Raw genomic sequence first — 57,671 nt, 5'->3', positions numbered from 1 at the left:
AAATCACCACTTTCTTGCAATAAACCCAATACTCGAATTGATGCGTTAACGATCGCTGGCGCTACGGAGTTTGAAAACAAATAAGGTCGAGAACGTTGACGCAACCATTCAATCACTTCTTTCTTACCCGAAGTGTAACCACCAGACGCACCGCCCATCGCTTTACCCAGCGTACCTGTAATAATATCAATTCGATCAACAACGTTATGGTATTCGTGCGTACCAGCACCAGTTTCGCCCATAAAGCCGACCGCATGAGAATCATCGACCATAACCAATGCATCGTATTTATCAGCTAAATCACAAATAGCGGGAAGATTGGCAACAACGCCATCCATAGAGAACACACCATCAGTGACAATCAGTTTATTGCGAGCACCGGCTTGATCGGCGGCGATCAGTTGCTGCTCTAATTCTGCCATGTCATTGTTGGCATAGCGGTAGCGCATCGCTTTACACAGGCGGACACCATCAATGATCGACGCATGATTTAGAGCATCCGAAATAATGGCATCTTCTTTGTCTAAAATAGTCTCGAATAACCCAGTATTCGCATCAAAACATGATGTGTAGAGGATCGTGTCTTCTTTGCCCAAGAAGCGAGATAACTTTTCTTCTAACTGCTTATGAATATCCTGCGTACCACAAATAAAACGCACAGAAGCCATGCCAAAACCATGCTCTTCCATACCGGCTTTTCCAGCTTCAATAAGCTCTGGGTGATTAGCAAGGCCCAAGTAGTTATTGGCGCAAAAGTTCAAAACCTGTTCACCCGTAGAGATAGAAACCGCAGCTTGTTGCTGAGAGGTGATAATACGTTCAGATTTGTACAACCCTTCCGTTTTGACATCTTCGATTTGTTGGCGAATTTGCTGATAAAATGCAGAGGACATTGCGAATTCCTTTTGATGTGCGAGAAAACCAAATAAAGCAAAATATGCCGAACTCGGTCTAGGACTTTACAAATAAGTGTAATCCAGCACTGACAAAAGAATTATCCCTGATTGCGGAAAATCATTTGTGAATCTCAGGCACAAATGATTTATAATTCGGTCCGTTCATTGATTATGATATAGAGGCTTTATTGTGTTTGACCCGAAACTCACCGCCCTGCTCCCTGACTTAGCCTCTTATATTTTAGTCGTCACAGAAGGCAGCTTTACTGGCGCAGCAAAAAAGTTGAATGTGACGCCTTCGGCACTGAGTAAACTGATCACACGCTTAGAGCAGGCTTTAAACTGTAAATTGGTCGAGCGAACCACTCGCAAACTGATCATTACCCAAGCCGGGCAAAAAGTGTATGACCAAGCAATGGTGATGATGAATGCCGCTCAGCAAGCGGTCGAAGTCTCGCAATCAGAACATTTAGAGCCACGTGGTTCACTCACAGTAGCTGCACCAGAAGCTTTTTTAAACTCTGTGCTCCAACCCCATGTGACCACTTTTCTTCATCTCTATCCTGAAATTCAACTAAAACTACGGGTCGCCGACGGAGAAATTGATCTGTTTCGGGACGGCATTGATATCGCATTTAAATTGACTGACAAACCGGATGAAAATCTGGTGCTCAAGGAGATAGGGACGACAAATTTGGTGCTTTGTGCCAGCCCTAAATATCTCGCTGAACGTGGAACCCCCATTCATCCCACCGAACTCTCCATGCACGACTGTCTCTATCTGGCAGAAACGGCTCGCGACAACATATGGGAATTTGCACGAGATGACGCCTTTTTTACGATAAGTGTCTCTGGACGTTATGCCGTCAACCATTCTCAGATGCGTTTGTCCGGTGTAAAAAATCATTTTGGAATTGGCATATTTCACGACTTCGTGGTCCAGCAAGCATTAGACAATGGTGAAGTTGTAAAAGTATTACCCGAATGGACGATAAAAAGTAATTACCACGGTGTGATTGCGATGCAATATTTACAGACTCAATACATGCCCACTCGATTACGTGTTTTTATCGACTTTATTAACGCCAAGTTAATGGCTAGATAGTTATCTAAAATTTTGGTAAAAATATGGTCAATCCTTGCTATTTATAGCGCCAAAGCTAATTTTCTGGTTTTTTAAAGATTATTTTCATGCCAAATGAAACACTTCAATAAAATTAACCCATAAATCAGTCAATAAGAGACATGAAATAAAAGTCATTTTAAAACAAAAAGTTAACCATTGGTTTGCAATCACAAGTTGACTTGCTCATTTAAAGTCAACTTAGTGGTTTCTTATTTTAGATATTTTTTTGTTTTCCTTATTAAAATATTCATCAATGTTTAAACAAATATAATGTAAGAAAATACAACATTCCTGACATAGCTTTTACTTAAATAACACTTAAGCCTACAGCGTACGTTATTAAATAGCCGCTCAACAATTTTGGCTGGTTTTAGTTATGACATTAGGAATCAATAATAAACTGTCAAATATAGCGCTTTGCTTGGGGGTTATATTTACAGGAGTAGGAAATACTTTTGCCGCGAATACGACGCATGTTCCCGTCGCCAAATCGATTACCAAGCAATTTCACAGGGGTAAAGCAACCAGTGTCAACGTAAGTGACATCGCTCAGGACCAAGACGGTGATACTCTGTACATCGATCAAGTTGCTATCGACAGCAAAGTCGGTAAAGCCACTCATCAAACCGACGACTCAGTGACCTTAACCTTCTATGAACCTGGACGGCAGACCGTCGATTTTGTCATCTCAGACAGTCAAGGCGATGTACTTGATACCACGACAACCTTCAGCGTTGACGTACTGAGTGACAAGCAACTTCATCGTTTTTTAAATCAAGCCACATTTGGGCCTACTCATCAATTGATGGAACAGGCAGCAACGTTTGATCCTAAACAATGGTTGCATGAGCAATTTGATGCCCCAGTGAGCAGCCACGAAGCTAAATTCTTTGAGTTCGGGGGCAATGACCACGCCGCTCACGATGATGCGTGGATGGACATCGCTGTGTATGGCGAAGATCAATTACGCCAAAGAGTAGCTTTTGCGTTGAGCGAAGTGTTTGTCGTGTCGCGTTACGGTACACTTTATGAACGTCCTCGTTCCCTGGTCAACTATTATGACACCCTAACGTACGATGCATTCGGCAATTTCAGAAAGCTGATTGAAGATGTTTCATTACATCCCGCCATGGGATCGTATCTCACCATGACCAGCAGCAAGGAAGAAGACCCAGACACAGGCTCTCAACCGGATGAGAACTATGCTCGCGAGATCATGCAACTGTTTACCATCGGTCTAAACAAACTCAATATCGATGGAAGCATACGAACCGATGAATCAGGTAAAGCCCTCGAAACCTATACACAAGATGACATCACGAATGTCGCGAAAGCGTTTACCGGTTGGCGCCATCAAGAAGGGGACACCAATCACGTACTTCCTATGGTTGCGGATAATAGCGTTCACGACCAAAGTGAAAAAGTCATCATGGGTCATACCTTGCCTGCGGGCCAAACGGCAGAACAGGATATGCAAGACGTGTTGGATATTTTATATAACCACCCTAACACGCCGCCGTTTTTCGCCAAGCATATGATCAAACGCTTGGTCACTTCGAACCCTTCGCCTGAGTATATTGAGCGTGTGGCTAACGTCTTTATTGATAATGGAGAAGGCATTCGCGGCGACCTTCAAGCAGTGATTGAAGCGATTTTGCTAGACAAAGAAGCCCTCGGCGAAGATCCAGAGCATATGCCGGTTAAGATAAAAGAGCCAATTATCGCTGTGGTTAACCTCTATCGTGCACTGGATTTAAAACTCAATTCAGACCACTTCGTCAATAGTGATATTCCATTTTGGCGTATTGGGCAAGGGCCGCTTCGCGCCGATTCAGTGTTTAATTTCTATTCGCAAGATTACTCTCCCGCGGGAACGGATCTGTTTGCGCCAGAGCTTGAAATCATGACTTGGCCGACGTTTATTACCACCTTCAACTATATGCGAACGTTCACCGCAAAATGGCGCGACCCTCTGTTACCGAATTACAAATACTTCCAAGGAGCTGGTGATGATATGGATGAACTCATGAGACGCATTGGGTTGGTATTTTTCGGTCGCAGCGTCGATCCAAATTTGGAACTGGCTTTGCGTGAACACACCGCCTTTTTGCGAGGTAAACCGAAGAATGCCTGGGTGATTGAAGAACTCATGGAATTCGTTATCGCTTATGAAGACTTTTACGTACAGGATTAATTTCAGATGGCTATTTCAAGAAGATCATTTTTATACGGCTTAGGCGCATCAGCACTACTTCCGAGCTTCGGTTGGTCGATGGGCAACAGTAATGGTAGCAATCCCCAAGGATACAAAGCTTTGATCTGTGTTTACCTGATTGGCGGTAACGATGGGTTCAATATGCTGATTCCAAACGATGACACCCACTACAAAGAATATAAAAAAGCACGGAAAAGTATCGCGATCCCTCAAAACAAGCTTCTTCCTGCAGGCTTAACCGGCGTCGATAGCCTCGGTAACGACGTAGAATTTGGCTTACACCCCTCAATGAAAGCGATGCAAACTCTATGTAATAAAGGCTATGTGAATGCGGTACTGAACTGTGGCGTATTGAAAAAGCCCATGACAAAAGGTCAAACCGAGTACGCACCCGGAATGCTCTTTTCACACAACTCCCAAAAGGATGAGTGGTTAAAAGGCAACGCCAACGCCACTGACAGCACCGGCTGGGGCGGCCGACTGATGGAACAACTCGTCGGTACCGAAAACAGTACCGTGCTGCCTCCACTGTTTAGTATGTCAGGCGCGACACGCTATTTTAACAGTGGCGTCAAAAGCAACGCTTACAAAGGAAGCCATGTTGAATCATTGGAATTTCGCTCACCCGAAATTACCGACATCTATAAAACGATGATCGAACAAGATGATGTAAATAAGGGCGAATTCCACCGTTTATTTGCCGATGTTACCCGCGATAGCGTCAACTACAGTGAGATTTCCAGCAAGGTATTCGCGACCGACGATGAACCAATACTGAAAAACTCCGACTACAACCTCGCTCAGCAATTTAACTCGGTGATGAAATTCATTAAAGCGCGAGAAACGCTAGGGCAGAACCGACAAATTTTCTTTGTCACCCTAGATGGCTTCGACACACATCGCAATCAAGGTGGTACTCACTATCGGCTCCTCGAAACGCTGAGTGATAGTATCAATCGCTTATACTCATCTCTTGAATCGCAAGGTCTAGAGGCAAATGTCACGACAGTGACTATGTCTGATTTTGGACGTCGAATTCAACCCAACGCTTCAGGTACCGACCACGGTTGGGGAAGTAATCAGCTGGTTATCAATGGCGGCTCGTTGATTCCAGGAACGACTGGAACTTGGCCTTCACTGGCTGAAGGAAGTGATGACGATTACTCGACGGGGCGAATCTTACCGTCAACCTCCGTGGATCAAATTGGCGCTACTTTGGCCAATTGGATGGGAGTGTCCAATTCGGATATGAGCAAAGTCTTTCCAAGCTTGTCCAACTTCTACCCGAAAATTCTCGATTTTATTTAATGCCTCGACAGCCCTAACCATTTGGTTGGGGCTTTTTTATCTCGGTCTCATTTTTGTTTTTCAGCGATGTTACAATGGGTTAACACCAAACTGTTCTATGATTTTATGTTTAACCGAATCCATCACGTCGCCATCATCTGCTCCGATTATGCAAAATCTAAGTGGTTTTATACGGAAGTTATGGGGCTCACCATCATCGAAGAAACCTATCGCGCCGCTCGAGGCTCCTATAAGTTAGATCTCGCCTTAGCCAATGGAGACCAAATCGAACTATTTAGTTTTCCAGATTCTCCGCCGCGACCCAACTTCCCTGAAGCGCAAGGATTAAGGCATTTAGCGTTCGAAGTTGACAGCGTTCATGATGTCAAAAGCTACTTGCAAAGCCAACATATCGAGGTCGAACCCGTACGCATTGATGAGCTAACAGGTAAAGCCTTCACGTTTTTTACCGACCCTGATGGGCTGCCTTTAGAGATTTATCAGAAATAATAAGGCCTGACTCATGATAAGTCAGGCCTGAATACCGTCATACAGCGATGGACTTGGCTAACTCATCGCTTGCTTCAACGCCGGAATTCGCTTGAACGCCAACCAGTCTAACCCCAATACAACAGCAATGGTAAGCCCACCAAGTGGAAACAATACACAAAGTAAAATTAGCGTGATCAGTCCAGTCTTCCATACACCATCACTAGCAAACTTCGGCGGTGCGCCGAGTCGTCCCTTATTTTGAGGACGACGCAGCCACCACATCATCACAGCAGCAACCGACAGAGCGATAAAAGCAAGGCATATCGCCAAATTCGCGAATTTATTCAACGGGCTAAGATCCCCTTGATGCAAAGAGACACTCGCTGCCATCCATTTTGCGTATAGGTTGTAGTCATCCCAAGTTACCTCTTCCAATAATTGGCCAGTGTATTGGTCAAAATGGTTGGTTCTATCGTTTCTTGGATCGCTAACGTCCCCTGCCATTGAGTTTGCTGCCAAGGTATAAACACCAGTATTTGATTGCGGGAAATAGATTCGATAGTGAGAAAAACCCAGTACCTCCGCTTTTTCAACAATGTCGTCAACACTGATGGTTTGCTCAGAAACAAACCCTTGAGCCATCTTCATGGCTGAGTGGTCATGAGAGGTTGGCACTGGCGCTTGTTCTAATGTCCACGGCATCTCTTTCTCAGCGCCATGGTTGAGATCTGCGTGAGTCATCAAGCGCGAAGTCGGCTTTTCACCCCAAGTATAATAGGTCGGAAATGTGTTCCAAGCTTGAACCAGTTGCTTGCCCCAGATACCTGTCCAAGACAAGCCTGAGATTAAAAAAAACAGCAAGGCCAACGATAAAACACCACCAATATTGGCATGCAAATCCCTCAACCAAATTCGTTTTCCACCGCGAAGACGAATTTTTAAAAAACTGGCTCGGCTTGCGTTGTCTTTCGGCCACCACAGATATAACCCTGAGACCAGAAGCAAAATGCCTAAACTCGCTGCCACCTCAAGCATGTAGTCTCCACTGTCCCCGATCAGCAGGGTAGCGTGGATTTTGTTGGCCCACTGATAAACGCTATGACTCCGGTCAATTGTGCCTAAAACCTCTGCGGTATAAGGGTTAACCGTCACAAATTCGGATGCCCCTTGAGGCGACGTCACTGAGAAGCGATTGGCCATCTCGGGCTCTGACGCAGGAATAAATTGCGTCACTGTAAACTCAGGAAAGGCGTCGCGTACTGCACTCAGTTGTGAAGAGACTGGCTGCAGCTGCTCTCCGGGTTCGACTTGGAGAATATCTGAATATCGCGCCGTTTCAATTTCTTGGTCAAATAACATCACGATGCCGCTGCAGCAAAGAATCAATAAAAAGGGAATGACATATAGACCGGCATAAAAATGCCAACGCCAAGTGAGAAAATAAATCGCTTTTGAGCGCGAAACAGAATGTGCTTTTGGCTGAGTAGAACTCAACATATTAGTTTTCCTTTTGCAGTAACTCACGTTGCCTCCCGAGACTGTCGCTGAAGCAAACGCTACTTATTATTTTTTAAACGTACGAGTGGTTATGCAAAAAGCGGAGGGGCTCTGTATAGCGGTCGACGATGGCGCTCAATGGCGAAAAAGGAGATATATTGAATTCGTCGAGGCAGATATTGACGAAGTTCAATATAAGCAGGTGTATGAACAGCCTGGTGTAAATTGGAAAAGTGGGCAAATAAACAAGGGTGATTCAGCTTTTGCGCTTGAACATCTTGATCAAGATTAACCCATTTAAAGCCACTCAGTGTACAAAGCGTTGTCCAATGCCCACTGGTCACATGCGCATTCACCACTGGCATAGCCGCAAGCAGTGCCCAACTGAGGGCACTAGCTAGCAACATTAAGTTTAGAAAACCGCGGCGGCGGATTAGCCTCGTCAAAAACATCGAGTGCGGACAATAAGCCTACTCAACCAAAAAGCTTGCTCCAAATGCTCGGATTTCGCTTATCGTGATACTCTTCGCGCAAGTCATCAACACTACGCAATGATTGCTGTGCTTGTTGTAAATCTCCGGCGTCGAGGTGCTGTTCTACTTCCTCAATCGCGACTGAGAGCTTATTGAAGCCTTCCATATAAATCGCTTCTTTCTCGACAGGATAAACACCTCGTTTCGCCTGCTCGACCAATTTATCGAGCTCAATAATTGGCTCTTTCATCTCCTCGACGGAGGTGGCTGATGCCGCATGTTTAAATTCCAATCGCATCTGTTTCATCACTGATTTCAAATCACTGGCCAACGCTTGAGAAGCACTCAGCAACAGAATTGAAGCTAATAACATTTTTTTCATCAGACACACTCATAGATAACAAAAGTGTCGCAAGTGTAACGACACTCTTGATAAAAGGAAACAAACAAACTGTTTCAAGTTCTTTGGTGCACGCAAGCGAGAAAACTATAATCCGTCAAACTCTGGAATCGTTGCCCTTCCTCTAAGTTCAATAAAATCAAGAAACTGGCGAGGCGAGTGGGTGATGACTTTCGCTTCATCAACGCCGACTTTCGCCAGCAGTTCACTTGCCAGGGCTAAGTTGCCAATATCATCTCGGTAATGCGCATCGCTGCCTGTCGTAAAAAAGACACCGAGTTGATGACCTAACTGAACGATCGCCTCACAGCGCTCAACACTGCCAACACGGCTATTTCCCCGTAGAGAAGTGTTGTTCACTTCGATCGCCACATTATGCTCTGCCGCGCACGTCAGTACGGCTTCAAAATCAAAATCAAAATTCGGGTTTCCGAGGTGACCTAGCGCATCGACACGTCCGCTTTTAATCACGTTAAGTAAGGCTTGAGTGTGTGTTTTACTATCGCTCGGAGTAAACACCGGTTCGTGAAAACTGGCTATCATCCAATCAAGGCGGCGATCAACTGATTCAGGAAGGTCAATATCACCGGCGGTATTCACAATATTCGCCTCAACACCACGAAGTACCGCTACATCATGAATAAAGAGCGGTAGGATTTTTTGATTGGAAAAAAACCAATAATGTGGCGCACCCGGCATGGATTCAGAGTGGTCAGTGGTGCAAAACATCGCCAGTCCGCACTCTTTAGCGGCTTGGGCGTTTTCGATTAAGGTACTGTAGGCGTGACCACTGGCATAGGTGTGAGTGTGAGTATCGACCGATAATTTCATGACAACCTGAGTTCTAATGTGAAGGGGCGCACATTATAACAACTTAAGTCGTCAACGTCTTTTCACTCTTGGCTGGATGACTCTGATAGCGATTTGATCATCGGTAGCGCACTTTGCCAACCTTGATTGAACATGGAGACAAACGCAGGGTCCGTGTGGACTTGGATATGCAAAATAACACCGTTTTCCACCGGTTCAAGACGGAAAATTTCTCTGGAGCCAATCCACTTTCTCGCCATGTCAGTGTCGATATCAAGTTGATGTTCAGTGCCAAATACCCCTGTATGGTGGTATTCAATTAACTTGTGGTACTCAATACGATCCACGAGAGCTCGTGTGCCACCAAACTCTGGGTCAAAAAACGCAATCACTTCGCCTTCAAACCAATCACCCTCGAACTGGGAGTTGGGAGAAAACGCTTTTGCCCATTGAGTGTATCGCTCTACTTCGGTCAATACCGCCCAAATTTTATCCGGTGTTGCATCAATCACAACTTGATATTTCAAGGTCAACATAATTTTGCTTCTCCCTCAGCAAACTCGCTCAACTGTGACTTTATCAGAGTACCTCGCTGCGGTAGAAAAGCACGAATAATCGACCAAAATGAGATCAAAACGACGAATTGTTTTTCGTCACCACCGCCACGATTTAGCGCACAATTTTTACATATTTCCAAGTGTGGCTAATACTTAAGTAACATCTTTTTGGTGGTACAAAAATGAAGAAACAACGTTACTCTTTAAGCATACATATCACCAACTTATTCTTGGTGGTCACATTCGCTATCGGTGCCGTACTGATTGGCATCAGCTATTACTATGCCCAAAAAATCTTAACCGGAACCGCGAAAGAACTGGCTTATGAAAATTCCAGTAAGTTGCAATCCACCTTTCGCCAAGAAACCAGTCCAATTCTGACCAGTTTGGATCTCATTGCGCTTCATCCATCGATTCGCGACCGTCGCCCTCCGCTTGATCAGCCGCATCTATTAGCGTCCATCAAACTCATTTTTGAGCGCAGCCCCTACCTCGCGTCGATGTTTTATTCCAATGAACATGGTGACATGATTTTATTTCGCTTAATAAGAAACGAACAAGATAGCGAAAAGTTTTCCGCGCCAACTGATACGGCGTTATTAGTGCATCACACTCAAGCTACCGGGCTGAGTGAATATTTTTACCTCAACAACGAACTTACATTAATTCAATCGAAGCGAGAGCTGGATAATCAATTTGACCCGCGGCAACGCCACTGGTTTAAAGAGGCCAAAAATGACGGCAAAATTCGCCTATCTCAGCCGTATTTATTCTATTTTCTCAAAGCGAATGGGGTCACCTTTTCTCGCCGCAGCGACAATGGCCAAGCGGTAATTGGCGCAGATTTCACTCTGCAATCACTTTCTGACCAAATCAGTGAAATTGGCCATTCCGATCACTCTAGGTTGGCGCTGTTTGACAACCAATTCCGTCTGCTCGCCCACCACCAAGCAGGCATTGATCGCGACAGTGATTCACAAGACCTCTATCAGGCATTGCAAAAAACGGTGTTCAAACCCGTTCTCAATCGCATCAGTAGCGAAACCTTGTACGAAAATTTGCAAGTCGACGGCGAGGAGTGGTCTGTCACCCTAACCCCCGTAAAATTGACCGATGGCGTTCAGTTGCTTCTCGCTGAAGCCACGCCTCAAAATACCCTGTTGGGTGATCTCAGAGAGATGAGAAATACACAAATAAGTTTTGCTATTGGCCTGTTGCTGCTGAGCTTTTTTGTCGTGTGGTGGGTCGCGCGCCGACTTGCCAAACCACTGATCAAAATGGTTGAACTGACAGGGAATATTGCGCGTTTCGACTTTAAGCGAACCCGCTATCCAAAAAGTGTCATTAAAGAGGTCGCGGACTTAACAGATTCAATTAAATTAATGGAACATACCCTCCATGGTCTACTCGGGCTACTGCGCGAAACGGCGGGCAATGATGACTTTAAGCAATTAGCCAAAACCATAGCCCATCAAAGTTATCTGGTGACCAAAGCAGAAACCATCATTTTATATACGTTGTCGACTAAGAAAAATGCGTTCTCGATTGCCGCCAATCACGCCATTATTCCCTTCAAAATTGATTTAGATGAACTGCTCAAGTCGACGGCTTGGCTGCTTACGGGATTGAAAAAAGGCGATATCATTCACCTTAATCGACACGATAATGCCCTGAAGAAATATCAAGATTGCCTCTACAACTCAGACATTTATCTCTTTCCGCTATTGAATAGAGAAAAACAACTCGTCGGCGTCCTTTTGATTGGTTATGAACGTAAGTTAACCAAACAACAAGCGGATAAGCATGCGTTTCTAAGTGAACTACTCAGCTTTGCCGAAATTGCCAAAGAAAATATTGACCGCATGCAGCAGCAAAAAGACGTATTAAACGCCTTTATCGAACTTATCGCCTCAGCCATCGATACCAAATCGCCATATACTGGAAGCCATTGCCAACGCATTCCGGTTTTAACCAATAAAATTACTCAAGCCGCGGATAACGATCAGCAATACTATCCCCATTTTTCAATGTCGCCTTCACAGTGGGAGGAGCTGCGCCTAGCGGCTTGGCTCCATGATTGCGGAAAGATCACGACCCCCGAATATGTGATTGATAAAGCAACCAAGCTTGAAACTATCTATGACCGAATTCATGAAGTCCGTATGCGTTTCGAACTGCTCAAAATGCAAGCTGAAAAAGATTATTGGCAACAGTTGGCGAAGGGCGGTGATACGCAACAATTGGACGCGATTCGAGTAAAAACTCAGCAAGCCCTTGATGAAGAATTTGCTTTTATTGCTCAATGTAACAAAGGAAGCGAAAAGCTCGATGACGAATCATTACTGCGACTACAGCAGATTGGTCAACGTCAATGGACAAGAACGCTCGATGACCAGCTAGGCATTTCTTGGGTTGAAAAGCAGCGGGCTGGAGAAAAGGCCCCTCTCCCAGTACAAGAAACACTGTTAAGCGACAAGGATGTGCATTTGATACCGTGGGATTATGATCGTTCAGAGATCGCCAAAGCCGACGAGTTTGTACTTAAGCCTGGCGACTACAAATACAACCGAGGCGAACTGTACAACCTATCGATTGCTGCAGGCACGCTCAACACCGAAGAGCGATTCATCATTAATGATCATATCATTCAGACGATTACTATGCTCAAGCGATTACCGTTTCCTGAGCACCTTAAACACATTCCTGAAATCGCAGGCAACCACCATGAGCGCATGGATGGAAAAGGCTATCCAAGAGGACTGAATGAGGAGCAACTGTCGATTCCCGCACGAGCGATGGCAATCGCCGATGTCTTTGAAGCACTGACCTCCAATGACAGGCCATACAAAAAAGCCAAAACCCTGGCCGAATCCATCGAAATCATGACCCATATGGCCACTTCTGGACATATCGACCCCAAGCTGTATTTACTGTTTTTGCAAACGAAAATTGACCAGAGCTACGGTCAGATTTACCTCACTGCGGAGCAATATACCTCTATCGACCGAGACGCCCATATTCAGCGCGTTAAAGCCTATATCCGTGCCCAATTTTAAACCAATAATGAGCCTCTAAAAGTAAAAAGGCTGCCATCGGCAGCCTTTTCGTTCTTGCGTTGTGCTTAGAACTGATATTTAACATTCAGCTCGACGCTGCGCTCTGCGCCATACCAACAGTTAGCGTTGTCATAACATGTATAAGATTCTTCATCGAACAAGTTATTGGCAATCAGATTAGCACTTGCGCCTGTCATTGAGTCACTGATTTCACCTAAGTCGTAACCGACGGATAGATCAACAATCGTGTATGAGGGAACTTTACCTTGCGTATTGGTTGCATCCATCTCCATTTCACCCACATAGCGAGCTCCGCCTCCGAGACGAGCACCGCGCAGCGGACCACTGGATAAATAGTAATTTGTCCATAAGTTGGCAGAATGGTGAGGAACATAAATCGGCGTTGTGCCTTGTAAACCATTTTCACTGTCTTTGGTGATTTCCATATCCGCATAGGTATAGCTGCCGTTGATATCCCAATCTTGGTTAACTAACCAACTGGCTTGAAACTCAACGCCCTGTGAACGCGCTTCTCCGACTTGAATATCATCTTGATAATTTGCCGATGATGGGTCAGTCACAACCATGTCACTTTTAATGATGCGGTACAGCGAGGCACTGGCTTGCAATGTATTGTCCTGAGATTGGTATTTCAAGCCCACCTCTACCTGCTCACCTTTTTCCGGCTCATAGTTGTTGCCAAACTGAGTTGTTCCCGGCTGAGGTTCAAAACTGGTCGCGTAACTAATGAACGGAGAGAAACCAGACTCAAGGTTATACAAGGCACCAACGCGGTAAGAAAATTCACTGTCGTTAGCATTCGTTGAGCTGGTTGCCCCCACATTAGCACTTTCTGATTCAAAACGATCCCATCGCCCACCAGCCATCAAGACTAAATCGCCAATGCGGATTTGGTCTTGGAAGTAGCCTCCAAGTTGCCATACTTTGATGTTGGTGGTTGAATCGTAAACTGAGGTTAATGAGCTTGCATCCAACATATCATTGTTAGGTGCAAACAGATTAAACTGATAAAACGCGCTGTTTGACGTGGCGTATTCTTGATAGTTCGAGCTGCCTTTTAACCTTTGGTAACTTAACCCAAATAACAAATTGTGCTGCCAGTTTCCCCACTCAACAACACCAGACAATTGGTTATCAATGGTGAAACCTTCAGACTCTTCTTCTGTAGAGTAAATATTTCGCGAAAGCGTGCCCGTTGACTGATCAAAATTGGCAGCCGTATGGTAGGTGTTGTGCTGGGTAAGCTCTGCATCCAAGTAGCGAGTGTTGGTTAGCCAAGTCCAATTGTCATTAAATTCATGGTTCACCTTAAAGCCTGCAAGCCAAAACTCCCGTTTAAATTGACTCCAATTAATATCCCCCGCATAAGTTGACGGCGACGTAGAACCATTTGGGTTGCTGTAAACCGTGCCTGACGCTGGGATTGCAGAGTTGATACCCATCGACGGGTCTTTTTGATAGTACAGGTTAAAATTCAGTAAGGTTTTGTCCGTCGCCTGCCAGTCCAAAGATGGCGCAAAAACATAACGCTCTTGTTCCATGCCATCGACTTGAGAGTCTTGCTTTCGCGCTAGAGCAATGACACGGTAGGCAAAGTCGCTATCCGCGATTTGCCCTGTGGTATCGATAGATGCTTCAGTGAGATTACGAGACCCCGTAGCGAAATTTACCTCTGTCGCCGCTTGCTGCTGCGGCGTTTTGGCAATCATGTTAATCATACCGCCCGGTGGCATCGCGCCATAAAGCACCGAGGTTGGCCCTTTAAACACTTCCACTTGCTGCAGTGCAATCGGGTCAATCTGTGGCTGTAGATTCCATCCCGATAAATACTGCAGGACTAATCCGTCGTAGTAACTTTGGTTAACCGAAAAGCCGCGAACGGTGAAGTTATCGTACATGGTCACCGAGCTGCCTTTGTTTTCACTCACTACGCCTGGCGCATAACGCAACGCTTGGTCAAGAGACTTCACTCCACGCTGCTGCAACAGGTCACCATCTAAAATCGTCACTCCCTGCGGCGTTTCTTCTGGTTCCAGAGCACTTTTCGTCGCGGTGTTACGATAAGTTTGCCCTAAGACAGTAATGGTTTCGCCCTCAGACTCGGTGGTTTCTGCAACAGAAGACGTCGACAATGCAGATAACAACGCTGCGGCTAGGGTGGAAAAGACAAATGGGTGGGAAATTTTCATAATCCTTTAAGCACCAAAAAGTTAAATAATAATAAATATCATTTGCATTGTACTTATTGAACTTAAAGAAAGTTAACATTTTGGTGCAAAATGGCAGAAATAGCGGCTATGAGCCTACTTTTTTTATGGGTAACCAATACTCCATGATTGCCATTGGCTGTTCTCCCTCATAATCCGGCGGATATTGTTCAATTTCAAAACCGTCGATACCTCGAAACTCAGAATTGGGTAGCCAGTGCAACATAAACCACAACAGTGTTTCTGGTAGCGCACTAATCTTGCCGCGGTGTTTAATCACGGCATAAGTTTGCGCAGGAACTGTAACCAACTGAAACGTTTCATGGGCGGTGGCTGGCAATGCATTGGGGCGTATCGACGCCCAATAGGTTAAACGCCCTGATTTGTCGGGATCCGTAGTGACATCAATCACGCCAAATTTTTCGGTCTCGCTCAGGTCAAACTGAGCCAGGATCTGATGCCATAGCTTAGGAACACGATGAGAAAAATTCGGCTTATCAGAAAATAACCCGCTGATGGGGGTAGACACACCATAAAAGTCACGTTGTTCTCGGCTCTCAACACGCACTTCAACAAACGGAGTATTTAAACCACAAGATGGCGACGATTCGACAACAATCATTGGCTTACGTAACCCCGTGCGCTGGCCAGCTTGCCGGTATGCTCGAGGGCTGACGCCAAACATCTGGCGAAATGCCCGGCTAAACGCTATCTCAGAACCAAACCCAAGTTCAAACGCAATATCGATACTGCGCTGTTTGCTATCTAATAGCCGTTCGGCCGCCGCACTTAATTTGAGTTCTCGAACATACTGTCCAACACTGATACCCAGTTCACTGTGAAAGACGCGCTGCAGCTGCCAGCGAGACCAACAGCTTTGCGCCGCTATGTCCTCTACAGACAGAGGCCTATCCATATGACGATGGATGAAATGCAAAACATGTCGAATACGGTCGGTTGCCGTCGTCATTGCGGTGGAACATTCAAAAGGCAAATTCAATGGTTAAGTCCAAGGTCAATCTAGTACGACCAGTTTCTCATACTCGCGTAGCGATGAAAATATGAACCCAGTTCATGAAAAGCTTTTCAGCAACCGCGCAAGTGCGTTGAATTCAAACGCCTGATGCGATATATCTTGTGGTCTTAGCAATGTCCTACATCAATTTATCGTTAGTTTGTATTGGACATTATTATAATTTTTTCGAATTTATAGATAACGGCTCGATAAGGTAAGTTGATTCACGACATTATTTGAACGATCACTCTCTCAATAGTTGATGTGAATCAAATTGTGATAGACAATGTGACCCTGTATTGAGACTCGACTCTATTGCCGAATCAGGGATGTTGGCCTTGTCTATTAGACAAATAGGTGAGACCTATTATCCATTTATATGTGACGCTGCTACCGTTTGGGTCTATCTCACAGTAGTGTACCGAAAGGTCAAACTGTAGCAGTCGATAAGTACCTCGTTCTTAAAGGAAAGATGATGGTAATACCAGAAAACAGCAGCATCGTTATTTTTGGTGCTTCCGGTGACTTAACCTACCGAAAGTTGATCCCAGCTTTGTACCACCTCTATGCAAGTAACCAGCTCCCTAAGTCATTTGCTATTCTGGGCGTAAGCCGCACCGAGTACAGTGACGAGTCATACCGAGAAAAACTTAAAACCTCGTTGCAAGAGATGGAAAAAACCGAGCCAGAAACGCTCGATGCCTTCATTAATCATTTGCATTATCAAGCCCTCAACACGTCAGACACTAAAGAGTACTCAAAACTCTCTGATCGTTTAGAACAGCTCGGCAAAGAATATCACTTTACTGACCGCAACATGCTGTTCTACCTTGCAACGCCACCGAGTCTGTACAGCATTATTCCTGCTAGTCTTGCAGCCGAAGGCTTGAACACCGAAGATGACGGTTGGAAACGCCTGATCATCGAAAAACCGTTCGGTTACGATTTGGCCTCAGCCAAACAACTCGATAAAGACATTCACGAACACTTCCTTGAACATCAAATTTATCGTATTGACCATTACCTAGGTAAAGAAACGGTTCAAAACCTCTTGGTCCTTCGCTTCTCTAACGCGATGTTTGAGCCGCTATGGAACCGCAACTACATCTCTTATGTTGAGATCACTGGTGCGGAATTCTTGGGTGTTGAAGGGCGCGGAGGTTACTACGATAACTCCGGTGCCGTGCGTGATATGTTCCAAAACCACTTGCTACAAGTGCTTGCTATGGTTGCGATGGAGCCGCCGGCACAGATCAATGCTGACTCGATGCGTGATGAAGTCATCAAAGTATTGCAGTGCTTGAAACCGCTTGAAGAAAACGACCTTCGTAACAACTTGGTGATGGGTCAATACACCGAATCTGATGTCCGCGGCGAATTCCTACCAAGCTATCGTGATGAGCAGGGTGTCGCGGAAGACTCTCGTACTGAAACGTATGTCGGCCTTAAAGCCTTTATCAACAACTGGCGTTGGAACGGTGTGCCGTTCTACGTTCGTACGGGTAAACGTCTACCAACGCGTGTCACCGAAGTGGTTATTCACTTTAAAGAAACACCGCATCCAGTATTTGGTCAAAATGCGCCAGAAAACAAATTGATCATCCGTATTCAGCCTGATGAAGGCATTCAAGTCAGTTTTGGCCTCAAAGAGCCTGGTGCAGGCTTTAATGCGAAAGAAGTCAAAATGGACTTCCACTACAACTCGCTGAAAGAAACACAGATGTTGACCGCCTATGAGCGTCTACTTCTGGATTCGCTTAATGGCGACGCAACACTATTTGCTCGCAGTGACGCCGTAGAAGCTTGCTGGCAATACGTTCAACCGATTCTCGATTTTAAACAAGATCCTCAATCTTTGTTTGGGTATGCTTGTGGTACTTGGGGACCAAAAGAGTCAGACCAACTTTTAGAACGTGATGGCCGCGAATGGCGCTTCCCGTGTAAAAACTTAACAGATACGGATTACTGTGAACTATGATCAACCATAAGATTTACCAAACACCAGAGCAAGTTGTCGAAAGCCTAGCAAACGACATGAAAGCCTACAGCGAACAAGGAAAAACGATCCATATTTCTTTGTCTGGCGGCAGTACGCCTAAGATGCTATTTCAACGTTTAGCCAGTGAAGACTTTGCTACTGCAATCAGCTGGGGAAACCTACACTTCTGGTGGGGTGACGAGCGTTGTGTCGCACCTGATGATGCAGAAAGCAACTACGGTGAAGCAAACACTCTGCTGTTTAGTAAAGTCGACATTCCGGCTGGCAATATTCACCGTATTTTAGGTGAAAACGACCCGCAACAAGAAGCGGAGCGCTTTGCGAAAGAGATGACCGACGTTATCCCTTGTGAAAATGGCACGCCCGTATTTGATTGGATTTTACTCGGCGTTGGCGCCGATGGTCATACAGCCTCTTTATTCCCAGGCAAAACCGACTATCAAGATCCAAATTTATCGCTTGTCGCGTCTCATCCGGAGTCTGGTCAATTGCGTGTATCAAAAACCGCTAAAGTACTTGAAGCGGCAAAACGCATTAGTTATCTCGTTCTTGGTGCTGGAAAAGCCGAGATCGTTTACGAAATTAATACCACCCCAGCGGAAGCGCTGCCCTACCCAGCGGCAAAAGTTCAGTCGACAACGGGTTTAACAGAGTGGTACTTGGATTCACACGCAGCAAGTAAGATTGCCTAAGAGAATTAATGGAGAACAACATAATGAAAGGTGATATCGGTGTTATTGGCCTCGCAGTAATGGGCCAAAACCTTATCCTAAACATGAACGACCACGGTTTTAAAGTGGTTGCTCACAACCGTACCGCTGCGAAAGTAGATGAGTTTCTTGAAGGTCCAGCAAAAGACACCAACATTGTCGGTGCTTACTCGCTAGAAGAATTAGTTGAGAAACTAGAAAAGCCACGTAAAGTGATGCTCATGGTACGTGCTGGTGCGGTTGTTGATACCTTCATTGACAATCTAACCCCGCTTCTAGAAGAAGGCGATATCATCATTGATGGTGGTAACACCAACTACCCTGATACTAACCGCCGTGTGGCTGCTTTGCGTGAGAAAGGCATTCACTTTATCGGTACGGGTGTCTCTGGTGGTGAAGAAGGTGCTCGTTTTGGACCTTCTATCATGCCTGGCGGCGCACCTGAAGCGTGGGAAGCCGTGAAGCCAATCTTCCAAGGCATCTCTGCAAAAACAGATGCTGGCGAGCCTTGCTGTGACTGGGTAGGTAAAGATGGCGCTGGCCACTTCGTGAAAATGGTGCATAACGGCATCGAATACGGTGACATGCAGCTTATCACTGAAGCATATCAATTCATGAAAGATGGTTTAGGTATGTCTGCAGAAGAGATGCAAGCCGTGTTCAAAGATTGGAATGAAACTGAACTTAACAGTTACCTAATCGAAATCACAGCGGACATCCTTGGCTACAAAGATGAAGACGGTGAACCTCTGGTTGAGAAAATCCTTGATACCGCAGGTCAAAAAGGCACCGGTAAATGGACAGGCATCAACGCTCTTGACCTTGGTATTCCACTGACACTGATTTCTGAGTCGGTTTTCTCTCGCTGCCTATCTGCGCTTAAAGACCAACGTGTTGAAGCGGAAAAACTGTTTGGCAAAACCATCGCACCTGTTGAAGGTGACAAACAGCAATGGGTTGATGCCCTTCGCCAAGCGCTTCTTGCTTCAAAAATCATCTCTTACGCACAAGGCTTTATGCTAATGCGCGAAGCCTCAGAAGAGAACGGCTGGGATCTTAACTACGGTAACGTTGCACTTATGTGGCGTGGCGGCTGTATCATCCGTTCTGCATTCCTTGGCAATATCCGCGATGCTTATGAGAAGAATGGTGACTTAGCGTTCCTCGGTAGCGATGACTACTTCAAAGGTATCCTATCAAACAGCCTAGCGGCATGGCGTAAAGTGGCGGCTAAATCACTTGAAGCCGGTATTCCAATGCCTTGTACTACGTCAGCGTTGACCTTCCTAGATGGCTACACAACGGCTCGTCTTCCAGCTAACTTACTGCAAGCGCAACGTGACTACTTCGGTGCTCACACTTATGAGCGTCTTGACCGTGAGCGTGGTGAGTTCTTCCACACAAACTGGACAGGAACCGGTGGTAACACTGCATCAACAACTTACGACGTATAATTGTTGAACATGACTAAATTTAAGGGCGCTCATTGAGCGCCCTTTTTGTTTGCCCATATCTCACTCTTGAACCTGTCTTCACCACCAAATAGCCGCTAGCCTAATTCATTATTTCCCTCTTGGTTTCACTAGGTGCTCAATCCGCATCAAAGGATGTCATCATGAATAACGACTCTTCAAAAAATCCACTTTTCACTCCAATTCAGCTCGGAGATTTACATTTAAAAAACCGTATTGTCATGCCGCCAATGACCCGTTCACGCGCTACTCAGCCAGGCGATATTGCCAACGATATGATGGCCAAGTATTACGCTCAGCGAGCATCCGCTGGGCTTATTGTTAGTGAAGGCACACAAATTTCGCCACTTGGAAAAGGTTATGCGTGGACACCAGGCATCTACAGCCCCGAACAGCTCATTGGATGGAAAAAAGTCACCGATGCCGTCCATGCACAGCATGGCGTCATTTTTGCCCAACTGTGGCATGTCGGCCGCGTCACTCATTACGATAACATTGGCGGCGAGCAACCCATCTCCTCCTCGGCTCTTAAAGCCCAAGGAGTGAAAGTGTTTGTCGATAATGGCAGTGATGAACCGGGATTTGTTGATGTTGTCGAGCCAAAAGCGATGACACAACACGATATCAATGTGGTTATTGAGCAGTATCATCAAGCGGCACTTAACGCCCTTGAAGCCGGGTTTGATGGGGTTGAACTTCATGCCGCCAATGGGTATTTAGTCAACCAGTTTATTGACTCACAATCGAATCAGCGCGAAGACCAATATGGCGGTAGCCTAGAAAACCGCCTACGATTTTTAGATCAAGTGGTGGCAACCTTGGTTAAGGCCGTTGGTAAAGCGCGCGTGGGTGTTAGATTAGCCCCATTAACCACACTGAACGGCACTGTCGATGATAAACCGCAGGAAACCTATACCGCTGCTGCGAAGTTGCTCAACCAACATGATATCGCCTACCTACATATTGCAGAAGTGGATTGGGATGATGCGCCAGAAACACCGCTCGAATTTAAACGGGCGCTTCGAGACGCATTTCATAACGTGCTGATCTACGCAGGCCGTTATACAGCGCAAACCGCTTGCCAAGCCATTGATGATGGTCTCGCGGATATGATTGGTTTTGGGCGCCCTTTTGTGGCCAATCCTGACTTACCAGAACGCCTTTTACATGGCTATCCACTGGCAATACATCAGCCTGAAACCTTGTTTGGTGGCGATGAGCACGGGTTGACGGATTACCCCACATATCAGCCTGAATAATAGGATAATGACCATTGGCACGATTCGCCGTGACGTCATCTCATTAAAAAGGGAGCTTTCGCTCCCTTTAGATTATTCATTACCGCGTTTATTGAACTTTAAAACGCGAGACCACCGAAGATAGCCCCTCAGAGGTGTCTTTCAACTCGCTACTCACACTAATGGTTTGTGATGCGTTGGCGTTCAACTGACGGATGATTTCCTGAATAGCAGACATATTACGGCTGACTTCTTCCGTCACCGTGCGCTGCTCATGGGCAGAGGTCGCCATCAGAGAGTTTAAGTCGTTGATTTCCGATACGGATTCAGTCACCACATTCAGCGAATCCATCACTTTGTTGGTATGCTCTGCGGTGCTTTCACAACGTTCACGTGTTGAGGTCATATCCGATACGACGTTTTCAGCGGTTAAGCGCAGCTTATCAATAATATCGTTAATCTGTGAGGTGCTTTGCTGAGTGCGCGCGGCTAAGGCGCGAACTTCATCGGCCACCACAGCAAAACCTCGGCCTTGCTCGCCTGCTCGCGCTGCTTCAATCGCTGCATTGAGCGCCAACAAGTTGGTTTGCTCGGCAATTTCGCCAATCACTTGGAGTACAGAGCCAATTTCCTGAGTATCACGGTTCATTTCACCAATCGTACCAGACATCGCAACCACTTGGTCCACCAAGGCATTCACACTATTTACCGCATCGGTTACCGTTTGCTTAGACTCTTCAGCATTACGATTCGTGGTTTCAGTTAAGGTTGCGGCGTCACCAGCACTCTGCTCAACCGAGTTTGCTGAGGCACTCAACTCTTCAATGGCCGTAATCGCTTGCTCAGTTTCTAGCGTATGCTGCTCAAGCGTTTTAGAGTTTGACTGAGATTGGCTGTTAAGATCCTGTATCGCATTGTCGATCTCTTTTGATGACTCAGAAACTTCAATGAACATCGCTTGCAGTTTTTCAATAAACAAGTTGATGGAATTAGAAATCTGGCCAATTTCATCTCGGCTATCCACCGCTAAACGTTGCGTGAGGTCTCCTTGCCCTTGAGAAAGCTCGCCCACCAGCGAGTTCAGTCGAGCCAGCGGCTTAAAGGCGATGTGCAATAGCGCCACACTAATACCAATGACCAATACGGCACAGACGAGTAATGCAAGCGTGATCTTCCAGTTAATGGTATCCGTATTGCTTTGAATACTGTCTCGGTCAATGTAACCAGTCAGTGACCAATTCTGCCCGGCAAACTCCATTTCCCGCTCAATAGGGATAAGGTGATCACCGTGCTTATTGGAGAAAATGACCTTATCTCCCGCCACGAGTTCAGCATAACTTCCCTCAAGCGCATAATCATTAATGATGGTAATCAAGTCGGCTAAATCAAGGACGAAAAAGTCCACTGACTCATCAATACGCTTCACAGAAATGGTCACCAACTCTTTACCGTCCACTTCTTTCACGGGGCTAACGACCATCTCATCGCCGTGATTTTCCGCCTGCTGAACATAGGGTTCAGCCAGAGCATCATCCATGGCACCGGTTTCATCGAAAGCATAACCATTGAAGATTTTAACGACTTTGTAGAAACCTGAATTCGCTTGAGTATCCGCCACGTCCATCATGCTGAAATTTAAACTGCTCGCCAGTGACAATTTACCATCCAGCTCGGTTTGCAATTTATTGTGTAGCAGGTTGATGTTATGGGTAATACTTTTGGAATCTGATTGATAAATGTAGTTGCTAATGAAGTGATTAACACTGAAATACGAGACGAGAATAGTAATGAAAATAATCGCGACAATAAGTGACAACAGCTTGTTTTTGAAGGACAAATTGGCCATACACTTTACATCCTTAAAAGTGACTAAAAATAACACCGCCAAATGGCTGTGTTAGAAAATGAAAGACAACATTGTTATTTTTACAGTGCTCAATAGTAAGGCGGTACTAGTTCGGTTTCAATTAAAACCAAACCAAAGTTTTATTATATTTATAAAATATTGAGCAACACGTCGATTTTTACGTGTCACATAGACTGGCGCATAAGCAACCATCATCACTCACCTTGGCGATATCGACAACGGCCTGATTTGTGGTTAGAGTTTTACTCTAGGTTTAACCAACGAGAATGCTTTACTATGAATTCAGTTATTGACACTATCTTAGCTCATCGCTCTATTCGCAAATTTACTGACCAACCGATTGAAACAACGCAATTAAATGCCATTTTACAATCAGGGATTGCCGCGTCTTCATCGTCCTTACTTCAGGTCGTGAGTGTTATTCGTGTCACCGATACTGAAAAACGTCAGGCACTTGCTCAATATGCAGGGAATCAGAAATATGTCGAAACGGCTGCGGAGTTTCTGGTTTTTTGTATCGATTATCAACGTCACTATCAGATGAACCCACAGGTGAAACCTGATTATGCCGAACTGACACTCATTGGTGCTGCGGATGCAGGCATTATGGCGCAAAATTGTCTTCTGGCCGCAGAATCACTTGGCTTGGGAGGTGTCTACATCGGTGGGTTACGTAACTGCGCCAAAGAAGTTGATGAATTATTAGGTCTTCCGGAGTACAGCGCCGTGCTGTTTGGTATGTGCTTAGGTCACCCAGACCAAACGCCTGAACTGAAACCGCGACTCCCGGCCGAGGTGATTGTGCATGAAAACCAGTACCAGCCATTACAAACAGAACGCATCGCTGAGTACGATGCTAAGATGCATGACTATTATGCCAACCGTTCAAGCAACCAAAAGCAGAGCTCTTGGTCAGAGGAAGTGACCACTAAATTAGCGGGTGAATCTCGCCCACATATTCTTGGCTACTTGAACAGCAAAGGATTAAACAAACGATAAACCGCACCAAAAAGGGAGCCCTCTTGGCTCCCTTGTTTAATCTCCCTCAGTGGCCAGCACTTCCTGCGCGATCTGTTTCCAATCTTCAAGTTCACTTCTCACATGCGCAGTTTGGTCTGGTGTCATGCTGCGAATCATCGCGACCATATATTTCTCGGTCACCGTTTGATTAAACGCATTTTTCTGTTTTAGGGTATCGGAAAAAAACGATTCTGGATGGAGTAATAGCGTTTCAAACTGACGACTAAAGAAATCATGATCGCTGCGTTTTGCCAGTAACGTTTTGAGTTCTATTCGCATATTGGTTTGCTGGTCAATCCAATCTGGTGTGGTCACAATCAATGCATCTTGCCACTCACTCAATAATACTTGCTGGGATCGAGTTAAATCACCGAGCCAATCTTCGAGGTTTTCTTGTGCACGTTCACGATATACGTCTCGCAGCTCTTGCTCAGTCAAATCCTGATATTTATTTTTAAATTCAGCATGCTGAGTACGAATTGCGCTCATCAAGTCACTCACCTGCTCGTCACTCATCGCGGCCGTTAATGCTTCAATATCAGGCTCTGCTTTACGTAGCAAACGTTGAGTATGTTGGGTCATTTTACGGCGTTGATACTGAAATTGCTGCGCGGTAAATGTGGTGGGATCGACCGCCATTAATTCATCGATATGTGCAATATAGCGTGGGATTTCCGATGACTTATGCCAAGTGCTCAAGTGTGCAACACTACGGCTGACCATCTCCTCTTGTTGATCGGTTAACTCAACAAAGTCTTCAATATAATCAATCAAAAACCAGTCAATATTGCGGTAGATAAATTGGGTACTACAACCGACTAATACACTGCAAACTAATATCAAGCCTAAACATTTTTTCATCATTGCTTCCAATCCATCCCACGTCGTGCGCTCTCAATACTCATCAATCACATCATATTCCACCAGTATGATGATGGTTGCGACCAAAACAAGATGCGAATGTTGTCTGTTTTCACACCACTTCACAAAACCACCAGCCGATAACGCTTTCTTTATCATCGTTAATAGACTGATACGTGATTGACCGCTAAGCCGATGAGTTAGAGTGATTAAAAAGGATAATTTTAATTTTAGACATTTTACTAACGGCATTTTTGTTGAAAATTAAAATAGCCGCTCGCTCCTGTCTTTTGAATGACGTTACTTAAAGTTCTCTGACTTAAGCAAATGAATTGTCAGGAATTCCATGTAACAACCTAGAATAACTTTCACATCCGTTGACTGACCTCTCACTTCGATTTGGTTAGAGTAGAACTTCACGTTAACCAATGAGGAGAAAGTTATGAAAAAGACGATTCTAGTCGCTAGCGCTTCCGTTTTGGCCCTAAGCACATCAGTCTTTGCCGCGCCACTGACTCAGCACACAGCAACAACGTTCCAATCCAACGCTTTCTCAGATCAAGGGCAAGCCAAACGCGCCGGGGAACAAATCAAAAATAAATTTGCCAATATGTCTTCTCAAGAGCTTCGCGATGAGCTGCCGATTCTGGCAGAGCCGCAGTCAGTGGACGAAGACAGCATTGAAATCAACGATATGAATATTCAAGTCAAAGAAGTCGCGCTGAGCAATAATGATGTGCAATATCGAGCGATAGTTGATGTCGATTACAACTACACTTATAACCGTGGAGGTCAAGAAGGCTAAACATAGGCTCCTGTTTGACCATTATACTCCCCCAGATACATCCTTTTGCCACCTGGAAACAGGTGGCTTTTTTCGATATTAACGTCAGGGCGGCGCCGAAGCACCACCCCATATGGTTATCGCTAGCGCCAAACGCCCCATTGCCCTGTTGTTCCCGGCTCTTCGCCACGTGTCCACCACTGTGCCGTCCAGCTTTGTCCATCGTGGATTACCACGTCTCCCACATCATATATGACATCAGCTTGCCATAAGTTATCGACTTGCGTTGGTGGCTGGTCTTGTTTTATTAAAGAAAGTTGATAACTGAAAAGAGCATCTGGAGCATGCACTTGGTTTGCGTAAAGGTTCTCGCTATCGAACATATAATGTTGCATCGATTCACTCCAAATACCGATAACCCAACCCTTGTTATCTTGGTTAAACTGCGCCGCAAGTTCTGGCCCCCAAGTGTTGAGGTTGGTGTTAGATATCATCATCGTTAGGTCACGAATTTCATTGCCGTCACGGTCGAAACTGCGAAAACGCACGGTATCGCCAACCTCCGCGGGGCCAAACCCTGTCTCCACAAATTGACCCAATGCCGTTAATTCTTGGCTTTCAACTGGAGGCTCTGTGGGAACCGTTGGAATGCTGCTATCTCCATCCGCGCTAAAAGTAATGTCGCTACAGTTATAAAACCCTTCTCCAGCTGGGTCGACACGCTGCCAACGAGTCAAGAGTACCGCGTCCCCCGTGCGCTGCGAAGGCAGTGTTACCTTGATTCGGTACTTTTTATCACTTCCAGCTTCGACGTTTTGCGCCTCACCAATCTGTTCCAAATCATTCCACGTAAGGGGAGTAAATCCATCATAGTTGGGTGTAGTGAGATAAAATTGCCAATACGAGGGGTTATGAACCGCGGTAGCGTTAAAGACCAGTTCAATTTGTTGATTTTCATCTAACGTTATTGCAGTTTTTTGCCAATCTGGCGAAGGGATATTCAACCCCGATTTCGCAGGGTCAGCCGCAGAACAAAGCTGACCATCCACCACAACCGCTTTCACGGCATCCATATCGTTATAACTGGCCACGTTCGCAGAAACTTCATTACGCTGCACAAACGGATAGGCTCCCGATAGATCATAAGCATTTTGACACGCGGCATTCGGAATGGTGTTATCCCAAAAACCCCCGTCTAAAAAGCAGATATTTTGTCGAGCACTGGGAAACTCGACCCACCCATGAGCCTGAACTTGAACACCGGAGAGCGCAGCATAAACTGCAGCACCTAGCACACTGGAGATATATAACTGTTTCATTATTATTCCTTTTTTGACTGACTAACAATTCACTGGCTTCACGCCATGCACTTAAGCTAGCAACTGCTGCTTAAATGAAAGTAAAAATCGCATCATTCACGCTAAGGAAATAATCAAAATGCCATATTGTTTCCAGCACCAACTCAAGCGTTACGTATAACGACATATCGCTTCGAGTCACTTCAAAATATTTCAGCTTTGAGCTGTTAGGAACGAGACCAGCACTTTGCTGGTCTAATAATTGATAGGCATTACACTGCTACGCTCAACTAGGGTGGGCTCAAGCTGAACCATCTGAGTTTCGCCATCTGGCTGCTCCAGCCTTTTCAGTAGCGCTTCAACCGCCGCTTTGCCCAAACGGTATTTCGGTTGATGAATGGTTGTGAGGGACGGGGTCATAAACTTAGCAATATGCACATCATCGTATCCAATCATTGATACATCATCAGGAATACTGACACCCAGTTCGTTCGCGGCGTTAATGGCTCCCATTGCCATCATGTCATTACAAACAAACAGTGCGCTAGGCAAATTGCCTCTTTCATACAACTGCTTAAAGCATTGATAGCCCCCTTCACACTCAAAGTCACCTTCTAAGATCCAGTCGGCATTAAACCCAAGCCCAGCTTCATTCATGGCTCGCTTGTAACCTTCGTAGCGCATCTGCGCCTGATGTTTAATTAAAGGCCCTGTAATACAGCCAATATCACGATGACCTGCCTCAATCAAATACTTGGTAGCCATGTAGCCACCTTGCAGTGAATTATCTTGAATTTTGTCACTGCTAAACAACATCGGGCCCCAATCCATAACGACGATCGGGATGTCTGGATAACGTTCAAAAATATCAATACGCTCTCCGACTAAGGTCGAGCACATCAGGAGCAATCCATCTACCCGTTTTTGGAGCAAGGTATCAATAGAAGCACGCATTCGCTGCGAATCACCTTCAGTATTACAGAGTACTAAGTTGTAACCTTGGTGATAACAACTGCGCTCTACCCCCTTCACCACTTCACCGAAAAAGGGGTTGGTTGAAGTGGTCACTAACATACCGATGGTTTTGGTACGATTCATTTTAAGACTGCGCGCCAACGCGGAAGGCGCATAATTCAGATCTTGGGCGGCGCGATTGACTTTGTCAGCGATCTCTTCACTGACAAAGCGCGTTTTATTAATGACATGACTTACCGTGGACGTTGACACTCCGGCAAGCTTTGCAATGTCTTTCATTGTTGCCACAGGTCACTCCTTTTCCCTAGCAAAGATTAGCTGTGCTGTTGCAAAAACTCATCCACTTCAATGCGGCTAGGAATGGACGTTTGAGCGCCAAATCGAGTTACCGATAACGCCGCCGCCGCATGAGCGAACTTAATTGCTGATTCTAAAGACAAACCTTCCAATAAACCAGTCACAAATGCGCCGTTAAACGTGTCGCCCGCAGCGGTGGTATCCACGGCATCCACTCGAAAGCCGGTGATCAGTTGCCCTTGTTGTGACTGACTTAACCACACGCCTTTGGCACCTAACGTAATCATCACCGTCGCAATGCCTTTCGCATGCAGTGCATTGGCCGCACGCTGCGCAGTGACATCATCATTCACTTCAATCCCGGTCAGCACTTGGGCCTCGGTTTCATTCGGCGTAATAATGTCGATACAACTTAATAATTCATCAGACAACACGCAGGCTGGCGCGGGGTTCAAAATCACTTGAGTCTCCCCTTTTTTAGCGGCTCTGGCCGCACTTTCAATGCCGTCTATTGGGGTCTCTAACTGCATCAAAAGATAATCCGCTTGCTGGATACGAGGTAAATATTCTTCGATGGCGTTTGAGGTTAATTTGGCATTGGCCTCCGCTGAGATACAAATGGTATTTTCTCCGCTCTGATTGACCTGAATCATCGCAATACCTGTTGGGCAGTTGGGCGCCATTTTGATGGCTGACACATCCATGCCATCGTATTTAAAGCTTTCGCGAATATTAATGCCAAACGAATCGTCACCGATACTGGCAATAAAGCCAATATCCGCGTTAAGCCGCGCCGCCGCGACCGCCTGGTTTGCCCCTTTGCCTCCGGGAATCACTTGATAATTTTGGCCATGTAATGTCTCACCGGGGCGAGGAAAAGAAGGCACCTGAAGAACATGATCGGCGTTTACACTACCTAGTACAACTAGCTTGTTCATACAATAATCCTCGGCTAACTAGCCTTATTTCACAGCAAATGGAGATAGCTTTATTCACGGTGTCGTGAATAAAGCTATCTGCCCTCCTAACGAGGGCAGAAGCGTGATTATTCTGTCACCACTTTTAACGGTACCGGAATGTATTCTTCAACACTCTCACCTTTTAGCACTTTATCTGCTGTCTCCACGCCCAATGCACCGATAAGATCAGGTTGCTGAGCAATGGTAGCGGCCAACTTGCCTCGTTTCACAGCAGCGATCCCATCTTTGGTCCCATCAAAGCCTACGATAGTAATGTCTTTCCCCGCAGCTTGAACGGCGCGCAGCGCACCAAGCGCCATTTCATCATTCTGAGCAAACACCGCTTGCGCATCTGGATTGGCTGCCAGTAAGTTTTCCATGACGTTAAGCCCTTTAGTACGGTCAAAATCGGCAGGTTGACTGGCCAGTAACGTCATTTCACTGCTGCTGACTGCATTCATAAAGCCCTCACCACGCTCACGTGCCGCCGAGGTTCCCGCAATCCCTTCAAGTTGAATGACTTTGGCTTTTTCACCCACTTTCTCCATAATGAAATGACCCGCCATTTCACCACCAATCACGTTATCCGACGCGATATGACTGACCACCTCACCACGACGAGCTCCGCGATCTAACGTCAATACCGGAATACCTGCACGATTGGCCATACGAATCGCATTCGATACGGCATCTGTATCAGTAGGATTGATCAAAATCGCTTTAACACCACGAACTGTCAAATCCTCTACATTCGACAGCTCTTTGCTCGGATCGTTTTGTGAATCAAGCACAATCAAGTTGTAACCTAACTCTTTCGCCTTAGCTTCTGCCCCATCTTTCATGGTGACAAAGAACGGGTTGTTAAGCGTCGACAATACTATCGCCATGGTATCCTGTGCTTGGGCAGCAACCGATACCGTAGATGAAAGTAAAGCGGCAGAGATCAAAGTGGTCAGTTTTTTCATCGTTATCGTCCTTTTCAGGGAGGGTTGGGGAGGCTGACTCTTTGGTCAGCCCTGTTTGTTGTTTATTTGTTTTTGTTGTCGACCATCACAGCCAGCAAAATTACGGCAGCTTTGGCAATCATCTGGTAGTACGACGAGACGTCGAGCAAGTTAAGCGCATTATTGAGAAAGCCAATGATCAGCGCACCGATAAGCGTGCCCATAATCCGACCTTTGCCGCCCATCAAACTGGTGCCGCCAAGGACAACTGCAGCGATAGCATCAAGCTCATAGCCCATACCTGCTGTAGGCTGCGCTGACGACAAGCGGGACGTTACGATAATGCCAGCAAGTGCTGATAACATGCCGCATATGGCATAAACACCAATTTTGATGCGATCAACATTAATACCGGATAAACGGGTTGCTGACTCATTCCCGCCCAAGGCGTAGATATAGCGTCCAAAACGCGTTTGGTTGAGTAAGTACCACGCTGCGCCAAACACAACGACCATCAACCACACGGGGACAGGAATACCTAAGGCGTAACCAGTACCAAACCACGCAAATGCATCTGCGGTATCGGTAAACCCTGTAGAAATGGGGCGACCATCGGTATATACCATAGTGACACCGCGAAGCAGCGTCATCGTCACCAAGGTCGCGATAAAGGCTTGCACCTTACCTTTAGCGATGATGGTACCGCTCAACGCCCCCAGCGCTGCGCCGGCAAGCAAAGTCAGTGGAACCGCAATGAATACCGACATTTCTAGGCCAATCATACTTGCCGCAAGCGCACCACATAACGCAAGTACCGAACCGACACTCAAATCAATACCTGCGGTCAAAATAACCAACGTCATCCCAACTGCGATAATGGCATTGATCGAAGTTTGGCGCAGAATGTTGAGTAGGTTATCCACCGTAAAGAAGTTCGCGTTTAAAAATGACACCACCACAATCAGAAAGATTAAAGCGATGAGCGATTTCTGTTCGATCAACCAAGCTTTGCTCGGCCATTTATTGGAAGAAACCTGGGGCGTTTTATTCATTGTATTGGTACTCATGCTGCTACCTCGTCATGCGATTTACCTACTGCGCAGGCAAGTAAAGTTTCTTGGTCGGCCTGTTTGGCATCAAACTCACCGCTAATTCTGCCTTCATGCATCACGATAATTCGATCGCTCATGCCAAGCACTTCTGGCATTTCTGATGACACCAAAATGATGCTCATACCACTGGCTTTAAACTGGTTAATCAGTTGATAGATCTCTTTTTTTGCGCCGACATCGACACCACGAGTCGGTTCATCCAAAATCAAAACTTTAGGGGTTGTCATCAGCCCTTTTGCAATTGCTACCTTTTGCTGATTACCCCCGGAGAGGTTACCGATTATTTGGTCACGATTTGGCGTTTTGATATTGAAGACTTTGATAAAGTCATCCACCGCGAGCAGCTCTTGCTGATGCTGAATTTGAATGCCGTTAGAGAGACGATTGAGCGCACACAGAGACATGTTCTCTTTCACGGACAATCCAAGAACTAACCCATCGCCTTTACGATCCTCAGAAATGTAGGCAATACCGCTTCGCACGCCATCTTCCGGTGAGTTGAGGGTCAGCACTTGGCCTTCTAAGGTAATGTGCCCGCGTTCACTGGGTAGCGCGCCATAAATCACTTTCATTAATTCGGTGCGCCCCGCCCCCATTAAGCCTGACACACCTAGAATCTCACCGTGCTTGAGGCTGAACGACACGTCATGCACACCAGACCCCGTTAAATTGGTCACTTCAAGGCAAATATCGCCATTTTTGACATCAATTCGTGGGTACTGATCTTCCAGTTTGCGCCCAACCATCATCTCGATGAGGCCATCTTCATGTGTCTCCGCGACTGAGCATTCGCCAATGAACTTGCCGTCACGCAACACTGTAATGTCGTCACAAATTTCAAAGATCTCTTTGAGTCGGTGGGAAATATAAACAATGCCACACCCCTGACTACGCAACTCATCAATCACGTTAAACAACGATGCTGTTTCGGTATCAGTCAAAGCATCGGTTGGCTCATCCATAATGATCACTTTAGATTCAAAGGAGAGTGCCTTGGCGATTTCCACCATTTGTTGCTCACCAAGGCTCAGTTCACCTAGCGGGGTTTTAGCACTGCGTTTGACATTGAGACGAGCCAGTAGAGCGTCCGCTTCTCGATACATCTGATTCCATAGAATCTTGCCAAACGCGTTGGTTTTTTCTCGGCCAAGGAAAATATTCTCTGCAATGGTCAATTCAGCAATAAGATTGAGTTCTTGGTGAATAATACTGATGCCCGCCTGCTGAGAATCACGAGGGCCTTGAAATGCGGCTGGTCGTCCTTGATAGCGGATTTCGCCGCCATCAAGTGTGTAAATACCCGTTAATACTTTCATTAACGTCGATTTCCCAGCGCCATTTTCACCCATCAGCGCCATGACACGTCCGGGATAGACATTTAAGCTGGCTTTATCGAGCGCTTTAACTCCGGGAAAAGACTTTTCGATGTCGCTGAGCTGTAAAATTGCATCACTCATAACGGTTCCTCTCAGTCGAGTTAAAACACAACGCCAGATTGAAAAATGACGTTGGCATACGGGCTACACTCACCGGTGCGAACAACTGCCTTACTCTGTGCCGTACGCGACTTAAATTGCTCGTGGCTGACATACTCAATGTGGATAGGTTGCGTGGTGGATTGCTCAATCAACGCTAATAGCGATTGATGAAGTTGAGGATTTTTGGTTTTGATCTCTTCGGCTAAAACGATGCCTTCGATCTGCGCCTCACTCAGCCAAACCTTGACGGTTTCCAAGAAGGTAGGAACGCCTAAAGTGAGAGCTAAATCAATACGTTGAGTCGAGTCAGGAATCGGCAGTCCCGCATCACCAAACGTGACTTCATCGGTGTGCCCTAGCGTAGAAACTAGGTGGGATAAATGGGAATTTATCAACGCACTTTTTTTCATTTTCCGACCTCAAGTTGCAGTTAATGGATACATTCAAATGCTTTATTTTTCGAAATCTAAGCAAATATTTTTATTATTTATAACGCCATCGAAACGTTTCGATGAATGCTAACGATAAATTTATTTTTTGCATTAGGGCAAAGATTGAACTGTGAGTTTGATCATTTGAATCGGTTTTGAGCCAACAAATTTAGTGAGCAGTATCACCTCGTTTTGTTGGAAAATTATGTCGCGAAGATCGAAAAGAGAATGTGGAAATGAAAATTAACACTGTCTTGAAATAGCGATGAGGAACACTGATAAAGTGCGCGCTAATTAACATTAATCTCAGTGAAGTTTTGGGAGCATATCACTGTGACATCACAGAGATTACCTTTCATCAAAGTGATTGAAATAAGCCGTAAATAGAGACCAATAGACAGCGTAGAAACTACGCTATAATTGGGCCTTAAGCCAAAGTGGGCATAGCAAACACACCAAGCTTGAGGGCTAAATAAGGTCATACGTCCCTATGAATCATCGTCGATAACTCGCAGATTAGACGATAATAATGACATTTTTCATGATAACGGCGACTTAACCAGCGGTTGAGGTAGTAACCAACGTATGTTTTCACTACAATGGGCAAAGTTTAGCTTATGCTGAATTAAGCAACACCCAGCTGCCGACTTTCAGTTGCCTAGTGTTATATCGATGAGAACAATCTAAATAGGCCATCGATAAAATTCATTATGTCTAAGACCGAATAACATTTGTGTATTGATCAATGGACCAAGATAAATTTACTAATATTTACCGCCTGCCAAATGCGCTTCAAGTGCGCATTGGTCAGTGGCAAAAAACACTGAAAGGGACCTCGGATATTGTATTGCATCAAGCGTTACAAGAGCGCAATCAATATTTCCGTCGAACTAAGAACTGGTTCCCATCAGGTTGGAATGTCGCTTTATTTGATGAGAAAGATTTTTCCATCACTGAGCATGGCAAATATATCCAGACAGCAATGCGGACGATGATCGACCGTAAAGTCTCTTATAAGCGTGTTTATTTGTCGCGAGTGCCACTTGATGAGGCGATGCCAAAACTGGTTAAGTACAAGCAAGAGTGGTTGGCTAAACACAATCGCATTGCTCGTAAATATAACCAAATAAAGAAAAAACAGTTTATGCGTTTTGCCACCGAAGAGGTCGAAACGTTATATCCTTCTATTCCCAAAGGAGAATTTGATAAAGCCCTTTGGAATAAACTTGTGGTTCAAGACTTAGGGCCGGCGAAAAAATATGATAATCCATACTTTGTGAAAAAATCTGTTTTTTAATCGTCAAGCATACCCAACACTAAAACCAATAAAGAAGCCGGCATTCATGTTGGCTTCTTTATTCACCATGACTTACCAATATTGCTCAATAATACGCTGATACTTGGTCATACCATTTTCATCTTCTTCTCGTTTGAGTTGATCCAACCCAGTCTGCAGTAACTCAAGTAATGCCGCATCGGTTTGCTTATTAAACGCATAGTAGAGCTGCCCTTGTTTAAGCAGATAAACTGACTCAAAACTCTCGGGATCGATGCCACTTTGACTCGCCCACCAAAGCGCAGCCGTTTCGTCATAGGCCAGCAGATCAATTCGTTTCTTTTGAAGCTGCTCAGCTAACATCACTACCGATGTCGCTTCTTGTAATGACTCTCTGGGTAAACCCAGCGCCAACAAGCTCTGTTCCCCCACATCATCACGAATCACCCCGATACGATATTTGGCCATCTCCAACGGATTATTAATCTCAATCTTGGCATCTTTACGCGCTAAAACGACCACTTTAATTGGATGAATGGGGCCAACCCATGTAAATAGTGATTCCCGATGAGGCGTTCGAGTTGTTGAGAACAGAACAGAGTTTTCATCCGTTAATGTGGTTCGATAAGAACGCGCCCAAGGCTGCAAAGTAAATTGTGAAGGCTCTAGCGTTTGTCCCACCTCTTTAGCCGCCGCGTAAAGTAAATCGACCGCGTAGCCCGTCACTTGTTGTTGGTGCTGGAAATTCGCTGGCGGGTAATTCGCAGTATAAAAATGAAGCTGTGCTAACTGCGCACCATACGTAACCGTGCTCCAAAAGCCAGTGAGCATACCTCCTACAAGGACTCTGAGCCAGATGCGTTTTTTCATAGCGCCACCCCGTTGGTTTCCTTTCCGTTAAGTGTAACTTGGTCTTTTTAGCTTGTGCTCTACACATAAAGATTTGGTGACTCGATCACAACATGAGATGACTAAAACACACGTTGCAGTCACCCATCGAGTTTTATCCATCTTTTTATCTCATGCTAACGATAAGCTAACAATCAATCTTTAGTATGCCGTGCGTTTACGTAATTAGATAAGGAATAAATATGCGCTGGTTATTGATCCCCCTCGCTTTAGTAGCGACCTTTCCCGCCTATGCGAGTTTAGCTCTTTCTCAAGCCAACATTGATGTTGTCGCCGATTGTATTGAACTGGCTCACCCCAACGTGACGCTCTCGGCAGGTGACTGCTCGCCTTCAGACCAAAACCATAAAAATGATAAAGCATCAAAGCCATCAAAAGCCAAACATGGTAGTAAAGGAAACGCTGGGCACTCCGCATCCCATAAAAAAGCCAAACACCGCCAGTAACATTCATAACCACTTTTTTCACTGAGCGTGACTTTATTCTCAGCATTGGGCGGTTTAACTGTGCACTTTTCACGTTAGACTAAGAGAGAGTATTGATGCAAAAGGACACCGAAATGCTGACTATTAAAGGCCTAGATCATGTGGTTTTTCGTACTTCACAATTGGAAAAAATGCAGCACTTCTACTGTGATATTCTCGGTTGTCCAATTGAGCGAGAACTGCCGCCAGAATTAGGGTTAGTCCAATTACGTGCAGGTAATGCTCTCATTGATATTGTCCCTGTCGACAGTGAACTGGGACGTGCTGGAGGCGATGCGCCATCTCAAAATGGACGTAACGTTGAACATGTGTGCTTACAAGTCGCAGACTTGAATGAACAGCAAGTTCGTGCGTATCTGCAAACACATGGCATTGAATGCAGCGAGTTTGCTGAGCGTTATGGTGCACAAGGCTTTGGACGTTCGACCTATATTCAAGACCCAGAAGGGAATATTATCGAACTTAAACCCTACATCGACATGGAATAGCCAGCGATTCTCAACGTCATTATTACTCACTATCTCGCATCATAATGTCGCTAACAGGAAGAGGTCGATGCCAAGTTGCCAAGAACATGATTATTTAGAAATTGCCTGTCTTTATCAGCTTCCTATTCGTTTAAAACTAGCATCTGGCGCTATTGTTGAAGGCAAAGCGTTAGATTGTCGTTATGATCGTGTACGGCAGGAAGTATTGATTTTGAAAGGATTGACGGGGGAATTAGAGGTCATAACGGATGATATTCAGACCATGCAAGCTTTAGTGAGCAATCCGCATTTCGGCACCGTTACTTTTATGCAAACAGGCTAAAAAAGGCGTGAGTTAACACGCCTTTCAAGTTCGCTCATGAACGAGGTAATGAATCAGTCAGCACGCAGTGTAACACCTGAGTACGCGCTATAGGCCTGGATCATGATAAAGTAGGTTTCACCTGCTCGTGCATTAATACGGCACTGCTCGTTGTTCCCTGTGACATAAGGTCGGCAATCGTAGCTATTCGACGTCGGTTTCTCGCCCGCTTTTACGTAAAGGTCTGCATCACCTTGCCCACCAGACATTCTCACTGTAACGGCGCTCGAACGGTTCACCGAGAATTTGAAGTAGCGTTGTGATCCTCTACTCCCCTGAAGTCCCGTTACCGGCTCTGATAGTGTCGGAACGTCATCTGGCTGATCCGGCGAAGATCCGCATGCGGCATTCACACCCACTTGGGCAAATGCATTCACGACATCGTCGACATTATATCCGCTGTCATCTGCAGCCTCAGCCACACCACATCCCGCATCATCGAAATTACTGTCCGCTGACCAATAAAGTTGGTTAGCCAGTGCAAAGACTTCAAAGCCCTTACGGACATCCCAGTTGGGCTTGTTGGCAAGCAGATAAAACGCTCGGTTAAAGACACCACTCGAATGGTGAACGTCAATACCGTTGTAATACTGGCTAGCGTTGTCAATCGAACTGCCATCACGTGAAGGTTGTTCGAAATAACGTAAACCGCCAGAGCCTTTGATAATTTCAGCGCCCACTAACCAGTCCACTTGGTTGTCACTCTCTTGGTTGTGACTATTACGATAATACTCAGCCGCTTCTCCGGCAATATCGGAAAACGCTTCGTTAATCCCCCCGGCCATGCCTTCATAAATTAATCCAGAGTTTTGCTCAGTAAAGCCATGACTGACTTCATGAGCACTGACATTCATGTCAACCAAGGGGTAAAAGGTGTTTTGTCCATCACCAAATGTCATCGATGTGCCATTCCAAAACGCATTTTCATAGTTACTGCCATAATGAACCCGCATAACCAATTTCTGAGTCAGTGGTGTGGTATTTAGCCAGTCTCGATACATATCAAACACAACTTTACCGAAGTATTGTGCATCATTGAGCGGTGAGTATGCTCCATTAACGTATTTATAATCATTGTAGTTATCGTCGTTTCCACACGTATAACGATACGCCGAGGCAAGGGTGTCACTGGTACTGCCGTTCAAGTCAACCGTTTTTACTTGATCGGTGTCCATGATGCACGTGGTGCCCGATTTCTCGACAATAAATGCCTCACGGTCTTGGCCATAAATATACTGGCCTGTTTTCTGGTTACCACCAGGGCCATGTCCTTCAACTTCAACATGCGTCAAACCTTGCCAATGCTTGACGATGGCTCCGCTATTGGCATCAATAAAGAAAAATGGCCGCGCTGGTTGCTCGGAGGGTACGAAGAAATTCACCATGTATACCAACTGAGCTTGCTGGTTATCATCAAGGCGAACCATCAACTTCGCGCTATCGTTTTCAGTCGAGAGAGTGCCAGTCAACTGCATTTGGCGCTGATAGTCGCTCTTGGCAATTTGCAGTACCTGTTTATCGTTGAGCTGAGGTTTTACACTCGCGACATCACCACTGATCCCTTGCGCCATGATCCCATACACATCGCCCGCGCCGCTATTGGTTTGTGTCGACACCACCGCAGTATCAAAAACGGGTAATCCCTGATGGGTCTGTTGGTAGCGAATTTTTACTTTGCCGTTTGGCAAGGTCACTCGTTTTACTTCTGCCAACCCGGTATTGACGGGGGCAATACTTTGAGCCTGAGCACTGAGGATATTTTCAAGCACTTGAGTATCGGTGATTTTGATCTTCTGTGCCGCACTGACTGGAAGAGCAAACAGCGTACTCGCTGCTGCAAGATAAACAAACTGACGTTGTAAGTGATTCATTATTATTTCCTTTAGTATTAAAATTTATCCTTTGTTCCTAGATATTGCTAAGGAGTGCTAGTACCACTGAACCAGCTTGAACACGATGCGCATCAAACTGCATAAGAGCAACTTTACACATGAGATTTTTTTTAATACTTGGAAAATATTTATGACGCAGTTTTATCAATTAGATAAATGAGTGAAGGGGTTAATAAAAAATTCATTATTGAAATTAACCAGTTAGGATATATCTATATTTCTATGCGCTTCAAGGTTTACATTAATTTATCAATAGTAAACAGTGAGTTAGATCATTATTATTCAGAATAACGTACTAGAAATAAAATAGTCATCCCCACTCCTATTATCGAAATAAAAATGGGGATAACTAAATCAATTTAATCAATAAAACTATCGACTAACACGTAATCCTCTCGACGTGCAGAGTGGTATTCTTTGGTTTCTCGGCTGACTAAAGGATGCCCTTTAAGATCCCCCTTGAGTAAACTCACCCAATGGCGCATCACAATCGCCCGGCTATCTGGTTGAGGAAAGCGCATGCAGGTTTCGAGCTGCATATCATCAAACCGTGTGACCTCAATACGCCCCGTACCGCCTGGGTGGTCAAGGGTCAATTCTAGGTGGCTGCCCTTTCCATCTCTAAACAGCAGCGATGTTGGCTTTTCCAGTTCCCCGTTGTAGCCGATGAAATGGCTTGGGACGCGCAGCCCTGTGTGTTGGCCATCTTTAAAGAAAGCGACAATATGGCAGTAATCAATCACATAAGCTGCAACGTCTTGGTGGCTCCCCATCGCCAGAGGAAATAAGTTATCGAGCAACTGCTTAGCCCGTTGCTGCTTTTCTTCACTAAACTGCACATTCAACTCTTCTACCGCCATCACCGCCTGCGCAATATAAGGTGTCGTCGTGGGGTGATTATTCCTTGCTAACATATTCATACTTATTCCCTCTGCACTTAAGGTGCTGATATCAATTTGCGAAGTAAACGGCACACCATCTTTAAATTTTGTGACAGCGCTTAATTGCTAGAGTAGTGAATTTTTAACTACAATTTCACAACAAAAATTTTACATTGTGAATTTTACAAATGACGGTTTCAAAGAGCTTAATTCGCCAATCTCATTTTTTGGGAACCAAAATTCGAAATCTGCGCAAGAGAAATCATCTCACGATGGAAGACCTCTCGACGCGTTGTATCCGTATTGACCCAGAATACGCACCGTCTGTGTCTTATCTTTCGATGATCGAACGAGGTAAACGGGTTCCAAGCGTAGACATGTTAGATGTTATCGCCCAAGTGTTTCAAAAAGATCCCGCGTGGTTTCTTGACGATGAGCCAGAGCAATCTGCCATCACACCGGATAAAGGAAATCGTGGAGGTATCAGTGGCATGGCGTTAGAGCCGAGTTTTCTGTTCTCTAACGACATCTTACAAATCGCCATTCCAGAGATGTTATCGCAAACCGGCATTACAGGTCGTCAGTTTGCGCATTTACTGATAAGAGCTCACCAAGAGAGCCACCAAAATCATTTCCCTGATCTGGAACGCTCTGCCGAGGAGGTTGGTCATAAGCAGTTGAATCTTTCGGTGGAGGATTTGATGAAAATGGCTCGCAGTCTAGGCCTGACTATTCGTTGGGTTCAGCGCACGCCTTACGATGTTGTTAATGAGTTAGGTGTATTAGGAAAGCAGCTCGTCACCTCTTTTTTTGAACCTCCCGGCTCAATTTATCTGAATGAAGTACTCAAAAGCTATCCTACCCGGCTTAAGTATGACCTCGCGGTCTACATTGGTCACTGTGTGCTTCACAATAAAGAAGGGTTAAAAAGCGTGCTGTCGGTCGGCTACTCAGCAGAAAACCACTTCGATAACCAGTCCTCTTCCTCGGAACTTAACTCGCAAGATATCCTTCAAGCGTGGCGCGATTTTGAATCAAGCTTTTTTGCTGGCGCTTTGTTGTGTCCTAGACTTCCATTTCGACAGCTACTCGACCGCTGCGGCTACGACATTTCGGTGCACCTTAAGGCCGGGGTTTCACCGTCGGTGGCTATGCGTAGAATGACCGTGGTATCCCCCTACCCACACTGGCATTATTTTGATGCTTATGGTCAAAATAAACTCAAAGCCGTCTATCGAGGCAATGGAATACCTCTGCCTTGGGGTAACATGCGAACAGTCGCGGATCCGTGCCAGCACTGGTCCGTATTTCGCCAATTATCTTCCCCGAACCAAGGTAATTCAGCTCAAATTTCCATCTTGCATGTCGGTGATGAGCCTCGTATTTATTGCTGTGAATCGGTTAATGTCGCAGATGCTGCGGAAAATCAACGAGTATTATGTGCAGGAATCGACCTAAACCCCGCGATTGACGCACAAGGCGGTAATGCTCAAGATATTGCCACCGCATTACAGCAACTGTGTGTTGACCAAGGAGGAATGGCGACCATCCCTCTCGCGATTCAACGGGAATTTACGACCATTGCACGTATTCTAAATATCCATTGGATAGAAAAAGGGGTTGAATCGCCGGCTCGCTTAATTTGCTCACGAGGCGCAGTGTGTCCCAGACAGCCAAGCTGCTATCAGAATTGCGAGTCGGTCACGGGTGAATGAGCAAAAAAAAAGCCAATCGCAAAAAGGCGATTGGCTGTATACATTTGTGAACAAATTTCGGTTCACTAACAACGTCAGTTGGCTAGGTGACCCTCGGCTTAATAAGGGTCAATCTAACTAAAGCACTAAGCGTGCCAACTTTTTAATTAGCGTAAACACATCCAATTCTGTCGACAAAGTAACCAGATACATAAAAACTCAATGCATAGCATAATCTTATTTTGCAAATTAGATGCAAAATGCAAAATAAATCCTTTTGCAATTTGCAGTTTTTCCATTGCGATGGCATCAATACCCTTACTTCCATTACAGATTCGATTTGGAAGATGATTGGGCATTTTTCTCATTTTTTTCGCTATACATACGGTCATCTGCAGCGTGAAGCAAGGCTTCAACATTCTCAAAATGTTCGCGGTAGAGTACACAACCAATACTCACCTTAACGTCGATGATGTGTTGCTGGTAAATAACAGGAGTATGCTCAATGGCTTCTCTGACTTTTTGACAAATCTGGTCAAGCTCTTGGTAATCCGTGATTCTCGGTAATAGCGCGAGAAACTCATCTCCTCCCATTCGGGCGACCAGATCCGAACTTCTTAATACCCCTTTGATCCGTTGGGCACAGGCAATCAATACTTTATCGCCTGCCGCATGCCCATAGAAATCATTGATATGTTTAAATTTATCGACATCCATATTCAAAATACCAAACGAATTATTTGTATCCGCACTGGCTTCTAATTCAGAGAACTGCTTTTCAAGCGAAAACATGAAATATCGTCGATTGGGTAGCGAGGTAAGATCATCATGCAGAGCCCGTTCATCAGCCACTTGATAAAGCCGGAAAACGAAGTAACAAGTAGCAAGAACCATCGCTAGAATTAGATATCCCATCACCCTTACCAAATAACGATGATTCCAGGGTAACTGACTTAATTCATCCTTTTTAACCGCAGCGGCTATCATCCAACTCCCATAAGGGAAGTGAACCGTTTCAGTCGCGAATGCTTGAGCAAAGGTTTGTGGATCACCAAAAAAGATATCTCCCTCTTGCCCTGAAGCATCCCCTCCTCTTACCGCAATATCAAAGCGGTGGCTCATTAACTCAACCCCCGCATCAAGGAATAATGTGCCAAGGGACAGCACTGCACTGCATACTCCCCAATACTGTTGATTTTTTGGTGCATCGGTAAAAATGGGAATTCGCACGATAAGCGAGCGGCCGCCCTGCACTAAATCTACAGGGCCAGAAATCAAAATGCGTTCTAACTCCCGTGCTTGCTGAACCGATTGCCACTGCGCCGGGACACTTCGATAATCCAGCCCAAGAACTTTCTCATTTCCACGCTCGGGATAAACAAATTTGACGATGTCATTCGGCGCAAGACCGATAACTCGAATGTGACGGCTTTGGTGCTTAATTTGTCGTGTCAGTTGCGCCCATAGTTGTACATCATGGTCAGGCGATACGGATACCAATGTGGTCAATGCCGTGAGTATATAAATATCGGACATAACCGAAGCCTCAAGCTGAGCCCGCACGTGTGAGAGCTCTTCACGAGCTCGCTCTTGAAGTCTATCGCGTATGAAGGCTTGCTGATGGCGATTAAGTGTTTCAATCAACACCACTGAAAACGTGGTGAGCGCCAATAAAATAAGCGTTATAAAAATTTGTCTGCGTGTATAACGCTTCATTGAGGTCTCCTGAGAACGGAAAGCATCGTCATTCTCCGTAACGCTCTTTTCATATAAATTAGTGCTGCTTTAGGATTTGATAGTTATATCAATTATATTAGAACAATCTTTAATTCTTGCATCTAGATTGCGGTTAAAGGCATGCTGTTTTCTGAAGGCAGAGTAGATTTTTACACATCAACACAATGGGGGTGCGATGTTATTTGAGCAGCAAGGCGAATGGCTGGATATTGACGACGGTAAACTCTATTGGCATCCTCATTTTTTGGATGCCAATGAGGCAGATGACTTATTTCAAACCTGTTATCAACAGCTGGCATGGCGACAAGAATCCATCACCTTATTTGGCAACTCTGTTCTCCAACCTAGGCTGCAAGCATGGTATGGAGATGCATGTTATCAATATTCTGGTTTAATGATGCAGCCGCTTCCCTGGCCGGACTTTTTACTGACGTTAAAACAGCGATGTGAGGCCATTGCCGACACTTCATTTAATTCAGTCCTTGCGAACTTATATCGCAACGGGCAAGACTCTATGGGTTATCATCAAGATAACGAGCCCGAACTCGGCCACCAGCCGATCATTGCGTCAGTAAGTGTTGGAGAACAAAGGCGCTTTACCTTAAAACATTTAACGACCAAGCAGACATATAACTTGGAGCTCACCCACGGTTCACTGCTGATCATGGCAGGTAATCTCCAGCATTATTGGAAACACGCATTACCGAAAACCCAACGCTTCAATCAGCCGCGTATTAATCTCACCTATCGAAATATCCTGACTTCGAAACACCTTCGCTGAAACTTTAATACAACAAGAAACTCTTACAACCGACTGACACTTGTTCACTCACAGTGCAAGTAGGATAACGGATAAGGTCCTAGTGATAGGCACTGGGACACAGCACGATGCTTTGAGTAATAATAAGATGAGAACACCCACCCGCTTACTCTGCGGTTTATGGCTCGGCCTTTTTGCCTTGCAACCTTTCGCTTCTGTCGAAGAAGCCACTTCGCCGATGACTTATTCCCAGTCTGCCGAAATAATCCGACACACCTACGAAAGCCAACTTTTTAGCCTCAACCCCTATCATGAGGGGCACTATGGGCTTCGAATGCTACGCCAAACTCAAAATCAACAACGTTATCGAACCGCGGTATGGAGTGATATTACTCGTGTCGCTGACAGGCTCAACCAATTTGCCGATGAAGTGAACACACCGGAACAAGTATTACTCTATTCTCAAACACGACTCGCACAATACCGCGACGATGAAGGTGAGCGCAGCCAAAGACGCTACAACGTCACTAAAAACGTACCTGAATACCTCTATTTGGGTATGGATTTACTCAGTGCTCTGGCCAGAGCTGATGAATACGGGTTAAAACACCGACAAGATACTTTGCTGCGTAACACTTTACGCCGTTACGATTTCAGCAAATACGTCACCAGTAAACCTATGATCGAGGCTTGGGGGCCACAACTTGCCAATCAAGTTTATTGGCTGCGTCACCTCGGAGAGCAAGACATCGTTGATGACTTCGTCAATACTTTACGAGCCACTTACCCTGATGAACAAGACTCAGCGTTAACCGCGCAGCAGTATGCGAATAAATTAGATGCGATGACACACCTCATTGTCGCAGATTCTGGGCACTTTCAGACCTCAGTAAAAGAGAGTGACCATCAGTGGATTTATGACTATTTTCGACGCCATATCGATACTATTTTGCTAAGAGCAAAAGAAGATGTCATTGCAGAAGTGGGGATCAGCTTTCTGTTAGCTGGACTAAATGATGATCCCGTTGTCGAAACCACTCGAAAAGCAATTCAAAAATCTATTGATGCAGACAACGGAATGATTCCGTCCTCCACCGGCGATCTCGATCTAAACAAAGGTGAGAACCGTAACGTATTAGCCATTTTATTGCTCGATTGGCAAGGCGTACACCAAATTCCGACGTTAAAGCAATCTCCGAAGGTGTTCGACCAACTGCCTTACGGCTTACAAGCCAAGTCTTAACGACGTATGTGTCTGAAAGCCAACAAGTAACAAGGGAGCGTAAGCTCCCTTCTCTATGATGAATGACCAAATCGATGATGGTAGTGGTCGCACGCTCGCTTGAGGGCTGGCCACACAACAGGGAGCATGACGTTAACGATATTCGCTGACACAATCATCGCCAAGCCAATAAGTTGCCATTGATTAAATTGGTCATCAAAGAACAGCCATTGCCATATAGCGGTAAACACTAAATTAGTAAAAATCAGCGGGGCAAGTTGAGAGCTTGAATCCACCAATTTGTAGGCTTTAGAACGAAATATCTGAGTATTAATAATCAGCAGTGATAACGCGCCTAACATAGCGACCAATAACCATTGAGTATCACTGAACGTCCATTGGTTAAAATCATACGCAGCAGACCATATGTGCGTAGAAGCCATTGGCAATAACAGTCCTGACGCACATAAGAAAGTCCAAAAATTAATTTCAAATGCGTTCAATTGCCCTTTACTGGCACGGTATAGACTCAACTGCGAGCCAGCATTAAACAGCCCAGCCGCTAAGCCAATCATTAACTCTGGCTTGAAAGCGATGGTAGTTATACCACCAGACAACAGCACCACACCATAAAAAGTGACAACCAAAGCCAAAATCGATAACCCACCGATTTTGCGGGTAAAGAACACCCGCTCCAATAGAGGGATGAACAGTGGCCCCGTGCTAAACAGAACCACACTTTCTACTAAGGTCAGGTGCTGCAGCGAGTAGAGAAAGCACAGCTGGGAAGCCGCAATGCACACTCCACGAATAATCAAAGATGGCCACATGCTACCTCGTGGCAAACGTAACTTTCGCGTGAATGAAATTGCGAATATAAGCCCTGCAGGAATAAAAAATCGAAGAAAGCCTAAAACATTAGCGTCAATTTGCTGAGCCAATGGTTTGGATAGCAGCCCGCTTAGAGACAAACTAAAGGTTGAGCACAACATGAATAAAATAGGGTACAACTGGTTTGGCATTATCTCCTCCCTTGTTGACCGCCATTTTATCGGGGTAGCAATAAAATAAAAAACGAGTAATATTTACACCACCGTTAATAAAAACTAACAGATGAACAAACTCGCGCCTCTAAAATCTCTCTATTCATTTATTGCTGTGGCAGAAACTGGCAGCATGACTGAAGCAGCAAACCAACTGAATGTGAGTCACTCAGCGGTTAGCCAAGCGATAAAGTCACTCGAAACACAATTGGATCAGCCTTTGTTCCATCGTATAGGACGTCGCGTAGAGTTAAACGCGAGTGGAAGAAAATATTACAAAGAGGTCGCACCGAGTTTAGAGCGTATCGTCGAGGCCACTCAACGAATGCTGCAAAAAGAGCAGTCGAACCGTATTACCCTCAATATGATTAATTCCCTCGCTATGCACTGGTGGATTCCGCAAATGAACCGTTTCAGTGACTATGCGCCTAACTTAGACGTTCGGATTTCGAATTTAGTTGGCAGCTTTAAAATGGAACAGGAAGGAGTCGATGTGGCAGTTATTCATGGCTCAAAAAGCGACTGGCAAGACTATTATTGTGAACGTTTGGCAAGTGACCAACTGATCATGGTTGTCAGCCCTGAACTGGTGAAAAACGAGGATACACCAAAAAGTTTATTGGCTCGCTATCCCGCTATCATGGCAACCAATGAACGTCGTAAAGATGATTGGAAAATCTGGTGCCAAGCAAACAACATCGCTCTTCCCAGCTCAAGCAATAACTTAACCTTTACCAGCTCATTGCAAGCAATGCAGGCGGCGATTCGTCAGCTTGGTGTCTTTGTTACCCATCGTCTATTTGTCAAAGAAGATGTGAAACAAGGCTTGCTTGTCGAGATTGGCGAATTGGTCGACAACCCCAAGCAAGGCTTTTACTTTGCCTGTCATAAAGAGAAGTTGGTGAATGAATTTATTTTACAGCTTCGTCAATGGATACGGAGCGAATTTTCTCAATTATAGTCCCATCACCTGTGTCATTTTGGCCCTGTTGAAATCGAAACATAATGTAAAATATTGCGGCTAAAATTGGTTATCTTGGTGCGTTTTTCGATAACTCTGCTCAGTGTGTGATTTATCAACAAGGTTTGTGGTAATAAATTGAAGCCTCTCACACTTTATGTCCAGATAAAGCGCATGGAGTTCATCAATCTCTCCTATGATTAACAGCAACGAACGAAACAGGACTTCTTAATTCATGACGCGGTTTGTTGGTAAACACGTAGAAGAGATAGCGAGGCTGTACGCCGATGAGAGAGTAAAATTGATTCTTCTCTGCTCGGTAATGGTGATGATGATGATCGCCTGCCTTGAATTACTCAATCAGCACCAGCAATCTCTTCCTCTCTCAATTATCAATGGTCTTTCCATCTCGATTCTAGCGATGAATAGCTGGTCTTGTTGGCGCCGCGACGGTCAATTTTCAGATATCACGCTTTCGGTCATCCTTCTATTTCAAGTTCCCCTTCTCCTGGTTTTTTACCCCCCCATGCTGGTATCCATCTTCTGGCTTTATCCACTCGTAAGCATTGTTGTTTTTGTCAATAACTTTCGATTTGGTGTCTTGTTTAGCCTGGTCTTTGCTTTGTTGGTGACCGCAAGTTTACTCATGAGCAATAATGTGGCGTTTTCATCGACCAACATGCCGACATTTATTCTCTCGTTTACCCTATTTCTCGGCCTGTTAAATACTATTCATTTCTATGCGGAGAAGTTACTGCATTATATTGAGCATTTATCGGAACAAGGCATTTCAGAATTGGCTTTTCGTGATCATTTAACCGGGTTGGCAAACCGTTGGAGTTTTGAAAACGCGGCGCAAAGAAAGTTATCAGAGCAACTCAATAGTAATCACCTCACAGCGATCGTATTCATTGATGTCGACAACTTTAAAAATATTAACGACAACTATGGTCACTCGGTTGGTGATCGAATGTTAAAAGAAATCGCCGTTCGCCTAACCAAAGTCAACTGCATCCGTCAAGCACTCAGAGATAACGACTGCGCACTAGCACGATATGCCGGGGATGAATTTATTCTCATGCTCAGCGAGATCAATAGCGTAGAAAGACTTGAGAGCATGCTCAACGAGTTAAGCCAGTTGTTCAATCAACAAGATGAGAACAACGAAATGATTAATAGCCTTACCATGAGTGTCGGTGTCGCGATTCATCGTAAAGATGGGCTGACGTTGGAAGAATTGACAAGATGCGCCGATAAAGCAATGTACCAGGCAAAACAAAGCGGAAAAAATCAATACAGTTACTATTACTCCTCGATGACTGAACCACTGCAAGAGTTAGCGAGCAGCGGCCAACAGGAATCCGCTTAGTTAACCACTCATATACATTATCCATAAGCACACCATCATGACCACCAAAAGCCATATCGCGTAACGCACTGTATTTGGCTTATTCGGTCTTGGCCTTACAATCGGTTTGAATGCACGTTCTCGAGCATTATCAAACACGGAAGGGTGCTTCTCTGCTTCCTCTTTTTGCTTTTGAACCTTATTCGCTACCTTGCCAAAACGGTGAATTTGATCCACGGTTAAGTCCTGCGACGGGTCATATTTGTTATGGTTCTGCCCATGTTTGGGTACAACAGCCATAATCTTTCTCCCATTACTTCCTTTTCTTAAGTATAGGCAATATTGATAAATTCGATATTTGCCTCTCCTTTAAGTGGAACGGGAACGACGTTCTACAAACATTGTTCGAAAAAGTCGAACATGACGCTCAGGCGTTTCCCCTCTTATCGCGACCTCGCATTTTCTATTCTTATGGTATCAACCCATAGCGGAGAGTTTATCCATGACGAAGCTAAGAGAATTATCACAAATCATTCCAGCCCAACCGACATCAGACGGTGATGGCGTCAAGATCAGCCGTGTCGCTGGGTTTAATAACGCTCGATTGTCTCCATTTTTGATGATGGACGAACTGAAGTCTGACGAATCAAAAGATTATGTTGGTGGCTTTCCACCTCACCCTCATCGCGGTATAGAAACATTAACGTATATGATGGAGGGTCATTTCCAGCATAAGGATCATATGGGTAACGTGGGTGAGTTGCGCTCTGGTGGCGCACAATGGATGGCAGCTGGACAAGGTGTTATCCATAGTGAGATGCCAATTATGGAAGAGGGCCAGCTGCACGGTTTTCAAATTTGGATCAACCAACCCGCATCCGACAAAATGAAGCCGGCGAAATATCATGATTTTCAGCCTGAAACCATTACCGAGTACAAAACCGATAAAGTCGGCTTAGTTCGTATACTTTCTGGCGACCTCACTGTAGATGGAGAACGTCTTCAAGGGCCGCTTTTACAAACGGGTGTGCCAGCGACCGTTACTGACTGGCGCAGTGAACTGCCAGCAGAGCTAAACCTCAGCACTCCCGAAGAGCACAATATGATGATTTATGTTTATCGCGGAGCAATACAAGTCGGTGAGCGAGAACTGAAACAAGGCCAATTCGGTGTGCTATCACAAGGTGAAAAAGCCTTATTGCAGACACAAGGTGTTGGCGCACTGCTGTTTATTGGCCAACCAATTCACGAACCAGTGGTTCACTATGGCCCATTTGTGATGAACAGCTTTGAAGAGATAGAGCAAGCGGTTGAAGATTACAACGCTGGTAAGTTTCATCAATATTAAAGATTTCGCAACCTCAACACCACTGCCTTTATGAGTTTGCCATTTTTGCCACGCTATACGCGTGGCATTTTATTTTAAATTCGTTTACAAGTATTCACACAAGTAGGCGGTGGTCGCTGCCACTTTCACTTCAAACGATGAATTACCAACAACATCAAAAGACTCGCCTGCACTGAAAGTTTGCCATTGGTCGCTACCTGGCAGTTGGACAGTTAAGGCGCCTTTAATCACCGTCATTTTTTCAGCAGGTCCCGTGCCAAAAGTATATTCACCTTCAAGCATCACTCCGACACTGCTGTTTTCTCCTTGATGCTCAAAACCTAGTGATTTCACTCCACCTTCAAAATACGTGTTTTCCTTAATCATCGAACATTCTTCCTTGTTATTAAACGAGCTAACCTTATATCTAAATGCGGATATCGACGCAACTACAGTTTGAATTTTGTAAGAACAAACGGTGAAACTGGCTGAATAATTCCCTCGCGTTTCGTTAACTAATGTTGGCGGGTTTTTGCTCCAATGGTTGATGTAGCTTCAAGAAATGTGCTAAACGTTAGTTTGAACTCCTATTAGTCCGATACTATTCAAGGCGTGAAGTTCGACGATAATGGATGTGTATCTAACGAGTAATTATGGCCAACGACAAACAAAAAAAAACCAAAAGACGCAGAAGCCCCGATCAAACCATGAAGATTATCCGTGGCGTGTTTGGGGTCGCATTTGTAACGTTAGCCATTAGCTTTAGTTTGCTCATTTATTTCAGTTACAAAGACTATGTACAACCAGATAATGTCTACGGGACTTGGATCGAGATTGGTGCGCCACCATACAACACTGAGAAGCTCAAATTTAACGAACATGGTGTCTACCGTAACGGGCGTTTGATTGCGACCAAATTTAAATTTGACGGCAGCACGATTGAAGTAAAAACAGGCCGTGGCCGTAGCGTTTACGAAATAAGTGGCACTCATGACTCGCCACAACTAAGACGCCTAATCCCTAACAGCCCGACACAACGCTTGATCAAATCTGGTTACGAAGACACAGTGAACATGGAAGGTGGCGGCCCAGCGAAAAATCGCCGCGCCGCGCTACAAGAACATTTCTCTGATAATTAATTAGCCCGTTAATACGGTATCTTCAGGATATTGCACTAAGGAAGGCTCTGGTCTTGCCAGCATGTAAGCCAGAGTCAAGGGCCCAATACGTCCGATGATCATCACCACCACCATAATGTATTTCCCCGGCTCGGAAAGCTCGGCGGTCAGCCCGGCGGATACCCCGACAGTGGCAAAGGCAGAAATGGTTTCAAACAGAATTTTTTCAAAGCTTGCCTGTTCAGTAAGCATCAATAGAAACATCGCACTGGTTAAAATCGCGCCACTGACCACAATAATGGCTAAAGCTTTGGTTACCGTAGGCCAACTCACGGTGCGTTTAAACATCACCACAAACCGTTTTTGACGTAGAAAAGTCCAAGTGGCAACAAATGCCACCGCAAAAGTCGACACTTTAATCCCGCCACCGGTTGACGTTGAGCCAGACCCTATGAGCATAAGCACGATCATAATCAGCAACGCAGGCTGACCAAACTGCGAGAGATCAACGCTATTAAAGCCTGCTGTTCTCGCACTTGCAGATTGAAAAAACGCCGCCAACCACTGGCCAGACGTAGATAAACTGCCCATCGTTGCTGGGTTATTATGCTCTAGCATCCAGAACATCAAGGTACCAAATAGTAACAATGCTGGCGTTGCAACGAGCATAATCTTGGTATGAAGTTGCCAAGCTTGAAACCCTTTCAGTCCGTTAGTGGCGAGATCACCGACAACGGTAAAGCCCAGTCCACCAAAGATAAACAGCGCCGATAACGTAAAAATGACCTGAGGGTCATCAACAAAGCCAATCATGCTGTCGGAAAACAGTGAAAATCCCGCGTTGTTAAAGGCTGATATCGCATGAAACAAGGCATAGAATAACCCGGTGCTCCACCCCATTTCTGGCACCCAACGACTGCTTAAAATGACAAAGCCGATGGCTTCTGCCACCAATGCAAAAATCATTATCCGCTGTACAAGGCGCCTTAAATTGACACTACCATCTTGCCCTAAAGCCTCACGGGCTAATGCTTGCTGCTTAAGGCTCAGGCGTACACCAAACAGATACAGTAACACCGCCGATAATGTCATTTGCCCAAGCCCACCAACTTGCATCAGAATCATCAATAAAATCTTTCCAGCAAGCGTAAAGTGCGTACCAGTATCGGCCACGCCAAGGCCAGTAACACTGATGGCCGACGTCGCGGTAAACAGCGCATCGGTAAAGCTAAGCCCAGAGACAGAAAACATCGGCAACATCAAGAGCAGCGCAGAAGGAACCAACATGGCCAAAAAGCACAGAAGTATGATTTGTGGTTCTGAGCCTTTATTTTTCTTTTTCTCGGCTTTAGGCAGCTGAAAGATGCCAGGGTGCTGGAAATCCATCATAACGATTTGAGTCTGGTTACAAGTGTTGATTCAGGACCAACAATAATGATCACATCGCCAATTTCCAGCGTCTGCTCTCCAGATGGGGACGCCTGAACATCCGAGCCTCTTTTAAACCCAAGCACTTGTACCCCTTGATCATGAAATAAAGGCAACTCACTCAACGCTTTTCCCATCAGCTTGGCGCCAACCACTATCTCAGTCATTGCTATGCCTGATCCCAAAGGTTGGAACTCAAGAACGCGTCTATCAAGCATCTTTCTCGCAACACGAATCCCCATATCGCGTTCTGGCATGATGATATGATCAGCGCCAATTTTTTGCAGGATCTTGGCGTGGAACTTATCATTAGCTTTAACCCACACAGACTTAACCCCTGCCTCCTTGAGCACTAAAGTCGTGAGAATACTCGCGTTAATGTCTGAACCAATCGCCACCATCACCATGTCATAGTCGCTTAGCTTTAGCTCAGCAACGGCATCTTCATTGGTACAATTAGCAATCAGACCTTGAGTCACTATCCCCGCAGCGGCTTGAACTCGGTCTTCATTAAGGTCAATAGCCAATACTTGCGTTCCTGAATCTTGTAGTTCTTGGCAGACGGACAAGCCAAACCGGCCCAGTCCAATCACAGCAAATTGCTTATCAGCAAGTTTCATTGGTTTACCTTTTAATACGTTAAAATGCGCAAAGTTTGCGCTTTCGAAGTGGTGGGATCAAACACCAAATATCGATCCTGACAGTATTTTTACTACTTGAGCGGCAATCTCTGTCGGATAAGACTTAATTGCATGATTTTTATAACGTAGTATAGGTGTTCTCGTCCAACCTTTATTCTCAATTACAAGAACAACACATTATGCAAGAAGAGATCGCTCAACTGGCCGAAGAAGCCACACAATTTATCGATAAATGGGCAGGAAATATTCTGTTTATTACCGCAGCCAGCCTAGTCGCTTGGTTAGTTTGGTGTGTTGTTTACAATCGCCTTTATGCCTTAACGGAGAAAACCAAAATTCGCTGGGACGACCTAACGTTGGAAGCCCTACGAACCCCAATCACCCTGCTTATTTGGGGCTGGCCAGGCATTATTTCGTTAGGCTTTTTACTTGAAGGGTATTTCAATACCAAAGTCGACTGGTTAAGTACGCTAAAAATGATACTTATCCTCGGTGTCTGCTTATGGTTTATGTTGAGACTCGTCAGTAACATTGAAGAATATGTGATTGAACAGCAAAAGCGCGACGAAACCACGGTTCAGGCAATTTCAAAAATCGTTCGCCTGTTCTTTACAGTGATTGCGGCAATGACCATTATGCAGTCATTTGGTGTCAGCCTTTCAGGGTTGCTCACATTCAGTGGTGTCGGTGGTTTGATTGTCGGTTTTGCGGCGAAAGACTTACTCTCCAATTTTTTTGGTGGAATGATTGTTCATTTGGAACGTCCATTCAAAGTTGGCGACTGGGTACGCTCTCCCGATCGCAACATTGAAGGCACTGTCGAACGTATCGGATGGCGTATGACGATTATTCGAACGTTTGACAAACGACCTCTATATGTTCCTAACTCGGTATTTAACAATATTGTGGTAGAAAATCCGTCTCGCATGCTCAACCGCCGCATCTACGAGAACGTAGGAATTCGCTATGAAGATAGCCAAGTTCTTGCTGATATCGTTAGTGACATCAAAGAGATGCTGCAAAATCACGATGATATCGATACCAAACAAACCTTGATTGTTAACTTCAATGCCTTTGGACCCTCATCGCTGGATATGATGGTCTATACCTTTACAAAAACAGTGAACTGGATTCGTTACCATGAAGTAAAGCAAGATGTCTTACTGCAAATTATGGGCATCATTGAGAAACACAAAGCATCCATTGCCTACCCTACGCAGACCATTCACATGGCCCCGCAACATGCAGGAATGGAATACAGTCAGTCGGAGGATAATTCATCTTCAACCTCGGAAAATAAATCTGAGGAACAAGGGCAACAGTGACCTTCTGACACAGCGCCTGTCTCATCAGGCGCTGCTTTTTGTGAGTAACGAGCTCTAAAATATGCCGCCTCTCACACCCGCTCTGAAAAGCACGTCTCTCACCTAAGCAATAAAACTTAACCTAATGATTTAAAAATAAAAATATCATTAAAGGCTTATTGCTGACCTTTGCCTAAATCACGCCATTTTACCCATGAAAACTCATCAAAAATCGTAACGTAAGTTAACAAATAAACAGCAAATTAATTACACCCAAGAAACCTATCAGCAAGATACTGTGAGTCTGATCAGAGAAGATAAATTTGCACTATCCTCGCGAATGGAGTGTGAACTTTACTCAAGCTTTTTTTCTGTTCGAGAGCGAAAATATATCTGTGAATCATAAATTTAAGGCTTAACACTATGCTGTATTTAGAGTTTTTATTTTTACTCTTGATGCTTTATATCGGGTCACGTTACGGCGGGATCGGTCTAGGTGTCGTTTCGGGAATAGGTTTGGTCATTGAAGTCTTTATCTTCAAAATGCCCCCCACCTCGCCTCCCATCAGCGTGATGCTGATTATCTTGGCCGTCGTTACTTGCGCCTCTATTTTGGAAGCCGCTGGCGGCTTAAAATACATGCTACAAGTCGCGGAGCGATTACTGAGAAAAAACCCCAAACGCGTGACCTTAATTGCCCCTTTCGTTACCTACTCCATGACCTTCTTGCTGGGCACCGGACACGCAGTCTATTCCATCATGCCTATTATTGGTGATGTCGCCTTAAAAAATGGGATTCGTCCTGAACGACCTATGGCATCGGCCTCTGTGGCTTCGCAACTTGGGATAACAGCGTCGCCCATCTCTGCTGCTGTCGTCTACTATCTGGCCCAGCTATCCAATATTCAGCATGAGATTACGTTAGTTTCGATTCTCTCCGTCACCATACCAGCGACATTATTTGGCACATTGTTAATGGCACTCTATAGCTTGAAACGCGGCAAAGAGCTGGCTGATGATCCAACCTACCAAGAACGCCTTAAAGACGAAGAATGGCGCAAGCGTATTGAAAGTACAACGGCGACCTCTCTGGATGAAAAATTACCAACCAGTGCCCGTAACGCAGTGCTTATTTTCCTTGCTTCACTGGTCACGATTGTCATTATTGCGATGCTGCCGGACGTTCGCACGATTGTCGAAGGTGAAAAACCGATTAGTATGGCCGTTGTCATTCAAATGATGATGCTGTGCTTCGGTGGCATTATTTTGCTGGTCACCAAGACTGACCCACGAAATGTGCCAAATGGTGTGGTATTTAAATCGGGTATGGTTGCCGCCATTGCTATCTACGGTATCGCATGGATGTCGGATACGTACTTTCAATACGCGATGCCCCAGTTTAAAAGCGGGATTGTCGAGATGGTCACTGACTACCCTTGGACCTTCGCTCTGGCGTTGTTTATTGTATCCGTGGTAGTTAACTCACAAGCGGCAACCGCACGGATGATGCTGCCAGTAGGCTTGAGTTTAGGCTTAGACCCTGCACTGCTGATCGGTATTATGCCTGCTGTCTATGGTTACTTCTTTATACCAAACTACCCATCAGATATTGCAACGGTAAACTTTGATACTTCAGGCACAACAAAAATTGGGAAGTGGTATTTTAATCATTCATTTATGGCTGTAGGTTTGATTGCCGTCATCGGTGCATGCTGTTTGGGCTATGTGCTTGCACAGGTACTAATCTAACTCGCTTCTTCATGAAAAAAGCCAGCAAAGCTGGCTTTTTTTGTACTCAGATAAGGCACTTCTTAAGGCACATTATAACCTTTAGAGGCAACCCAAACTCGATACCATTGCTCACGAGTTAACGTAAAATCTAGAGACTGGACAGCGGCTTCCACTCGCTCAATTTTACCACTACCAATAATTGGCAATGGTTTGGATGGCAACCGCATAATCCAAGCAAAAATCACTTGGTCAATCGACTGCGCACCAATTTCTTCTCGAATGGCGTCTAACTCGGCGCGTACTCGCTTGGCTTGCTCATCATTATTACTAAACAAACGGCCACCAGCCAAACACGACCAAGCCATTGGCTGGATCGACATCTGTTGGAGTAGATCCAACGTACCATCGTGTGCGACCTCAAAATTCAAGGGGTTAATTTCTACTTGATTGGTGACCAACGGCTTAGATAAACGCGATTGCAGTAAACTGAATTGAGCAGACGAAAAGTTTGAGACCCCGAAATGTTTCACTTTGCCAATTTTATACAGCTCCTGAAACGCCTCTGCGACCTCGTCAGCATCCATGAGTACATCTGGACGATGAATGAGCAATACATCCAATTGCTCAACATTCAGCCGCTGTAAAGCATTGTTCACCGACTCATAGATATATGCTGCACTGGTGTCGTAGTGATTAATTTTTCGCTCAGGAAACTTGTCACTGCACAGCTTGATATCACATTTAGTGACGATTTGAATTTGTTCACGCATACTTGGATCAAGCTTCAGCGCCTCTCCAAATAACGCTTCACATTCATAGTTTCCGTAAATATCGGCATGATCAACGGTGGTGACACCGAGATCGACATGTTGCTTTAAGAATGTAAGACGCTGCTGAGGGGTCAACCCCCAATCTGCCAGACGCCAATACCCCTGAACAAACCGAGAGAATTCTGGGCCTTGAGGGGCTATCGTCGTTGTGGGTACCATGTTGTTACCTCCATTTAATTTTGCCTAAGAGGTTATGCTTGTTTCTACACAAGCTCAACGTATACTGCGGATGAATTCGAACTGGAGTACGAAATTTGAGTTTCGCAGCACGTTTAAAGCAACTTATTGGTGAAGAAACCATCAGTGGATTCGCCCGGCGCGTCGAGCTTTCCGAAGCGCTTGTCCGCAAGTATCTGCGCGGCAGTGAACCTAGCCTGAGCAAAGCCAATCAAATCGCAATGAAAGCCAATTGCTCATTAGAATGGCTCGCAACCGGTTGTGGTTATTTCTATCGTCAAGCCGAGGTTGTCGATATCGAAGCCTATCAACGGGCTTATCAGCATGTTTTCGGTCAGTTACCCACCCAGATTGAGGATCATAGACAAATGATTGCGGGATACCAATACTTGCGAGCACACAAAAAAGCAGACGGTTTCCTTGACCTTCAAGCCATGCAACAGTTTCTTATTCGGCAAACCGCAGCCAAGGGCCAAGCTAAGTCGGCTGAAAACTAAAAAGCTCGCCAGTGGCGAGCTTTTTCTAATGTGCAAAACGTGCGACTAATCTCTGCGTGAATCG

The 57,671-nt window shown here is 45.2% G+C and carries 53 protein-coding genes (2 of these 53 cut by a window edge); 26 read left to right on the top strand and 27 right to left on the bottom strand.

What is annotated here, in order from left to right; all coding sequences use genetic code 11:
• Window positions 1-893 carry the 5' portion of a glycine C-acetyltransferase gene (locus ACFFUV_RS12745; RefSeq protein ID WP_390193234.1) on the bottom strand. It extends 304 nt beyond the left edge of the window, so 893 of the gene's 1,197 nt are visible here — the first part of the coding sequence; it begins with the start codon at window positions 891-893; its stop codon lies off the left edge, out of view.
• A 193-nt stretch (window positions 894-1,086) separates the two neighbouring features.
• Here ACFFUV_RS12745 and ACFFUV_RS12740 point away from each other — a divergent pair, with 193 nt between their 5' ends.
• The 4 genes from ACFFUV_RS12740 (at window position 1,087) to gloA2 (ending at window position 6,034) form a co-directional block, all read left to right on the top strand.
• Window positions 1,087-2,001, top strand: coding sequence for a LysR family transcriptional regulator (locus tag ACFFUV_RS12740; RefSeq protein ID WP_390193231.1), 915 nt, complete (start codon window positions 1,087-1,089; stop codon window positions 1,999-2,001).
• A 397-nt stretch (window positions 2,002-2,398) separates the two neighbouring features.
• Window positions 2,399-4,216, top strand: coding sequence for a DUF1800 domain-containing protein (locus ACFFUV_RS12735; protein ID WP_390193228.1), 1,818 nt, complete (start codon window positions 2,399-2,401; stop codon window positions 4,214-4,216).
• 6 nt (window positions 4,217-4,222) lie between these two features.
• Entirely contained in the window at window positions 4,223-5,545 is a 1,323-nt protein-coding gene (locus ACFFUV_RS12730) for a DUF1501 domain-containing protein (RefSeq protein WP_390193226.1), read from the top strand.
• 105 nt (window positions 5,546-5,650) lie between these two features.
• Entirely contained in the window at window positions 5,651-6,034 is a 384-nt protein-coding gene (gene gloA2 / locus ACFFUV_RS12725; RefSeq protein ID WP_390193334.1) for an SMU1112c/YaeR family gloxylase I-like metalloprotein, read from the top strand.
• 57 nt (window positions 6,035-6,091) lie between these two features.
• Here gloA2 and ACFFUV_RS12720 read toward each other — a convergent pair whose 3' ends face one another.
• A complete protein-coding gene (locus ACFFUV_RS12720) occupies window positions 6,092-7,513 on the bottom strand; it encodes a PepSY-associated TM helix domain-containing protein (RefSeq protein WP_390193223.1) in 1,422 nt (473 codons plus the stop codon).
• A 91-nt stretch (window positions 7,514-7,604) separates the two neighbouring features.
• Here ACFFUV_RS12720 and ACFFUV_RS12715 point away from each other — a divergent pair, with 91 nt between their 5' ends.
• A complete protein-coding gene (locus tag ACFFUV_RS12715) occupies window positions 7,605-7,805 on the top strand; it encodes a hypothetical protein (RefSeq protein WP_390193220.1) in 201 nt (66 codons plus the stop codon).
• A 182-nt stretch (window positions 7,806-7,987) separates the two neighbouring features.
• Here the strand turns inward: ACFFUV_RS12715 and ACFFUV_RS12710 are convergent, their stop codons facing one another.
• The 3 genes from ACFFUV_RS12710 to ACFFUV_RS12700 all read right to left on the bottom strand — a co-directional run bounded on the left by ACFFUV_RS12710 (window position 7,988) and on the right by ACFFUV_RS12700 (window position 9,732).
• Entirely contained in the window at window positions 7,988-8,371 is a 384-nt protein-coding gene (locus tag ACFFUV_RS12710; RefSeq protein WP_390193332.1) for a cytochrome b562, read from the bottom strand.
• 102 nt (window positions 8,372-8,473) lie between these two features.
• Entirely contained in the window at window positions 8,474-9,217 is a 744-nt protein-coding gene (locus ACFFUV_RS12705; RefSeq protein ID WP_390193218.1) for a phosphatase, read from the bottom strand.
• A 62-nt stretch (window positions 9,218-9,279) separates the two neighbouring features.
• Window positions 9,280-9,732: an SRPBCC family protein gene (locus ACFFUV_RS12700; protein ID WP_390193216.1), complete on the bottom strand. Its 453-nt coding sequence runs from the start codon at window positions 9,730-9,732 to the stop codon at window positions 9,280-9,282.
• A gap of 203 nt (window positions 9,733-9,935) precedes the next feature.
• Between ACFFUV_RS12700 and ACFFUV_RS12695 the strand changes: the two genes are divergently transcribed.
• Window positions 9,936-12,809 carry an HD domain-containing phosphohydrolase gene (locus tag ACFFUV_RS12695; RefSeq protein WP_390193214.1) on the top strand — a complete coding sequence of 958 codons (2,874 nt, stop codon included), beginning with the start codon at window positions 9,936-9,938 and terminating at the stop codon, window positions 12,807-12,809.
• Between the two features lie 65 nt (window positions 12,810-12,874).
• Here the strand turns inward: ACFFUV_RS12695 and ACFFUV_RS12690 are convergent, their stop codons facing one another.
• Together ACFFUV_RS12690 and ACFFUV_RS12685 are read right to left on the bottom strand one after the other, a co-directional pair.
• Window positions 12,875-15,019 carry a TonB-dependent siderophore receptor gene (locus tag ACFFUV_RS12690; RefSeq protein ID WP_390193212.1) on the bottom strand — a complete coding sequence of 715 codons (2,145 nt, stop codon included), beginning with the start codon at window positions 15,017-15,019 and terminating at the stop codon, window positions 12,875-12,877.
• 106 nt (window positions 15,020-15,125) lie between these two features.
• Window positions 15,126-16,007, bottom strand: coding sequence for a helix-turn-helix domain-containing protein (locus ACFFUV_RS12685; protein WP_390193209.1), 882 nt, complete (start codon window positions 16,005-16,007; stop codon window positions 15,126-15,128).
• A gap of 520 nt (window positions 16,008-16,527) precedes the next feature.
• On the opposite strand from ACFFUV_RS12685, the gene zwf reads away from it, so the two are divergent.
• From zwf to ACFFUV_RS12665, 4 genes are all read left to right on the top strand, one after another.
• Window positions 16,528-18,030 (top strand): glucose-6-phosphate dehydrogenase, encoded by a 1,503-nt coding sequence (gene zwf / locus ACFFUV_RS12680; protein ID WP_390193329.1) that lies wholly within the window; start codon window positions 16,528-16,530, stop codon window positions 18,028-18,030.
• Window positions 18,027-18,743, top strand: coding sequence for a 6-phosphogluconolactonase (gene pgl, locus ACFFUV_RS12675; protein WP_390193206.1), 717 nt, complete (start codon window positions 18,027-18,029; stop codon window positions 18,741-18,743). Before zwf ends, pgl begins: the two co-directional genes overlap by 4 nt.
• 23 nt (window positions 18,744-18,766) lie before the next feature.
• Window positions 18,767-20,215, top strand: a complete 1,449-nt coding sequence (gene gnd, locus ACFFUV_RS12670) for a decarboxylating NADP(+)-dependent phosphogluconate dehydrogenase (protein ID WP_390193327.1) — start codon at window positions 18,767-18,769, stop codon at window positions 20,213-20,215.
• A 161-nt stretch (window positions 20,216-20,376) separates the two neighbouring features.
• Complete coding sequence (locus ACFFUV_RS12665) at window positions 20,377-21,492, top strand: alkene reductase (protein WP_390193204.1); 1,116 nt, start codon at window positions 20,377-20,379, stop codon at window positions 21,490-21,492.
• 88 nt (window positions 21,493-21,580) lie between these two features.
• Here ACFFUV_RS12665 and ACFFUV_RS12660 read toward each other — a convergent pair whose 3' ends face one another.
• Window positions 21,581-23,317, bottom strand: a complete 1,737-nt coding sequence (locus tag ACFFUV_RS12660; RefSeq protein WP_390193201.1) for a methyl-accepting chemotaxis protein — start codon at window positions 23,315-23,317, stop codon at window positions 21,581-21,583.
• 297 nt (window positions 23,318-23,614) lie between these two features.
• Between ACFFUV_RS12660 and nfsA the strand changes: the two genes are divergently transcribed.
• Window positions 23,615-24,337, top strand: a complete 723-nt coding sequence (gene nfsA, locus ACFFUV_RS12655) for an oxygen-insensitive NADPH nitroreductase (protein WP_390193199.1) — start codon at window positions 23,615-23,617, stop codon at window positions 24,335-24,337.
• A 36-nt stretch (window positions 24,338-24,373) separates the two neighbouring features.
• On the opposite strand, the gene ACFFUV_RS12650 is transcribed toward nfsA, so the two are convergent.
• On the bottom strand, window positions 24,374-25,222 hold the full coding sequence (locus ACFFUV_RS12650; protein ID WP_390193197.1) for a DUF6279 family lipoprotein: 849 nt from the start codon (window positions 25,220-25,222) through the stop codon (window positions 24,374-24,376).
• A gap of 439 nt (window positions 25,223-25,661) precedes the next feature.
• Between ACFFUV_RS12650 and ACFFUV_RS12645 the strand changes: the two genes are divergently transcribed.
• The gene (locus ACFFUV_RS12645) at window positions 25,662-26,024 is read left to right on the top strand and encodes a DUF3316 domain-containing protein (protein WP_390193195.1); all 363 of its coding nucleotides are present in this window, start codon (window positions 25,662-25,664) and stop codon (window positions 26,022-26,024) included.
• 122 nt (window positions 26,025-26,146) lie between these two features.
• Here the strand turns inward: ACFFUV_RS12645 and ACFFUV_RS12640 are convergent, their stop codons facing one another.
• The 7 genes from ACFFUV_RS12640 to rbsD form a co-directional block, all read right to left on the bottom strand.
• Window positions 26,147-27,322, bottom strand: a complete 1,176-nt coding sequence (locus ACFFUV_RS12640) for a lytic polysaccharide monooxygenase (protein ID WP_390193192.1) — start codon at window positions 27,320-27,322, stop codon at window positions 26,147-26,149.
• A gap of 234 nt (window positions 27,323-27,556) precedes the next feature.
• Entirely contained in the window at window positions 27,557-28,564 is a 1,008-nt protein-coding gene (locus ACFFUV_RS12635; RefSeq protein ID WP_390193188.1) for a substrate-binding domain-containing protein, read from the bottom strand.
• A gap of 26 nt (window positions 28,565-28,590) precedes the next feature.
• Window positions 28,591-29,511 carry a ribokinase gene (gene rbsK, locus ACFFUV_RS12630; protein WP_390193185.1) on the bottom strand — a complete coding sequence of 307 codons (921 nt, stop codon included), beginning with the start codon at window positions 29,509-29,511 and terminating at the stop codon, window positions 28,591-28,593.
• A 107-nt stretch (window positions 29,512-29,618) separates the two neighbouring features.
• The gene (gene rbsB / locus ACFFUV_RS12625; protein ID WP_390193182.1) at window positions 29,619-30,497 is read right to left on the bottom strand and encodes a ribose ABC transporter substrate-binding protein RbsB; all 879 of its coding nucleotides are present in this window, start codon (window positions 30,495-30,497) and stop codon (window positions 29,619-29,621) included.
• A gap of 62 nt (window positions 30,498-30,559) precedes the next feature.
• A complete protein-coding gene (gene rbsC, locus ACFFUV_RS12620) occupies window positions 30,560-31,543 on the bottom strand; it encodes a ribose ABC transporter permease (RefSeq protein WP_390193179.1) in 984 nt (327 codons plus the stop codon).
• Complete coding sequence (rbsA, locus tag ACFFUV_RS12615) at window positions 31,540-33,045, bottom strand: ribose ABC transporter ATP-binding protein RbsA (RefSeq protein WP_390193176.1); 1,506 nt, start codon at window positions 33,043-33,045, stop codon at window positions 31,540-31,542. The genes rbsC and rbsA overlap by 4 nt, the downstream gene beginning before the upstream one ends.
• Before the next feature lie 20 nt (window positions 33,046-33,065).
• Entirely contained in the window at window positions 33,066-33,476 is a 411-nt protein-coding gene (rbsD, locus tag ACFFUV_RS12610) for a D-ribose pyranase (RefSeq protein ID WP_390193174.1), read from the bottom strand.
• Window positions 33,477-34,242: 766 nt separating this feature from the next.
• On the opposite strand from rbsD, the gene ACFFUV_RS12605 reads away from it, so the two are divergent.
• Window positions 34,243-34,794 (top strand): MSHA operon transcriptional regulator, encoded by a 552-nt coding sequence (locus ACFFUV_RS12605; RefSeq protein WP_390193172.1) that lies wholly within the window; start codon window positions 34,243-34,245, stop codon window positions 34,792-34,794.
• 72 nt (window positions 34,795-34,866) lie between these two features.
• On the opposite strand, the gene ACFFUV_RS12600 is transcribed toward ACFFUV_RS12605, so the two are convergent.
• Window positions 34,867-35,643, bottom strand: a complete 777-nt coding sequence (locus ACFFUV_RS12600) for a substrate-binding periplasmic protein (protein WP_390193170.1) — start codon at window positions 35,641-35,643, stop codon at window positions 34,867-34,869.
• Window positions 35,644-35,864: 221 nt separating this feature from the next.
• Between ACFFUV_RS12600 and ACFFUV_RS12595 the strand changes: the two genes are divergently transcribed.
• From ACFFUV_RS12595 to ACFFUV_RS12585, 3 genes are all read left to right on the top strand, one after another.
• On the top strand, window positions 35,865-36,128 hold the full coding sequence (locus tag ACFFUV_RS12595; protein ID WP_390193167.1) for a hypothetical protein: 264 nt from the start codon (window positions 35,865-35,867) through the stop codon (window positions 36,126-36,128).
• Window positions 36,129-36,241: 113 nt separating this feature from the next.
• Window positions 36,242-36,655, top strand: a complete 414-nt coding sequence (locus ACFFUV_RS12590; protein WP_390193164.1) for a VOC family protein — start codon at window positions 36,242-36,244, stop codon at window positions 36,653-36,655.
• Between the two features lie 67 nt (window positions 36,656-36,722).
• On the top strand, window positions 36,723-36,977 hold the full coding sequence (locus tag ACFFUV_RS12585; protein ID WP_390193161.1) for a Rho-binding antiterminator: 255 nt from the start codon (window positions 36,723-36,725) through the stop codon (window positions 36,975-36,977).
• A 53-nt stretch (window positions 36,978-37,030) separates the two neighbouring features.
• Here the strand turns inward: ACFFUV_RS12585 and ACFFUV_RS12580 are convergent, their stop codons facing one another.
• Window positions 37,031-38,887 carry a M4 family metallopeptidase gene (locus ACFFUV_RS12580; RefSeq protein ID WP_390193159.1) on the bottom strand — a complete coding sequence of 619 codons (1,857 nt, stop codon included), beginning with the start codon at window positions 38,885-38,887 and terminating at the stop codon, window positions 37,031-37,033.
• Window positions 38,888-39,267: 380 nt separating this feature from the next.
• Window positions 39,268-39,828 (bottom strand): aldolase/citrate lyase/malate synthase family protein, encoded by a 561-nt coding sequence (locus tag ACFFUV_RS12575; protein WP_390193157.1) that lies wholly within the window; start codon window positions 39,826-39,828, stop codon window positions 39,268-39,270.
• A 149-nt stretch (window positions 39,829-39,977) separates the two neighbouring features.
• Here ACFFUV_RS12575 and ACFFUV_RS12570 point away from each other — a divergent pair, with 149 nt between their 5' ends.
• On the top strand, window positions 39,978-41,504 hold the full coding sequence (locus ACFFUV_RS12570; RefSeq protein WP_390193156.1) for a DUF3612 domain-containing protein: 1,527 nt from the start codon (window positions 39,978-39,980) through the stop codon (window positions 41,502-41,504).
• Between the two features lie 306 nt (window positions 41,505-41,810).
• On the opposite strand, the gene ACFFUV_RS12565 is transcribed toward ACFFUV_RS12570, so the two are convergent.
• A complete protein-coding gene (locus ACFFUV_RS12565; protein WP_390193153.1) occupies window positions 41,811-43,199 on the bottom strand; it encodes a diguanylate cyclase domain-containing protein in 1,389 nt (462 codons plus the stop codon).
• Window positions 43,200-43,395: 196 nt separating this feature from the next.
• Here ACFFUV_RS12565 and ACFFUV_RS12560 point away from each other — a divergent pair, with 196 nt between their 5' ends.
• Together ACFFUV_RS12560 and ACFFUV_RS12555 are read left to right on the top strand one after the other, a co-directional pair.
• On the top strand, window positions 43,396-44,001 hold the full coding sequence (locus tag ACFFUV_RS12560) for an alpha-ketoglutarate-dependent dioxygenase AlkB family protein (RefSeq protein WP_390193151.1): 606 nt from the start codon (window positions 43,396-43,398) through the stop codon (window positions 43,999-44,001).
• Window positions 44,002-44,128: 127 nt separating this feature from the next.
• Window positions 44,129-45,223 carry a DUF3541 domain-containing protein gene (locus ACFFUV_RS12555; protein ID WP_390193149.1) on the top strand — a complete coding sequence of 365 codons (1,095 nt, stop codon included), beginning with the start codon at window positions 44,129-44,131 and terminating at the stop codon, window positions 45,221-45,223.
• A gap of 53 nt (window positions 45,224-45,276) precedes the next feature.
• On the opposite strand, the gene ACFFUV_RS12550 is transcribed toward ACFFUV_RS12555, so the two are convergent.
• Window positions 45,277-46,224, bottom strand: a complete 948-nt coding sequence (locus tag ACFFUV_RS12550) for a DMT family transporter (RefSeq protein WP_390193147.1) — start codon at window positions 46,222-46,224, stop codon at window positions 45,277-45,279.
• Window positions 46,225-46,315: 91 nt separating this feature from the next.
• Between ACFFUV_RS12550 and ACFFUV_RS12545 the strand changes: the two genes are divergently transcribed.
• Window positions 46,316-47,206, top strand: a complete 891-nt coding sequence (locus ACFFUV_RS12545; protein ID WP_390193145.1) for a LysR substrate-binding domain-containing protein — start codon at window positions 46,316-46,318, stop codon at window positions 47,204-47,206.
• Window positions 47,207-47,441: 235 nt separating this feature from the next.
• The gene (locus ACFFUV_RS12540; RefSeq protein ID WP_390193142.1) at window positions 47,442-48,575 is read left to right on the top strand and encodes a GGDEF domain-containing protein; all 1,134 of its coding nucleotides are present in this window, start codon (window positions 47,442-47,444) and stop codon (window positions 48,573-48,575) included.
• Here the strand turns inward: ACFFUV_RS12540 and ACFFUV_RS12535 are convergent, their stop codons facing one another.
• Window positions 48,576-48,854 (bottom strand): hypothetical protein, encoded by a 279-nt coding sequence (locus ACFFUV_RS12535; protein ID WP_390193140.1) that lies wholly within the window; start codon window positions 48,852-48,854, stop codon window positions 48,576-48,578.
• 202 nt (window positions 48,855-49,056) lie between these two features.
• On the opposite strand from ACFFUV_RS12535, the gene ACFFUV_RS12530 reads away from it, so the two are divergent.
• Complete coding sequence (locus tag ACFFUV_RS12530; RefSeq protein WP_390193136.1) at window positions 49,057-49,902, top strand: pirin family protein; 846 nt, start codon at window positions 49,057-49,059, stop codon at window positions 49,900-49,902.
• A gap of 84 nt (window positions 49,903-49,986) precedes the next feature.
• Here ACFFUV_RS12530 and ppnP read toward each other — a convergent pair whose 3' ends face one another.
• The gene (gene ppnP / locus ACFFUV_RS12525; protein ID WP_390193131.1) at window positions 49,987-50,268 is read right to left on the bottom strand and encodes a pyrimidine/purine nucleoside phosphorylase; all 282 of its coding nucleotides are present in this window, start codon (window positions 50,266-50,268) and stop codon (window positions 49,987-49,989) included.
• A 266-nt stretch (window positions 50,269-50,534) separates the two neighbouring features.
• Between ppnP and ACFFUV_RS12520 the strand changes: the two genes are divergently transcribed.
• Window positions 50,535-51,020 (top strand): DUF2850 domain-containing protein, encoded by a 486-nt coding sequence (locus ACFFUV_RS12520; RefSeq protein WP_390193128.1) that lies wholly within the window; start codon window positions 50,535-50,537, stop codon window positions 51,018-51,020.
• Here the strand turns inward: ACFFUV_RS12520 and ACFFUV_RS12515 are convergent, their stop codons facing one another.
• The gene (locus ACFFUV_RS12515) at window positions 51,021-52,388 is read right to left on the bottom strand and encodes a TrkH family potassium uptake protein (protein WP_390193125.1); all 1,368 of its coding nucleotides are present in this window, start codon (window positions 52,386-52,388) and stop codon (window positions 51,021-51,023) included. It abuts the gene before it with no gap.
• Entirely contained in the window at window positions 52,385-53,047 is a 663-nt protein-coding gene (locus ACFFUV_RS12510) for a potassium channel family protein (RefSeq protein WP_390193122.1), read from the bottom strand. Before ACFFUV_RS12510 ends, ACFFUV_RS12515 begins: the two co-directional genes overlap by 4 nt.
• 200 nt (window positions 53,048-53,247) lie before the next feature.
• On the opposite strand from ACFFUV_RS12510, the gene ACFFUV_RS12505 reads away from it, so the two are divergent.
• Together ACFFUV_RS12505 and ACFFUV_RS12500 are read left to right on the top strand one after the other, a co-directional pair.
• Window positions 53,248-54,393 carry a mechanosensitive ion channel family protein gene (locus ACFFUV_RS12505; RefSeq protein ID WP_390193120.1) on the top strand — a complete coding sequence of 382 codons (1,146 nt, stop codon included), beginning with the start codon at window positions 53,248-53,250 and terminating at the stop codon, window positions 54,391-54,393.
• Window positions 54,394-54,795: 402 nt separating this feature from the next.
• Window positions 54,796-56,121: an anaerobic C4-dicarboxylate transporter gene (locus tag ACFFUV_RS12500; protein ID WP_390193117.1), complete on the top strand. Its 1,326-nt coding sequence runs from the start codon at window positions 54,796-54,798 to the stop codon at window positions 56,119-56,121.
• 62 nt (window positions 56,122-56,183) lie between these two features.
• Here the strand turns inward: ACFFUV_RS12500 and ACFFUV_RS12495 are convergent, their stop codons facing one another.
• On the bottom strand, window positions 56,184-57,092 hold the full coding sequence (locus ACFFUV_RS12495; RefSeq protein ID WP_390193114.1) for an aldo/keto reductase: 909 nt from the start codon (window positions 57,090-57,092) through the stop codon (window positions 56,184-56,186).
• Between the two features lie 95 nt (window positions 57,093-57,187).
• Between ACFFUV_RS12495 and ACFFUV_RS12490 the strand changes: the two genes are divergently transcribed.
• Window positions 57,188-57,607, top strand: a complete 420-nt coding sequence (locus ACFFUV_RS12490; RefSeq protein ID WP_390193111.1) for an XRE family transcriptional regulator — start codon at window positions 57,188-57,190, stop codon at window positions 57,605-57,607.
• Window positions 57,608-57,632: 25 nt separating this feature from the next.
• Here the strand turns inward: ACFFUV_RS12490 and ACFFUV_RS12485 are convergent, their stop codons facing one another.
• On the bottom strand, window positions 57,633-57,671 hold the final stretch of the coding sequence (locus ACFFUV_RS12485) for an NADH:ubiquinone oxidoreductase (protein ID WP_390193108.1). 327 nt of this gene lie beyond the right edge of the window; the window shows 39 of its 366 coding nt (coding positions 328-366); its start codon lies beyond the right edge, outside the window; its stop codon occupies window positions 57,633-57,635.

This window comes from Vibrio olivae, assembly GCF_042428525.1.
GTDB lineage: Bacteria > Pseudomonadota > Gammaproteobacteria > Enterobacterales > Vibrionaceae > Vibrio > Vibrio olivae.
The sequence above is the reverse complement of the archived record's forward strand: the minus strand, read 5'-3'. Positions and strand labels throughout refer to the sequence as shown.

Bases quoted from the DNA above. Each gene is read 5' to 3' on its own strand.
- ACFFUV_RS12540 (WP_390193142.1), top strand. From the start codon at position 47,442: ATGACGCGGTTTGTTGGTAAACACGTAGAAGAGATAGCGAGGCTGTAC.
- nfsA (WP_390193199.1), top strand. From the start codon at position 23,615: ATGAATTCAGTTATTGACACTATCTTAGCTCATCGCTCTATTCGCAAA.
- rbsB (WP_390193182.1), bottom strand. From the start codon at position 30,497: ATGAAAAAACTGACCACTTTGATCTCTGCCGCTTTACTTTCATCTACG.
- rbsD (WP_390193174.1), bottom strand. From the start codon at position 33,476: ATGAAAAAAAGTGCGTTGATAAATTCCCATTTATCCCACCTAGTTTCT.
- ACFFUV_RS12640 (WP_390193192.1), bottom strand. From the start codon at position 27,322: ATGAAACAGTTATATATCTCCAGTGTGCTAGGTGCTGCAGTTTATGCT.
- zwf (WP_390193329.1), top strand. From the start codon at position 16,528: ATGGTAATACCAGAAAACAGCAGCATCGTTATTTTTGGTGCTTCCGGT.
- ACFFUV_RS12535 (WP_390193140.1), bottom strand. From the start codon at position 48,854: ATGGCTGTTGTACCCAAACATGGGCAGAACCATAACAAATATGACCCG.
- gnd (WP_390193327.1), top strand. From the start codon at position 18,767: ATGAAAGGTGATATCGGTGTTATTGGCCTCGCAGTAATGGGCCAAAAC.
- rbsA (WP_390193176.1), bottom strand. From the start codon at position 33,045: ATGAGTGATGCAATTTTACAGCTCAGCGACATCGAAAAGTCTTTTCCC.
- ACFFUV_RS12720 (WP_390193223.1), bottom strand. From the start codon at position 7,513: ATGTTGAGTTCTACTCAGCCAAAAGCACATTCTGTTTCGCGCTCAAAA.
- ACFFUV_RS12605 (WP_390193172.1), top strand. From the start codon at position 34,243: ATGGACCAAGATAAATTTACTAATATTTACCGCCTGCCAAATGCGCTT.
- ACFFUV_RS12650 (WP_390193197.1), bottom strand. From the start codon at position 25,222: ATGATGAAAAAATGTTTAGGCTTGATATTAGTTTGCAGTGTATTAGTC.
- ACFFUV_RS12570 (WP_390193156.1), top strand. From the start codon at position 39,978: ATGACGGTTTCAAAGAGCTTAATTCGCCAATCTCATTTTTTGGGAACC.
- ACFFUV_RS12500 (WP_390193117.1), top strand. From the start codon at position 54,796: ATGCTGTATTTAGAGTTTTTATTTTTACTCTTGATGCTTTATATCGGG.
- ACFFUV_RS12550 (WP_390193147.1), bottom strand. From the start codon at position 46,224: ATGCCAAACCAGTTGTACCCTATTTTATTCATGTTGTGCTCAACCTTT.
- ACFFUV_RS12520 (WP_390193128.1), top strand. From the start codon at position 50,535: ATGGCCAACGACAAACAAAAAAAAACCAAAAGACGCAGAAGCCCCGAT.
- ACFFUV_RS12560 (WP_390193151.1), top strand. From the start codon at position 43,396: ATGTTATTTGAGCAGCAAGGCGAATGGCTGGATATTGACGACGGTAAA.
- ACFFUV_RS12595 (WP_390193167.1), top strand. From the start codon at position 35,865: ATGCGCTGGTTATTGATCCCCCTCGCTTTAGTAGCGACCTTTCCCGCC.
- ACFFUV_RS12735 (WP_390193228.1), top strand. From the start codon at position 2,399: ATGACATTAGGAATCAATAATAAACTGTCAAATATAGCGCTTTGCTTG.
- ACFFUV_RS12660 (WP_390193201.1), bottom strand. From the start codon at position 23,317: ATGGCCAATTTGTCCTTCAAAAACAAGCTGTTGTCACTTATTGTCGCG.
- ACFFUV_RS12645 (WP_390193195.1), top strand. From the start codon at position 25,662: ATGAAAAAGACGATTCTAGTCGCTAGCGCTTCCGTTTTGGCCCTAAGC.
- rbsK (WP_390193185.1), bottom strand. From the start codon at position 29,511: ATGAACAAGCTAGTTGTACTAGGTAGTGTAAACGCCGATCATGTTCTT.
- ACFFUV_RS12510 (WP_390193122.1), bottom strand. From the start codon at position 53,047: ATGAAACTTGCTGATAAGCAATTTGCTGTGATTGGACTGGGCCGGTTT.
- ACFFUV_RS12575 (WP_390193157.1), bottom strand. From the start codon at position 39,828: ATGAATATGTTAGCAAGGAATAATCACCCCACGACGACACCTTATATT.
- ACFFUV_RS12530 (WP_390193136.1), top strand. From the start codon at position 49,057: ATGACGAAGCTAAGAGAATTATCACAAATCATTCCAGCCCAACCGACA.
- pgl (WP_390193206.1), top strand. From the start codon at position 18,027: ATGATCAACCATAAGATTTACCAAACACCAGAGCAAGTTGTCGAAAGC.
- gloA2 (WP_390193334.1), top strand. From the start codon at position 5,651: ATGTTTAACCGAATCCATCACGTCGCCATCATCTGCTCCGATTATGCA.
- ACFFUV_RS12730 (WP_390193226.1), top strand. From the start codon at position 4,223: ATGGCTATTTCAAGAAGATCATTTTTATACGGCTTAGGCGCATCAGCA.
- ACFFUV_RS12600 (WP_390193170.1), bottom strand. From the start codon at position 35,643: ATGAAAAAACGCATCTGGCTCAGAGTCCTTGTAGGAGGTATGCTCACT.
- ppnP (WP_390193131.1), bottom strand. From the start codon at position 50,268: ATGATTAAGGAAAACACGTATTTTGAAGGTGGAGTGAAATCACTAGGT.
- ACFFUV_RS12695 (WP_390193214.1), top strand. From the start codon at position 9,936: ATGAAGAAACAACGTTACTCTTTAAGCATACATATCACCAACTTATTC.
- ACFFUV_RS12590 (WP_390193164.1), top strand. From the start codon at position 36,242: ATGCTGACTATTAAAGGCCTAGATCATGTGGTTTTTCGTACTTCACAA.
- ACFFUV_RS12495 (WP_390193114.1), bottom strand. From the start codon at position 57,092: ATGGTACCCACAACGACGATAGCCCCTCAAGGCCCAGAATTCTCTCGG.
- rbsC (WP_390193179.1), bottom strand. From the start codon at position 31,543: ATGAGTACCAATACAATGAATAAAACGCCCCAGGTTTCTTCCAATAAA.
- ACFFUV_RS12565 (WP_390193153.1), bottom strand. From the start codon at position 43,199: ATGAAGCGTTATACACGCAGACAAATTTTTATAACGCTTATTTTATTG.
- ACFFUV_RS12555 (WP_390193149.1), top strand. From the start codon at position 44,129: ATGAGAACACCCACCCGCTTACTCTGCGGTTTATGGCTCGGCCTTTTT.
- ACFFUV_RS12715 (WP_390193220.1), top strand. From the start codon at position 7,605: ATGCAAAAAGCGGAGGGGCTCTGTATAGCGGTCGACGATGGCGCTCAA.
- ACFFUV_RS12665 (WP_390193204.1), top strand. From the start codon at position 20,377: ATGAATAACGACTCTTCAAAAAATCCACTTTTCACTCCAATTCAGCTC.
- ACFFUV_RS12585 (WP_390193161.1), top strand. From the start codon at position 36,723: ATGCCAAGTTGCCAAGAACATGATTATTTAGAAATTGCCTGTCTTTAT.
- ACFFUV_RS12515 (WP_390193125.1), bottom strand. From the start codon at position 52,388: ATGATGGATTTCCAGCACCCTGGCATCTTTCAGCTGCCTAAAGCCGAG.
- ACFFUV_RS12545 (WP_390193145.1), top strand. From the start codon at position 46,316: ATGAACAAACTCGCGCCTCTAAAATCTCTCTATTCATTTATTGCTGTG.
- ACFFUV_RS12705 (WP_390193218.1), bottom strand. From the start codon at position 9,217: ATGAAATTATCGGTCGATACTCACACTCACACCTATGCCAGTGGTCAC.
- ACFFUV_RS12685 (WP_390193209.1), bottom strand. From the start codon at position 16,007: ATGACGACGGCAACCGACCGTATTCGACATGTTTTGCATTTCATCCAT.
- ACFFUV_RS12505 (WP_390193120.1), top strand. From the start codon at position 53,248: ATGCAAGAAGAGATCGCTCAACTGGCCGAAGAAGCCACACAATTTATC.
- ACFFUV_RS12700 (WP_390193216.1), bottom strand. From the start codon at position 9,732: ATGTTGACCTTGAAATATCAAGTTGTGATTGATGCAACACCGGATAAA.
- ACFFUV_RS12580 (WP_390193159.1), bottom strand. From the start codon at position 38,887: ATGAATCACTTACAACGTCAGTTTGTTTATCTTGCAGCAGCGAGTACG.
- ACFFUV_RS12690 (WP_390193212.1), bottom strand. From the start codon at position 15,019: ATGAAAATTTCCCACCCATTTGTCTTTTCCACCCTAGCCGCAGCGTTG.